This window comes from Caenispirillum salinarum AK4, assembly GCF_000315795.1.
Lineage (GTDB): Bacteria > Pseudomonadota > Alphaproteobacteria > Rhodospirillales > Rhodospirillaceae > Caenispirillum > Caenispirillum salinarum.
Genome location: NZ_ANHY01000014.1, coordinates 1 through 54,789, shown reverse-complemented (window position 1 = coordinate 54,789; position 54,789 = coordinate 1). Strand labels below are relative to the sequence as shown.

58 protein-coding genes and 1 CRISPR repeat array (1 of these 59 only partly in view) are annotated in these 54,789 nt (G+C 68.2%); of the genes, 23 read left to right on the top strand and 35 right to left on the bottom strand.

Annotation, left to right across the window (positions count from 1 at the left end; genetic code table 11):
* On the top strand, window positions 1–2,817 hold the 3' portion of the coding sequence (gene cas9 / locus C882_RS14265; protein ID WP_009541330.1) for a type II CRISPR RNA-guided endonuclease Cas9. Its footprint begins 1,512 nt before the window's first position; only the last 2,817 of its 4,329 coding nucleotides appear in the window; its start codon lies off the left edge, out of view; the stop codon is at window positions 2,815–2,817.
* Window positions 2,818–2,822: 5 nt separating this feature from the next.
* A CRISPR array of direct repeats spans window positions 2,823–3,518; the repeat unit is 36 nt; unit sequence GTCCTGTAGCCCGGTCCGTTCCACCGTGCTAGCTTC.
* 63 nt (window positions 3,519–3,581) lie between these two features.
* On the opposite strand, the gene cas2 is transcribed toward cas9, so the two are convergent.
* The 5 genes from cas2 to C882_RS25690 form a co-directional block, all read right to left on the bottom strand.
* On the bottom strand, window positions 3,582–3,923 hold the full coding sequence (cas2, locus tag C882_RS14260) for a CRISPR-associated endonuclease Cas2 (protein ID WP_009541329.1): 342 nt from the start codon (window positions 3,921–3,923) through the stop codon (window positions 3,582–3,584).
* Window positions 3,893–4,168: a hypothetical protein gene (locus tag C882_RS24700; RefSeq protein ID WP_009541328.1), complete on the bottom strand. Its 276-nt coding sequence runs from the start codon at window positions 4,166–4,168 to the stop codon at window positions 3,893–3,895. The genes cas2 and C882_RS24700 overlap by 31 nt, the downstream gene beginning before the upstream one ends.
* A gap of 99 nt (window positions 4,169–4,267) precedes the next feature.
* Window positions 4,268–5,530 carry an IS256 family transposase gene (locus tag C882_RS14250; RefSeq protein WP_009541327.1) on the bottom strand — a complete coding sequence of 421 codons (1,263 nt, stop codon included), beginning with the start codon at window positions 5,528–5,530 and terminating at the stop codon, window positions 4,268–4,270.
* 74 nt (window positions 5,531–5,604) lie between these two features.
* Window positions 5,605–6,249: a type II CRISPR-associated endonuclease Cas1 gene (gene cas1 / locus C882_RS14245; RefSeq protein WP_009541326.1), complete on the bottom strand. Its 645-nt coding sequence runs from the start codon at window positions 6,247–6,249 to the stop codon at window positions 5,605–5,607.
* 339 nt (window positions 6,250–6,588) lie between these two features.
* Window positions 6,589–6,723 carry a hypothetical protein gene (locus C882_RS25690; RefSeq protein ID WP_009541325.1) on the bottom strand — a complete coding sequence of 45 codons (135 nt, stop codon included), beginning with the start codon at window positions 6,721–6,723 and terminating at the stop codon, window positions 6,589–6,591.
* A gap of 110 nt (window positions 6,724–6,833) precedes the next feature.
* Here C882_RS25690 and C882_RS24695 point away from each other — a divergent pair, with 110 nt between their 5' ends.
* The 3 genes from C882_RS24695 to C882_RS14230 all read left to right on the top strand — a co-directional run bounded on the left by C882_RS24695 (window position 6,834) and on the right by C882_RS14230 (window position 8,121).
* Window positions 6,834–7,265: a hypothetical protein gene (locus tag C882_RS24695; protein ID WP_152415346.1), complete on the top strand. Its 432-nt coding sequence runs from the start codon at window positions 6,834–6,836 to the stop codon at window positions 7,263–7,265.
* Between the two features lie 153 nt (window positions 7,266–7,418).
* Window positions 7,419–7,838: a hypothetical protein gene (locus C882_RS14235; RefSeq protein WP_009541324.1), complete on the top strand. Its 420-nt coding sequence runs from the start codon at window positions 7,419–7,421 to the stop codon at window positions 7,836–7,838.
* Window positions 7,839–7,851: 13 nt separating this feature from the next.
* Window positions 7,852–8,121: a hypothetical protein gene (locus C882_RS14230; RefSeq protein ID WP_152415345.1), complete on the top strand. Its 270-nt coding sequence runs from the start codon at window positions 7,852–7,854 to the stop codon at window positions 8,119–8,121.
* 44 nt (window positions 8,122–8,165) lie between these two features.
* On the opposite strand, the gene C882_RS14225 is transcribed toward C882_RS14230, so the two are convergent.
* Window positions 8,166–8,381, bottom strand: coding sequence for a hypothetical protein (locus C882_RS14225; RefSeq protein WP_009541322.1), 216 nt, complete (start codon window positions 8,379–8,381; stop codon window positions 8,166–8,168).
* Between the two features lie 271 nt (window positions 8,382–8,652).
* A complete protein-coding gene (locus C882_RS25760) occupies window positions 8,653–12,540 on the bottom strand; it encodes a calcium-binding protein (RefSeq protein WP_009541321.1) in 3,888 nt (1,295 codons plus the stop codon).
* Between the two features lie 594 nt (window positions 12,541–13,134).
* Here C882_RS25760 and C882_RS14215 point away from each other — a divergent pair.
* The 4 genes from C882_RS14215 (at window position 13,135) to C882_RS14200 (ending at window position 18,624) form a co-directional block, all read left to right on the top strand.
* Window positions 13,135–14,121, top strand: coding sequence for a YncE family protein (locus C882_RS14215; RefSeq protein WP_009541319.1), 987 nt, complete (start codon window positions 13,135–13,137; stop codon window positions 14,119–14,121).
* Window positions 14,122–14,223: 102 nt separating this feature from the next.
* Complete coding sequence (locus tag C882_RS14210; protein WP_009541318.1) at window positions 14,224–14,982, top strand: ABC transporter ATP-binding protein; 759 nt, start codon at window positions 14,224–14,226, stop codon at window positions 14,980–14,982.
* A 19-nt stretch (window positions 14,983–15,001) separates the two neighbouring features.
* Entirely contained in the window at window positions 15,002–17,374 is a 2,373-nt protein-coding gene (locus C882_RS14205; RefSeq protein WP_009541317.1) for an ABC transporter permease, read from the top strand.
* 23 nt (window positions 17,375–17,397) lie between these two features.
* Window positions 17,398–18,624, top strand: a complete 1,227-nt coding sequence (locus C882_RS14200) for an efflux RND transporter periplasmic adaptor subunit (RefSeq protein ID WP_043645760.1) — start codon at window positions 17,398–17,400, stop codon at window positions 18,622–18,624.
* A gap of 337 nt (window positions 18,625–18,961) precedes the next feature.
* Here the strand turns inward: C882_RS14200 and C882_RS14195 are convergent, their stop codons facing one another.
* The gene (locus C882_RS14195; RefSeq protein WP_009541314.1) at window positions 18,962–19,384 is read right to left on the bottom strand and encodes an ATP-dependent metallopeptidase FtsH/Yme1/Tma family protein; all 423 of its coding nucleotides are present in this window, start codon (window positions 19,382–19,384) and stop codon (window positions 18,962–18,964) included.
* Between the two features lie 20 nt (window positions 19,385–19,404).
* On the opposite strand from C882_RS14195, the gene C882_RS14190 reads away from it, so the two are divergent.
* The 3 genes from C882_RS14190 to C882_RS14180 all read left to right on the top strand — a co-directional run bounded on the left by C882_RS14190 (window position 19,405) and on the right by C882_RS14180 (window position 22,405).
* Window positions 19,405–20,622 carry a bifunctional metallophosphatase/5'-nucleotidase gene (locus tag C882_RS14190; RefSeq protein ID WP_009541313.1) on the top strand — a complete coding sequence of 406 codons (1,218 nt, stop codon included), beginning with the start codon at window positions 19,405–19,407 and terminating at the stop codon, window positions 20,620–20,622.
* A 99-nt stretch (window positions 20,623–20,721) separates the two neighbouring features.
* On the top strand, window positions 20,722–21,129 hold the full coding sequence (locus tag C882_RS14185) for a c-type cytochrome (protein WP_009541312.1): 408 nt from the start codon (window positions 20,722–20,724) through the stop codon (window positions 21,127–21,129).
* Entirely contained in the window at window positions 21,122–22,405 is a 1,284-nt protein-coding gene (locus C882_RS14180) for an NAD(P)/FAD-dependent oxidoreductase (RefSeq protein ID WP_009541311.1), read from the top strand. Before C882_RS14185 ends, C882_RS14180 begins: the two co-directional genes overlap by 8 nt.
* A gap of 113 nt (window positions 22,406–22,518) precedes the next feature.
* Here the strand turns inward: C882_RS14180 and C882_RS14175 are convergent, their stop codons facing one another.
* The 7 genes from C882_RS14175 to C882_RS24690 form a co-directional block, all read right to left on the bottom strand.
* Window positions 22,519–23,295 (bottom strand): sulfite exporter TauE/SafE family protein, encoded by a 777-nt coding sequence (locus tag C882_RS14175; RefSeq protein ID WP_009541310.1) that lies wholly within the window; start codon window positions 23,293–23,295, stop codon window positions 22,519–22,521.
* Window positions 23,296–23,376: 81 nt separating this feature from the next.
* Window positions 23,377–24,138, bottom strand: coding sequence for an MBL fold metallo-hydrolase (locus C882_RS14170; RefSeq protein ID WP_009541309.1), 762 nt, complete (start codon window positions 24,136–24,138; stop codon window positions 23,377–23,379).
* Window positions 24,135–24,599 carry a beta-lactamase hydrolase domain-containing protein gene (locus C882_RS14165; RefSeq protein WP_009541308.1) on the bottom strand — a complete coding sequence of 155 codons (465 nt, stop codon included), beginning with the start codon at window positions 24,597–24,599 and terminating at the stop codon, window positions 24,135–24,137. The genes C882_RS14170 and C882_RS14165 overlap by 4 nt, the downstream gene beginning before the upstream one ends.
* Window positions 24,600–24,673: 74 nt before the next feature.
* Window positions 24,674–25,144, bottom strand: coding sequence for a hypothetical protein (locus C882_RS14160; RefSeq protein ID WP_009541307.1), 471 nt, complete (start codon window positions 25,142–25,144; stop codon window positions 24,674–24,676).
* Window positions 25,145–25,146: 2 nt separating this feature from the next.
* Window positions 25,147–25,824: a DsbA family protein gene (locus C882_RS14155; RefSeq protein ID WP_009541306.1), complete on the bottom strand. Its 678-nt coding sequence runs from the start codon at window positions 25,822–25,824 to the stop codon at window positions 25,147–25,149.
* 43 nt (window positions 25,825–25,867) lie between these two features.
* Window positions 25,868–27,967 (bottom strand): protein-disulfide reductase DsbD family protein, encoded by a 2,100-nt coding sequence (locus C882_RS14150; RefSeq protein ID WP_052000167.1) that lies wholly within the window; start codon window positions 27,965–27,967, stop codon window positions 25,868–25,870.
* Between the two features lie 114 nt (window positions 27,968–28,081).
* Window positions 28,082–28,462 (bottom strand): hypothetical protein, encoded by a 381-nt coding sequence (locus tag C882_RS24690; protein WP_152415344.1) that lies wholly within the window; start codon window positions 28,460–28,462, stop codon window positions 28,082–28,084.
* 228 nt (window positions 28,463–28,690) lie between these two features.
* On the opposite strand from C882_RS24690, the gene C882_RS25040 reads away from it, so the two are divergent.
* From C882_RS25040 to C882_RS14135, 4 genes are all read left to right on the top strand, one after another.
* Window positions 28,691–28,861 (top strand): helix-turn-helix domain-containing protein, encoded by a 171-nt coding sequence (locus C882_RS25040; RefSeq protein WP_160166792.1) that lies wholly within the window; start codon window positions 28,691–28,693, stop codon window positions 28,859–28,861.
* A gap of 229 nt (window positions 28,862–29,090) precedes the next feature.
* Window positions 29,091–30,848 (top strand): hypothetical protein, encoded by a 1,758-nt coding sequence (locus C882_RS14145; RefSeq protein ID WP_009541304.1) that lies wholly within the window; start codon window positions 29,091–29,093, stop codon window positions 30,846–30,848.
* Window position 30,849: 1 nt separating this feature from the next.
* Window positions 30,850–32,244: a tyrosine-type recombinase/integrase gene (locus C882_RS24400; RefSeq protein ID WP_043645677.1), complete on the top strand. Its 1,395-nt coding sequence runs from the start codon at window positions 30,850–30,852 to the stop codon at window positions 32,242–32,244.
* A gap of 245 nt (window positions 32,245–32,489) precedes the next feature.
* Window positions 32,490–32,888: a hypothetical protein gene (locus C882_RS14135; RefSeq protein ID WP_043645675.1), complete on the top strand. Its 399-nt coding sequence runs from the start codon at window positions 32,490–32,492 to the stop codon at window positions 32,886–32,888.
* On the opposite strand, the gene C882_RS24685 is transcribed toward C882_RS14135, so the two are convergent.
* From C882_RS24685 to C882_RS14125, 3 genes are all read right to left on the bottom strand, one after another.
* Complete coding sequence (locus tag C882_RS24685) at window positions 32,867–33,076, bottom strand: hypothetical protein (RefSeq protein ID WP_152415343.1); 210 nt, start codon at window positions 33,074–33,076, stop codon at window positions 32,867–32,869. The two genes, C882_RS14135 and C882_RS24685, sit on opposite strands and share 22 nt — an antisense overlap.
* Window positions 33,077–33,310: 234 nt before the next feature.
* Complete coding sequence (locus C882_RS14130; protein WP_052000166.1) at window positions 33,311–33,775, bottom strand: hypothetical protein; 465 nt, start codon at window positions 33,773–33,775, stop codon at window positions 33,311–33,313.
* A 99-nt stretch (window positions 33,776–33,874) separates the two neighbouring features.
* On the bottom strand, window positions 33,875–34,723 hold the full coding sequence (locus C882_RS14125) for a hypothetical protein (protein ID WP_009541302.1): 849 nt from the start codon (window positions 34,721–34,723) through the stop codon (window positions 33,875–33,877).
* Between the two features lie 329 nt (window positions 34,724–35,052).
* On the opposite strand from C882_RS14125, the gene C882_RS14120 reads away from it, so the two are divergent.
* Both C882_RS14120 and C882_RS14115 read left to right on the top strand, forming a co-directional pair.
* Window positions 35,053–35,496, top strand: coding sequence for a hypothetical protein (locus C882_RS14120; protein WP_009541301.1), 444 nt, complete (start codon window positions 35,053–35,055; stop codon window positions 35,494–35,496).
* 125 nt (window positions 35,497–35,621) lie between these two features.
* Entirely contained in the window at window positions 35,622–35,999 is a 378-nt protein-coding gene (locus tag C882_RS14115; protein ID WP_009541300.1) for a hypothetical protein, read from the top strand.
* 395 nt (window positions 36,000–36,394) lie between these two features.
* Here C882_RS14115 and C882_RS14105 read toward each other — a convergent pair whose 3' ends face one another.
* From C882_RS14105 to C882_RS14045, 13 genes are all read right to left on the bottom strand, one after another.
* The gene (locus C882_RS14105) at window positions 36,395–36,832 is read right to left on the bottom strand and encodes a c-type cytochrome (RefSeq protein ID WP_009541298.1); all 438 of its coding nucleotides are present in this window, start codon (window positions 36,830–36,832) and stop codon (window positions 36,395–36,397) included.
* Window positions 36,832–37,590 (bottom strand): DsbA family protein, encoded by a 759-nt coding sequence (locus C882_RS14100; RefSeq protein ID WP_009541297.1) that lies wholly within the window; start codon window positions 37,588–37,590, stop codon window positions 36,832–36,834. The genes C882_RS14105 and C882_RS14100 overlap by 1 nt, the downstream gene beginning before the upstream one ends.
* Before the next feature lie 16 nt (window positions 37,591–37,606).
* The gene (locus tag C882_RS14095; RefSeq protein ID WP_009541296.1) at window positions 37,607–38,350 is read right to left on the bottom strand and encodes a cytochrome c biogenesis CcdA family protein; all 744 of its coding nucleotides are present in this window, start codon (window positions 38,348–38,350) and stop codon (window positions 37,607–37,609) included.
* Window positions 38,350–39,018 (bottom strand): tetratricopeptide repeat protein, encoded by a 669-nt coding sequence (locus tag C882_RS23350; protein WP_009541295.1) that lies wholly within the window; start codon window positions 39,016–39,018, stop codon window positions 38,350–38,352. Before C882_RS23350 ends, C882_RS14095 begins: the two co-directional genes overlap by 1 nt.
* Window positions 39,015–39,443 (bottom strand): cytochrome c-type biogenesis protein, encoded by a 429-nt coding sequence (locus C882_RS14085; protein WP_009541294.1) that lies wholly within the window; start codon window positions 39,441–39,443, stop codon window positions 39,015–39,017. Before C882_RS14085 ends, C882_RS23350 begins: the two co-directional genes overlap by 4 nt.
* A complete protein-coding gene (locus tag C882_RS14080; RefSeq protein WP_009541293.1) occupies window positions 39,440–41,359 on the bottom strand; it encodes a heme lyase CcmF/NrfE family subunit in 1,920 nt (639 codons plus the stop codon). The genes C882_RS14085 and C882_RS14080 overlap by 4 nt, the downstream gene beginning before the upstream one ends.
* Window positions 41,360–41,461: 102 nt before the next feature.
* On the bottom strand, window positions 41,462–41,695 hold the full coding sequence (locus tag C882_RS25755) for a GDCCVxC domain-containing (seleno)protein (protein WP_322090750.1): 234 nt from the start codon (window positions 41,693–41,695) through the stop codon (window positions 41,462–41,464).
* On the bottom strand, window positions 41,695–41,889 hold the full coding sequence (locus tag C882_RS14070) for a hypothetical protein (RefSeq protein ID WP_009541291.1): 195 nt from the start codon (window positions 41,887–41,889) through the stop codon (window positions 41,695–41,697). Before C882_RS14070 ends, C882_RS25755 begins: the two co-directional genes overlap by 1 nt.
* A gap of 92 nt (window positions 41,890–41,981) precedes the next feature.
* A complete protein-coding gene (locus tag C882_RS14065) occupies window positions 41,982–42,383 on the bottom strand; it encodes a DUF302 domain-containing protein (RefSeq protein ID WP_009541290.1) in 402 nt (133 codons plus the stop codon).
* 77 nt (window positions 42,384–42,460) lie between these two features.
* A complete protein-coding gene (locus C882_RS14060; protein WP_009541289.1) occupies window positions 42,461–43,432 on the bottom strand; it encodes a potassium channel family protein in 972 nt (323 codons plus the stop codon).
* 69 nt (window positions 43,433–43,501) lie between these two features.
* Window positions 43,502–44,320 (bottom strand): peptidoglycan-associated lipoprotein Pal, encoded by an 819-nt coding sequence (gene pal, locus C882_RS25750; protein ID WP_009541288.1) that lies wholly within the window; start codon window positions 44,318–44,320, stop codon window positions 43,502–43,504.
* Window positions 44,317–44,922, bottom strand: a complete 606-nt coding sequence (locus tag C882_RS14050; protein WP_009541287.1) for a DsbE family thiol:disulfide interchange protein — start codon at window positions 44,920–44,922, stop codon at window positions 44,317–44,319. The genes pal and C882_RS14050 overlap by 4 nt, the downstream gene beginning before the upstream one ends.
* Window positions 44,919–45,203, bottom strand: coding sequence for a DUF2933 domain-containing protein (locus C882_RS14045; protein WP_009541286.1), 285 nt, complete (start codon window positions 45,201–45,203; stop codon window positions 44,919–44,921). Before C882_RS14045 ends, C882_RS14050 begins: the two co-directional genes overlap by 4 nt.
* A gap of 251 nt (window positions 45,204–45,454) precedes the next feature.
* Here C882_RS14045 and C882_RS14040 point away from each other — a divergent pair, with 251 nt between their 5' ends.
* The 6 genes from C882_RS14040 (at window position 45,455) to lgt (ending at window position 52,334) form a co-directional block, all read left to right on the top strand.
* Complete coding sequence (locus C882_RS14040; RefSeq protein WP_009541285.1) at window positions 45,455–46,186, top strand: response regulator; 732 nt, start codon at window positions 45,455–45,457, stop codon at window positions 46,184–46,186.
* Window positions 46,170–47,567, top strand: a complete 1,398-nt coding sequence (locus tag C882_RS14035) for an ATP-binding protein (RefSeq protein ID WP_201448372.1) — start codon at window positions 46,170–46,172, stop codon at window positions 47,565–47,567. Before C882_RS14040 ends, C882_RS14035 begins: the two co-directional genes overlap by 17 nt.
* Before the next feature lie 95 nt (window positions 47,568–47,662).
* Entirely contained in the window at window positions 47,663–48,169 is a 507-nt protein-coding gene (locus C882_RS23345; RefSeq protein WP_009541283.1) for a hypothetical protein, read from the top strand.
* 87 nt (window positions 48,170–48,256) lie between these two features.
* Window positions 48,257–50,641 (top strand): heavy metal translocating P-type ATPase, encoded by a 2,385-nt coding sequence (locus C882_RS14020; RefSeq protein ID WP_009541282.1) that lies wholly within the window; start codon window positions 48,257–48,259, stop codon window positions 50,639–50,641.
* Window positions 50,638–51,498, top strand: a complete 861-nt coding sequence (locus C882_RS14015; RefSeq protein ID WP_009541281.1) for an HD-GYP domain-containing protein — start codon at window positions 50,638–50,640, stop codon at window positions 51,496–51,498. Before C882_RS14020 ends, C882_RS14015 begins: the two co-directional genes overlap by 4 nt.
* A gap of 17 nt (window positions 51,499–51,515) precedes the next feature.
* Window positions 51,516–52,334 (top strand): prolipoprotein diacylglyceryl transferase, encoded by an 819-nt coding sequence (gene lgt, locus C882_RS14010; RefSeq protein WP_009541280.1) that lies wholly within the window; start codon window positions 51,516–51,518, stop codon window positions 52,332–52,334.
* 30 nt (window positions 52,335–52,364) lie between these two features.
* Here lgt and petA read toward each other — a convergent pair whose 3' ends face one another.
* From petA to C882_RS13990, 4 genes are all read right to left on the bottom strand, one after another.
* Window positions 52,365–52,919 (bottom strand): ubiquinol-cytochrome c reductase iron-sulfur subunit, encoded by a 555-nt coding sequence (gene petA, locus C882_RS14005; protein ID WP_009541279.1) that lies wholly within the window; start codon window positions 52,917–52,919, stop codon window positions 52,365–52,367.
* 52 nt (window positions 52,920–52,971) lie between these two features.
* Window positions 52,972–53,199 carry a hypothetical protein gene (locus tag C882_RS14000; RefSeq protein ID WP_043645671.1) on the bottom strand — a complete coding sequence of 76 codons (228 nt, stop codon included), beginning with the start codon at window positions 53,197–53,199 and terminating at the stop codon, window positions 52,972–52,974.
* A gap of 250 nt (window positions 53,200–53,449) precedes the next feature.
* Window positions 53,450–53,797, bottom strand: a complete 348-nt coding sequence (locus C882_RS13995; RefSeq protein ID WP_009541278.1) for a copper-binding protein — start codon at window positions 53,795–53,797, stop codon at window positions 53,450–53,452.
* Between the two features lie 23 nt (window positions 53,798–53,820).
* The coding region (locus C882_RS13990) for an efflux RND transporter permease subunit (protein WP_043645670.1) at window positions 53,821–54,789 on the bottom strand (969 nt) is incomplete at its 5' end.

Sequence of the window (54,789 nt, the reverse complement as noted above, 5' to 3'; positions counted from 1 at the left end):
GCGATCCTGGACGCCTGGGCCAACGCGCCGACCGAAGGCTTCTACGACGTGACGCGCGGCCTGTTCGGCTTCGCACCCGGCGAAATCGTGCTGGAGGACCTGCGCCGCGCCCGGGGCGCGCTGCTCGCCCACCTGCCGCGCACCATGGCCGCCGCCAGAACGCCGAACCGCGCCGCCCAGCAGCGCGGCCCCCTGCCCGCCTATGAAAGCGTCATCCCGTCGCAGCTGATCACCAGCCTGCGGCGCGCGCACAAGGGCCGCGCCGCCGACTGGAGCGCCGCCGACCCCGAGGAGCGCAACCCCTTCCTGCGGACGTGGACGGGCAACGCCGCCACCGACCACATCCTCAACCAGGTGCGCAAGACGGCCAACGAGGTCATCACCAAGTACGGCAACCGCCGCGGCTGGGACCCGCTGCCCAGCCGCATCACCGTGGAACTGGCGCGCGAGGCCAAGCACGGCGTCATCCGCCGCAACGAGATCGCCAAGGAGAACCGCGAGAACGAAGGCCGCCGGAAGAAGGAGTCCGCCGCGCTGGATACCTTCTGCCAGGACAACACCGTGTCGTGGCAGGCAGGGGGCCTGCCCAAGGAGCGCGCGGCCCTGCGCCTGCGCCTGGCGCAACGGCAGGAATTCTTCTGCCCCTACTGCGCGGAGCGGCCGAAGCTCCGCGCCACCGACCTGTTCTCCCCCGCCGAGACCGAGATCGACCACGTCATCGAGCGGCGCATGGGCGGCGACGGGCCGGACAACCTGGTGCTCGCCCACAAGGACTGCAACAACGCCAAGGGCAAGAAGACGCCGCACGAGCACGCCGGCGACCTGCTCGACAGCCCGGCGCTCGCCGCCCTGTGGCAAGGCTGGCGGAAGGAGAACGCCGACCGCCTGAAGGGCAAGGGCCACAAGGCGCGCACCCCGCGCGAGGACAAGGATTTCATGGACCGCGTCGGCTGGCGCTTCGAGGAGGACGCCCGCGCCAAGGCCGAGGAAAACCAGGAGCGCCGGGGCCGCCGGATGCTCCACGACACCGCCCGCGCCACCCGTCTGGCCCGCCTCTACCTGGCCGCGGCCGTCATGCCCGAGGACCCGGCCGAGATCGGCGCCCCGCCCGTGGAAACACCGCCCAGCCCCGAGGACCCGACGGGCTACACCGCCATCTACCGGACCATCAGCCGCGTGCAGCCCGTCAACGGGTCGGTCACCCACATGCTGCGCCAGCGCCTTCTCCAGCGCGACAAGAACCGCGACTATCAGACCCACCACGCGGAAGACGCCTGCCTTCTGCTGCTGGCGGGGCCGGCGGTCGTCCAGGCCTTCAACACCGAGGCAGCGCAACACGGCGCCGACGCCCCCGACGACCGTCCGGTGGACCTCATGCCCACCAGCGACGCCTACCATCAGCAACGCCGGGCCCGCGCCCTGGGCCGGGTGCCGCTGGCCACCGTGGATGCGGCGCTGGCCGACATCGTCATGCCCGAAAGCGACCGCCAGGACCCCGAGACCGGCCGGGTCCACTGGCGCCTGACCCGCGCCGGGCGCGGCCTGAAGCGCCGCATCGACGACCTGACGCGGAACTGCGTCATCCTTTCCCGCCCGCGCAGGCCCAGCGAGACCGGCACGCCAGGCGCGCTGCACAACGCCACCCATTACGGCCGGCGCGAGATCACCGTCGACGGCCGGACCGACACGGTGGTCACCCAGCGCATGAACGCGCGCGACCTGGTGGCCCTGCTGGACAACGCGAAGATCGTTCCGGCCGCCCGCCTGGACGCCGCCGCGCCGGGCGACACCATCCTCAAGGAAATCTGCACCGAGATTGCCGACCGCCACGATCGCGTCGTCGACCCCGAGGGCACCCATGCGCGGCGATGGATTTCCGCGCGGCTGGCCGCCCTGGTGCCCGCCCACGCGGAGGCGGTGGCGCGCGACATCGCCGAGCTTGCGGACCTGGACGCCCTGGCCGACGCCGACCGCACGCCGGAGCAGGAAGCCCGCCGGAGCGCACTGCGGCAGTCGCCCTATCTCGGCCGCGCCATCAGCGCCAAGAAGGCAGACGGCCGCGCCCGCGCCCGCGAACAGGAGATTCTCACGCGCGCGCTGCTAGACCCGCACTGGGGCCCGCGCGGCCTGCGCCACCTGATCATGCGGGAGGCGCGCGCGCCCAGCCTCGTGCGCATCCGCGCCAACAAGACCGACGCCTTCGGCCGCCCGGTGCCCGACGCGGCGGTGTGGGTGAAGACCGACGGCAACGCCGTCTCGCAGTTGTGGCGCCTCACCTCGGTTGTCACCGACGACGGCCGGCGTATTCCGCTGCCCAAGCCCATCGAAAAGCGCATCGAGATCAGCAACCTCGAATACGCCCGGCTCAATGGCCTGGACGAGGGCGCGGGCGTCACGGGTAACAACGCCCCGCCGCGTCCCCTGCGCCAGGACATCGACCGCCTGACCCCGCTGTGGCGCGACCACGGCACCGCCCCCGGCGGCTACTTGGGCACGGCAGTGGGAGAACTGGAAGACAAGGCTCGCTCGGCCCTTCGTGGCAAAGCCATGCGCCAGACGCTGACCGACGCTGGCATCACGGCCGAAGCGGGGTGGCGGCTGGACAGCGAGGGGGCGGTGTGTGACCTAGAGGTCGCGAAGGGGGACACGGTGAAAAAGGACGGCAAGACCTACAAGGTCGGCGTCATCACGCAAGGCATTTTCGGCATGCCCGTCGATGCGGCGGGAAGCGCACCCAGGACGCCTGAAGACTGCGAGAAGTTTGAAGAGCAGTATGGGATCAAGCCGTGGAAGGCGAAGGGGATTCCATTGGCGTGACCGCCGTACAGTAGCCCGGTCCGTTCCACCGCGCTGGCTTTCGACTGCCCCCGGAGAATGTCGGAAATGCCGTCCTGTAGCCCGGTCCGTTCCACCGTGCTAGCTTCTCCTCGTGCTCGTGTTCGTCGTCCTCCTCCGTCCTGTAGCCCGGTCCGTTCCACCGTGCTAGCTTCGATGCCAGCCGCATCAGCCGCATCCGCCGGGTCCTGTAGCCCGGTCCGTTCCACCGTGCTAGCTTCCGGCGCGTCATCACGAACCTCAGCCTGAACGTCCTGTAGCCCGGTCCGTTCCACCGTGCTAGCTTCTGTCCTCTGCTCTGTATTGTTCATCGGATCGTCCTGTAGCCCGGTCCGTTCCACCGTGCTAGCTTCGCTGCGAGCGATGCTATGAACGCTCCGGCCGTCCTGTAGCCCGGTCCGTTCCACCGTGCTAGCTTCGGACAGCTGCTGCACCAGCTCGTCGCGGTGGTCCTGTAGCCCGGTCCGTTCCACCGTGCTAGCTTCGAGGGAAGGGAAGGTGAGAGGAGAGGGGAAGTCCTGTAGCCCGGTCCGTTCCACCGTGCTAGCTTCCTCGCCGGCGCGGTCGCTGTGTCCAAAACCGTCCTGTAGCCCGGTCCGTTCCACCGTGCTAGCTTCCCGCTCCCGGATCAGGTCGCGTTCAAACTGGTCCTGTAGCCCGGTCCGTTCCACCGTGCTAGCTTCTGGGTTCCGGGAAGCCGCTGTTTCGGCAGGGGTTTTCCCGGCCATCCCGCGTCGGCGACCACATCAGAACATCTTCAGCTGGACCGGCCGCGCCTGTTCCACGTCGGGATCGGGCGTGCGGTAGTTGCCGCGGTGGAGGTGCTCGATGCGCCCCCACTGGCCGTCGGTGAACTCGATCATCAGCATGTGGCCCGAGGCCGGCATGCCCCGCCGCACGCGGTCCTTCGCCGAGGCCACTGCCTGGGTGCTGCCGCAAAAGCGGCCGTATACGGAGAAATTCACCCGCACATAGCCCTCGCGCTCCAGCATCTTGCGGAAGCGCGCTTCCTCGCGCCGCTGCTTGGGCGAGCCGACGGGCATATCGTAGGACACCATCAGCCACATGGCGCGCCAGGCATCGGGCATTGCTCGGGCTCCCCCAGGGATTCGGGAAGGCGCAAATCGCGGGCGGAACGGCGGAGAACGTCGGCATGGCTGCGGCAGGTCTCCAGAACGGCGTTGCGCAACTGCATCTCCTGCCCCGACAGGCGGACCGGATAGCCGCCCAACTCCGCCAGCCGCGCCTTGTGGGCAGGCGTCGGGCCGTCGTCGGGGGCCTCGTCCATGAGGCGGCGCACGAGGCGGTCGACGGCGGGGCGGTAAGGCTCCATCAGGTCGTCGGCCAGGTTGCCGGGATTGTCGGCACCGACGTGATGGATGCCGAAGGCCGGATGCGGCCGAGCTATGACCGATTGTGGGTGACGGCGTGATCAGGCGGCGGCGGAATGGTCGGCGTCTTTCACCTGGATGCCGTCGCGGAACCTGACACCCTTGATCACCTGGGGCAAGCGGTTGTTGCCCGACAAGCGGCGCCAGGTCTTGCTGGCCTCGGTGACCAGCTTGAAGACCATTGCCAGGGCGGTCTTGTGCGACAGGCAACCCTTGGTGCGCACGGTGCGGTGCCGGACGGTGGCGAAGACGCTCTCAATGGGGTTGCTGGTTCTCACGTGCTGCCAGTGCTCGGCGGGGAAGTCGTAGAAGGCCAGCAGGGCGTGGCGGTACTTCATCAGGCAGCCGACGGCTTGGGGGTACTTCGCGCCATATTTCGCCTCGAAGGTGTCCATGGCTGCCTCGGCTTCGGTGCGGCCGTCGGCCATCCAGATGGCGTGGAGGTCCTCCTTGGCCGCCTTCTGCCGCGATTTCGGCAGCTTGTTGAGGACGTTGGCCGTCTTGTGCACCCAGCAGCGCTGATGACGGGCGCCGGGAAAGACCTCGTCGAGCGCCTTCCAGAAGCCGAGCGCGCCGTCCCCGACCGCCAGCTTCGGACCCTGGGCGAGGCCGCGCCCCTTGATGTCGTTCAGCAGTTCCCGCCAGCTCTGGGTGCTTTCGCGGAAGCCGGCCTGGAACCCGACCAACTCCTTGCGGCCCTCCGGCGTGGCGCCGATGATAACGAGAATGCATTGCTTCTCGTCCTCCAGCCGGCCCTGGAGGTAGACGCCGTCGGCCCAGATGTAGACGTACTGCCGGGCCGTCAGGTCGCGCTTGCGCCAGCGCTCGTAGTCGGCCTGCCATTCCGTCTTCAGGCGGCTGATCACCTGCGGCGACAGGCCCGTCGCCTCCTTGCCAAGCAACGCCTCCAGGGCGTCCTGGAAATCGCCGCTCGACAGGCCGCGCAGGTAGAGGGTCGGCAGTACGGCGTCGATGGACCGCGTGCGCCGGGCAAACCGTGGCAGGATGGCGGAGGTGAAGCGAATGCGGTCTTCTCCGTCGGCACCGCGATCCCGCACCTTCGGCCGTCGCACGGGAACAGGGCCAATGCCCGTCAGGATCTCGCGCTCCGGGCCGTGGCCGTGACGGACCAGGCGGCGACGGCCGTCTACCGTCGTCAGGTGTTCATGCTCGGCAAGCACGGCGGCGATCTCGGCCTCCACGGCTTGCGCCAGAAGTTGTCGCGCCCCGGAACGCAGGATCTCGGTCAGCGGGTCGTCGGTTTCCCCTGGCTGGCGCAGGGCGACAACGGTATCGTCGGTCATGGCGTATCACTCCTTCGCTGGAGATATGGAAGGCGTAAGACACCTCCACGATACGCCACCCCCTTTTCAGGTCATCACCCAGTTTCGGCCATAGCTCGATGCGGCCCGGCCTCATGCAGCGCGCGCAGCACCATGGCGCGGAGGATGGCGTATCCGTAGTCCAGCAAGGCGTTGGCGACCATCGGCTCGCCGCCCCGGCGGAACCGGGTGCCCATGAGGGCCGGCCAGTAGATTTGCGCAGCCGTGGCCTCGTGGTTCTTGGGGTCTCCCGGCTGAACACCGCGCGCCAGGCGCCGGAGCCGCTCCGCCCCGGCTCCACCCGCCGACCGGCCGAGGGTCTCTGCCTGCATCAACAGCTTGGCCTGAACGACGCGCTTCCACAGGCGTCGGCGCGTGTCCGCTCGCAAAAGAACCTGCGCCCGCAGAAGCGCCGCATTGCGGCCGGTGCCGCTGCCCTCGGCGGCAGAGACCTCCGCGGCCGGGCGGTGAGCATTGTCGCATACCAGAATGGGTACGCCGCACCGCGCCAACTCCGCGAGAACGGCGGACGAAAGCGTGGCGCGCGGCGTCTCCAGCACGAGGCGGGTGACCTCATCGGGCGGAATGCGCCATGGGCGGGCCGGTGACGCGTCGCCACCGGGCGCGGTTGGCGGCGTGATCTCAAGCAGGCCGTTGTGGATGCGCAGCCGGCACCCGGCGTTGCGGATCTCTATGAGCATGGTCCGGTCCCCACGGCTTGTGGTGGAGGGGCTTGACCCCGGCAACCGATGTCTGCTACTCATATTAGCGATCACAGGGTGCCATTACCAGAGATGGTAGCACGGTGGAACGGACCGGCACCTACAGGACAAGTGATCATACACGTGACAGCCGCCTCCCCCGCCCCAGTGGCCAAGGGGAGGCGGCTTTTCTTTCTCGATAGCCCAACTGTCGTTCAGGCGTGGCGAGGCACCCTTGCAGGCGTCGTCGCACGTTTCTCGGGCCCACCTGTTCCTACCCTGCACCGGCCATCGGGAACTGTGTACCAGGCCTGCCCACAGAACCGCCCCGAAGCGGGATCAGGGCCCCGAGGAAACGTCCAGGATCACCACCGAGAGTCTCGCCCGCTGGTCGTCGGTCAGGCGCGTCAACAGCGCGTCGCGCAGGGCCTCCGGCGCTCCGGGCCGGGGGAGGCCGCCGGGGTGGCGCGGCACGGGCGTCTCGGCGCCGAACCAGAAGACGAGGTAGAGGCCTTGGCCCTGGGTTTCCGGGCCCGGCAGTACTGGCGGTCAAGCTGATCCGATGCCGCCGTCCAGAGGTCGTCATGCTGCTGGCGCTTGACCTCGATCGGCAGCTTGCCGCAGGAGGGGAGGCGCAGCTGCAGGTCCGGGCGCTTCTGGCCGGCGACCTGTACCTTGCGATCCACCGTAACGTCAAAGGGACGCAGACGGTCCGTCAGGTGGGTGCCAAGGGTGTTCCGGCACGCCCCTTCGACCTTCGGATCCGTCGGCCGACCATGGCTGTCGAGGTTCCAGAAGTCGTGCCAGCCATCCATCGCGCCGGAGCGATACCGGGACTGAAGGTCGGCGAGAAGGTCGACCAGGAATGCCCGAAGATCGGGCACCGACGCCGGCGCACCGCCGCCGATGGCGGGCGACGGCGGGCAGGTTGGGTGGGGCAAAGGCGGCATAGTGAAGCTCGTTCTTCAGCCTCCCTCGCTTTCCATAGTAAGCCTTCAATCGCGTCCTCGAAATAGTTTCCGGACAGCGTCCGGAAGCCCCAAGAGCCCAGAGCTTCATGCGGGCCGGGAATCTCTGCAGGCTGCTCTTCAATATCCTCAAGACCCAATACGCGGGGCACCTCCGACCTTGTCAGCGCCCTTGACCATTATGGCAAACTGTCGCGGCAGATGCCCGGCGCGCCGTTGCGGGTCGTCTACACGAAGTCGGGGAAGCGGGACGCCGACGTGGTGGTGGTTCACCTGCTGTACTGGCACGAGGTCCGCACCGAAGAGGAGGGGCTCTATCTCTGTGGGATTTTGAACAGCGAATACATGCGATCCCGCGTGCAACATCTACAAAGCAGGGGCGTAGGGGGAGCGCGCCACTTCGACAAGGTCCTGTTTTCGTTATCATTCCCGCTTTGGCGCGATTTACCGAGACAGAGGGACGTGGCACGCCTGGCGGCGACGGCGGAGCACGTCGCCGCCTCTGTTCCGCTCGAACCCGCCAGCTTTACCGCGCGCCGGCGCGCGATCCGCGCGGCTCTTGAAGCAGACGGTGTCGCCCAGGCGGTGGAGACGGCAGTGGAGCGGCTGCTGGCCGAATAGCGAGGAGCCCTGCTTGACCAAATCACAGGTCGCAGAACACTTGAAATCGCGCCCCAAGGCCGCCGCCAGTGCCGCCGCCGAGGCCAAGCCGGGCAGCCTGAAGCGCGGCGAGGCGACCCTGACCATCAACCCCGCCGTCGGCCGGCCCTCGGCCGCCGCAGAGGCACCCCTCACCGTCTCCGGCCTCCACCCCGACGCCGACGGCTCCTGGACCGTCGACAAAGTCACGCACACCTTCGACGCCCAGGGCCTGAAGAGCATGGTCGAGCCCGACACGAAATAAGCCCCGCCGGTGGGCGGGGCTCATGCTCTTGGACATCGTGAAGTTCACTGCGGCGAGTAGGACGTCATGGAGACGGAGGCCAGCAGGTCCGCCGCCTCGATCTGCCAAGTGGCGTTGGCCAGCGGCGTTTCGCCGTCAATGCCGAACTGATCGGAGGCATAGTCCGCTACGACCATGTAATCGCCCTTCGGCCCGTCCAGGACGGTGGCCGAGGCCAATTGGGGATGCTTGTCGTTGTAGAGGTCAAGGGCGGCCTGCATGGCCGTATGGGCGAGCTTACGCTCCGCTTACCCGCCCCTGGCGCGCGCTCCACGGCGGAAACACGAAAAAACCCGCCGTCGCGAGGAGGGCGGGCTTTCTTGACATGTTGGTTGCGGGGGCCTGATTTGGCCGACGTTTGTCAGCTTTCATTCAGCTGTTTCTCACCGGTATTCCTCTTGCCGTTCTTCTACCTGACGGGGTCATACTTAGATGGTCGCCCCCCGGCGGCAAGGCATACCAGCCGCCGGGAGAATCCTCCGCCGGCGCGCCCTACAGGATGAAGACCTCCTCCCCCAGGCTGGACGGACCGGCCATGTCGACCACCAGATCGGGCAGTCCGTCGCCGTCCACGTCGCCTTCCAGCCGGCCGGCGCTGAACCGCAACTCGCCCGCCGTGCCGCTGAACGCCGTGCCGTCGATGTAGGTAAAGGCATCGTCTTCCGAGGTGCCCGCATTCGCGTCGATCCTGACGAGGTCCAGGCTGTCCTCTGCGGCGGTGAAGTCGCTGATGATGTCGATGTGCCCGAGATCCCATTGCGTGAACTCGAACTCATCAGCCCCCGGCCCGCCCGAGAGGCTGTCCGGGCCGCCGCCGCCCATCAGCGTGTCATTGCCCTCCCCGCCTGAAAGATCGTCGATGTCCGCCCCACCGTACAGGCGGTCGTCGCCCGCGCCGCCCACGAGCACGTCGTCGCCGGCCTCGCCGCGCAGCACGTTGGCACCGGCCGTGCCGAGGATCGTGTTCGGCTGGGCGTTGCCGTTGCCGACCTCCGCCGCGCCTCTCAGCGTCATGTCCTCCACGTTGTCCGAAAGCGTCCAGTCCACCCAGCTTTCCACCGTGTCGTGCCCGCCACCGGAAAGCTCGGCGACGGTGTGGGCGGGGTCGACGATTCGATAGACGTCGTCGCCGCTGGTGCCCGGGATGGTCAGCGCCTCCAGCCCCACGATGGGCAGCACGGCGAGGTCGAAGGTCCCGAGCCCGTCCAGGTTGACCAGGAAATTGGCCGTTCCGCCGCCATCGACATCCGCCGACAGCTCCCCGGCCTCCATCCGCATCTCCCCGGCGGAACCGGAGAACGCGGCGGCACCGATCCAGGTGAAGGCCTGCGCGTTCGCTTGTGTCGTGTCGGCATCGATCCGCGAGACGTCGAGCGTGTCCTGCATGGGGTCAAAGCCCAGCACCGTCGCGGGATCGTAGGGCGTGCTGTGGCTGGTGTCCGACCAGACGAAGGTGTCCGGCCACTCCGTCGCCGTGTAGGTGACGCCGCCCGTCGACGTGCCGCTGTCACCGTCCCCCACGTAGCCCGGCACCTCGGCCAGAAGGTCCATGGTGGTGCCGTCGCCCAGGAACCGGACCGTCTCGATCCCGTCCAGCAGGTGGTCGTTGAACCAGACCTGGTTGGCCGTGGTTCCGAGGCGGATAATGTAGTCCGCGCGCACGCCCCACATCATGGCGGTGTCGGTGCCCGCGCCGCCGATGAGCTGATCGTCGCCCCAGTCGTCGCCGGTGCCGGCATACAGCGTGTCGTCGCCGCCGTAGCCGTACACCGTGTCATGCCCGCCGCGCGGGTCGATGACGTTGGCATTGTCGGTGCCATAGACCAGGTCCTGGCGCTTGGAGCCGATGACGGTTTCAAAGCCGATGGCGTTGTGGGTCATGTCGGTGGGCGCGCCCCAGGTCTCGCCCTCGGAGTTGATGGACAGGACGGACGACATGTTGTCGGTGTCCGGATTGCGCTCCGACCGATCGACCAGCACTGAATTGTGATGATCCCGCCCGCCGTGAAAGTTGATGTCCCGGTTGGTGGAAAGGACCTCGACCCTGTTGTTGACGTTGCTGTACCACGACCCGAAGACGAAGGAATGCCGCATGTCCAGGTCCGTCAGGCCGGTGAAGGCGCTTTCGTAGACGCTCTTCAGCTCGAAGGCATAGCCGTTGCCGCCCGCGCCCTTGTTGTGCGCGCCCTCGGCATGCAGCGCGTCGGCCGTGATGCCGCTGCTGTGCAGGAACACGAAGGCGTTGCTGGCCGCGTCGTGCACCGCGATGTCCGAGAGCTTGGCGCCCACCGTCCACTCCAGTTCAACAGCGCGGTCGCGATGATGCTCGGTGACCGTGTTCTCGAACAGGCCGGCATCCGCCTCCCCAAGGCTGTACTGCATGGAGAACCCGGACAGCGCGACGTTCTCCGCCGGATCGACCTTGTAGACGGTCGTCTCCGCCGCCGGCAGGTCGAAGTGGAGGCCGCCCGTCAGGGTGACGCCCGTCTCGGTGACGGCGTCCACCTGGACGAGGCTGGTGCGCAGCGGCTTGTCCTGCTGCCACAGCGTATCCCCGATGGAGTCCAGGTATTCCGGCGTATTGGCGGCCTCCAGCCACAGCCAGTCGCCGGCCGCCAGACCATGCCCCGGTGCCAGCGCCAGCGCCGTGTCCCACAGTGCCGCGTCGGCCGTGACGGCGATGTCCGTCGCCGCATGGCTTCCGAGCACCGAGATCGCATCACCCGTCCACCCGGCCGTCACGGAGATCACGGTGCTGTCCGATCCCGCGCCGACGATCGAAACATCATCACGGGCGATCACCAGCGGCGCGTCCAGGGTGTAGGTGCCCGCAGCCAGCGTGATGGTGGAGCCGTCGGGCACCGTCTCCAGCAGCCCGCGCACCTCCGCGATGGAGGCCGCCGCGTAGGTGCCTCCGCCGCCGGGATCGGGCGGGTCGCCACCGCCGATGGTGGACAGGTCGACGGTGGCATCGTCGAACCGCGCCGTCTCGACGTTCCGCAGGGCGTGGCCGCCGACCAAGACCTCTCCCGCCGCCGCGCCGGCCGAGATGTCATACGACGCCCGCGCGCCCTGGAACACGGCCACGTCGGACCCGGCGCCGCCGTCCAGGGTGTCGGCGCCGGGGGTGAGGCCGGTTCCGGCGTAGAGCGTGTCGTTGCCGCCATGGGCGTAGACGGTGTCGCCCGCCCCGCCGCCGTCCAGGATGTCGTCGCCCTCCGTCCCGTGGGTCAGGTCCGCGCCCTCCCCTCCCGTCACCCGGTTGAAGGACAGCGTGTTGGCGGAGGGATCGGTCGGGGCGGTGGTGGCGTCGCCGCTTTCGTTGACGGAATAGACGGGGCTGCCGTCGTCGGTCGCGGGGTCGCGCTCCGATGTCTGGACGGTGATGGCGTTCCCCTGGTCGCGCCCGCCCAGGAACTGGATGTCGCGGTTCGTGAACGACAGGTCGAAGGTGCTGCCGACGGTGGCGCCCTCGCGGTCGAAGGTGAGCGAGTGCTTCATGTCCAGGTCGGTCAGGCCGGTGAAGCGGCTGTCGTGCACCGCGTCGGCCAGCCAGGCGAAGCCGTTGTCGCCCGCGCCCTTGTTGTGGCTGCCCTCGGCAAGGAGGCCCTCGGCCGCAATACCGCTGCTGTGGGCGAAGGCGAAGGCATTGCTGACCGCGTCATGCACCGCGATGTCGGAGACCGTGGCGGCCGCCGTCCACTCCAACCGCACGGCGCTGTCGCCAAGGTGGGCCGGCAGGGTGTTCGTGAAGGCGGCCGGATCGGCCTCGCCCAGCGGGTACTGGATGGAAAAGCCCGACAGGGTCACGTCCGAGGCCGGATCGACGGCGAACATCGTGGTTTCCGCCGCCGGAAAGTCGAAATGAAGGGCGGTTTCGAGCAACACGCCGCCCGGCACCACCTCCTTCACCTGCACCAGCGCGGTGCGAAGGGGCTCCGTCAGTGAAAGGTCGGCCGGCGGCGGACCGCCGTAGACCGCTTCCAGATAGGCGTCGGTGTTTTCCGCCTCGATCCAGACCCAGTCGCCGGCGGACAGGCCATGCCCCTCCGCCAGGCTGAGGGCGCTGTCGCCGTCCCGCGCATCGGCATCAAGGACCGCGGCGAGCGGCGCCTCCGTGCGGCTGCCGGCCACCGTGATCGCATCGCCCGTCCAGCCCGAGGCATAGAAGACCTCGAACACCGTCTTATCCGAACCGCTGCCGATGATGGCGATGTCATCGCGGGCGATGGTGATGGGCGCATCCAGACTGTAGGCGCCCGGCTTCAATTGGATGGTCGAGCCCTCCGGCACCGTGTCGATGAGGCGCTGAAGGTCCGAACTCGTCGATCCGGACCGAAGGCTGAAGGTCGTCTTGCCGGTGATTTTTCCCGGGGGCATTTTCTGGTCCCTCCCTTGCCGCTGGCGGCCGAGCCGTTCGGTCCGCGACAGGGACGCAAGACCCTGTCCGCTGGCGAGCGGCCGCCGAAAACAGACATGCACGTGACGCAGCGAAGCCCGGTCGTACCGCACGGCAACAGGCTCGGACCCATCGGTGATGAGTCAGACGAACGCCGCCCTTCAGCAGACTCTCGGAATCCAGACGCTGCCTTTTTGCTCGACGCTAAAAGTGAAGCCGCAGCCCCGACTGGCTGAACAGGCCCAGCCATCCCCCGACGGACTCCAATCATCTTGGGGACCGGCTGATTATTGACTACGGAACTACAGGCCACAGAATAATCCTACTCTTGCCGGGTTTTCTCGGCGAGGAATGACTTTGAGTGCATACCTGTGATTTCGTGTTGCGACGTTGGTCGAAGCATCGTCTTGATGCTTATCATCTTCAAGGTACCGCCATACCTTCGATCAGGAACACGACGCCCCCACCGGCGGGCCATGCTCCGGCGGCGCGCGACCGCACGGGAACCCGCTGCTCTTCCGGGCGTTGCAGCGCGGACAGGGGGGCGGTGATGGGTTCGGAAGGAGGCGCGTTCCATGAGCCCGTTCAAGATAGCGCATGCCCTGACGGCGGCTTTCGTGCTTGTCCTCGGCGCCGTCGTTACTCCGCCCACCCATGCGGCGGAGGAGACATCCAGCCTTCCGGACGGCGGCGTCTTCGTGACGCTCCAGGGTGTCGATGGCGTGTCGGCCCTGGCGCAGCCCGACGCGCGTTGGCCGGCCGGCGGCCAGATGACCTATGTGGCCGTCAGTCCCGACGGCGATCGCGTCATGGCCTCCAGCAGCGCCGAGAACACGGTCTATGCCTACGATGGGTCCGGCAAGTCGCTGGGCCGGATCGAGGTTGGCGAGGTGCCCAAGGGGATCAAGTTCGGCCGCGACGGCCGGCGCGCCTTCGCCGCCAACGAGGGCTCGGGAACCGTCAGCGTGATCGATGTCGACAGCCTGGAGGTGACGGCGACGATCGACGTCGGCCCAACGCCCCACAGCACGATCACCTCCCCCGAAAACACGCGGCTCTACGTGGCGATCCAGGGCGGCACCACGGTCGCGGTGGTGGATCTGGACTCGCTGGAGACGGTCGCCGACCTGCCGGCGGGAGACGGCCCGCACAACATGGACATCGCCCCCGACGGATCGCGCCTGTACGTGGCGAACGTGGTCAGCGAGGACCTCAGCGTCATCGACCTGGAGAGCAGCGAGGAGATCAAGCGCATCCCCCTCGGGCCGCCGCATTACGGTGTCGACGTCACGCCGGACGGTGCCCTTGTGTTCGTGACCGGCATCGCGGGCGACATGGTGACCGCCATCGACACCGACAGTCTGGAGGTCGCCAAGCAGATCCCCGTCGGGCAGGGCCCGCACGGCGTCCGCACAAGCGCGGACGGCACAAGGGCCTATGTCGCCGTCAGCGAAACGAACACGGTCGAGGTGATCGACGTCGGCGCGCTGACGCTCGGCAAGCCCATCAAGCCGGGCGAAGGCACGACGCCCTTCTGGATCGCAGTGCAGGGAAACATGTAAAGCCGCGCGGCAGTCGCTTGCGGCAACGCTCTCGGTGCACGTCGATGCCTTGCCGTCGGCGGCTTGCAGCGGCATCATGATCGGGTAGGAAAGGGGGGCGCCATGAGCGCGGCCACGCCCGACACCACGATGCCGCCCGGACCGGGATCGGAACAGCCGCCGGCCGTTCTGAGCGCGCGGACCGTCCGCAAGGTCTACCGCACCGGCGAGGTGCCGGTGGAGGCTTTGCGCGGCGTCGACCTCGACCTTTTCGCCGGAGAGATCACCGCGCTGCTCGGCCCATCGGGCAGCGGCAAGTCGACGCTGCTGAACATCCTGGGCGGGCTCGACCGGCCGACGGAGGGACAGGTCCTGTTCCAGGGCGACGACATCGCCACGGCCTCGGACCGCGCCCTGACGGTCTACCGCCGCGACCACATCGGCTTCGTGTTCCAGTTCTACAACCTGATCCCCAGCCTGACCGCGCGCGAGAACGTGGCCCTGGTCACCGAGATCGCCGCCCACCCCATGCCGCCGGAGGAGGCCCTGGCGCTGGTGGGGCTGGCGCATCGGCTGGACCACTTTCCGGCCCAGCTTTCGGGCGGGGAGCAGCAGCGCGTCGCCATTGCGCGCGCCATCGCCAAGCGCCCCGACATCCTGCTGTGCGACGAGCCGACGGGGGCACTCGACAGCCGCACCGGCATCAAGGTGCTGGAGGCCATCGAGACCGTGAACCGGGAACTCGGCACCACCACGGCGCTGATAACCCACAACGCCGGCATCGCCGACATGGCCCACCGCGTCGTCCACTTCGCCGACGGGGCGATCATCCGCACGCACGCCACCGGGCAGCGCAAGCGCCCGACGGACCTGTCCTGGTAGAGCGGCGCCGGAGGATGCCATGGCCCTCGTCCATCCGCTCGACCGCAAGCTGATCCGCGACCTCTGGAACCTGCGCGGACAGGTCGTGGCGGTGGCGCTGGTCATCGCCTCGGGCCTGACGGTCCTCATCATGAGCCTGGGCGCCATTTCCTCGCTGGAGGAAACCCGCGCGGCCTTCTACGACCGCTACCGCTTCGCCGACATCTTCGCGCGGGTGGAACGCGCGCCGGAGGGTCTGGCGCGGCGCATCGCGTCCATTCCCGGCGTGCGGGCGGTGGAGACGCGCGTGGTCCAGCCCGTGGTGCTGGATGTCGCCGACATGGCGGAGCCGGTGACCGGCCTGTTGTCGTCCATCCCGGAGACCCGGCGGCCGCGCCTGAACGACCTGGTGCTGCGCGCCGGCCGCTGGGTGCGCCCCACCGCCCATGACGAGGTGATCCTGTCGGAAGCCTTCGCCCAGGCCCACGGCCTGATGCCCGGCGACACGCTGGGAGCGATCCTCAATGGGACGCGGCGGACGCTTACGGTGGTCGGCCTCGCGCTGTCGCCGGAGTACGTCTATGCCCTGGCGCCGGGGCAACTGGTGCCCGACGACCGCGCCTTCGGCGTGCTGTGGATGGGGCGCACCGCGCTCGCCACCGCCTTTAACCTGGACGGCGCCTTCAACGACGTCTCCCTGGAGATCGGGCGCAAGGCACGGGAGGCCGAGGTCATCGACCGCCTGGACGCCCTGCTCGCCCGCTGGGGCGGCGTCGGCGCCGTGGGGCGGGCGGACCAAACCTCCAACTGGTTCCTGTCCAACGAGATCGCGCAGTTGCGCACTCTTGCGACGATGCTGCCGACCATTTTCCTCATGGTCGCCGTGTTCCTGCTGAACGTGGCGGCGGCGCGGATCGTGGCGCTGGAGCAATCCCAGATCGGGCTGCTGAAGGCCTTCGGCTACGGCAACGGGCGCATCGCCTGGCACTACATGAAGATGATGGGCGCCATGGCCGCCATCGGCGTGGTGCTGGGATGGATCGGCGGTGCCGCCATGGGGCGCTACGTGACGGAGCTGTACGCCCACTTCTTCCACTTCCCCTTCCTGATCTACCGGCCCGACCCGGCGGTCTTCGCGCTCGCCGGCGCCGTCGGCCTGGGCGCGGCGGGCCTGGGCGCGCTGGCCTCCGTGCGGCGGGCGGCGCGGCTGGCACCGGCGCAGGCCATGATCCCCCCGGCCCCGCCCGCCTACCGGCGCGGCCTGCTGTCCCGCGCGCTGAAGCCCGGCCGCCTGGACCAGCCGACGCTCATGATCCTGCGCCATGTGGTGCGCTGGCCGGGCCGCTCTGTGATGACCATCCTGGGCATCGCCATGGCCGGCGCGATCATGGTGCTGGCGCTGCAATGGGTCGACAGCGTGGAGGAACTGGTCAACCGCCAGTTCAACCAGGAACAGCGCTACGACGCCCTGGTCACCTTCGCCGACGTGCGCCAGGCCTCGGCGGTGGAGGCCCTGCGCCACATGCCGGGCGTGATCGCCGTCGAGCCCCTGCGCGCCGTCCCCGCCCGCCTGTCGCACGGTGCGGTGGAGCGGCGGGAGGGGATCACCGGGCTTCCCGCCAGGCCGGCGCTCAGCAGGGTGCTCGACACGACGGGGCGGGCCGTCACCCTGCCGGCGGAGGGGGTCGTGCTGTCCACCGCGCTGGCGAACCGCCTGGGCGTGGGCGTGGGCGATCGCATCACGGCGGAGATCGAGGAAGGCCGCCGGCCCGTCCTCGACCTGCCCGTCACCGCCGTCGTCGAGACCTACGTCGGCGCCCCGGCCTGGATGGAGATCAACGCCCTGCGCCGGGCGCTGAAGGAAGGGCCGACCATCTCCGGCGCGGGCCTCCTCGTCGACCCGGCACGGGCGGACGCCTTCAACGCCGCGCTGAAGCAGACGCCGGCCGTCGCGGGGGTGCTGCTGAAGAAGACGGCGGTGGACACCTTCCGCGCCACGGTCGCGGAAACCATGTACATCATGATCGGGTTCTATGTGGTCTTCGCCGGCCTGCTGACCTTCGGCGTCGTCTACAACGCCGCCCGCATCGCGCTGTCGGAGCGTGGGCGGGAACTGGCGAGCCTGCGGGTTCTCGGCTTCTCGCGCGGCGAGGTCTCCTACATCCTGCTGGGGGAACTGGCGCTTCTGACGCTCGCCGCCGTTCCGCTGGGCTGGTGGATCGGAACGCTTCTGGCCGAGTTCATGAGCGCCAGCATGGACACGGAACTGTTCCGCATCCCCGTCGCCATCCGTCCCGCCACCTATGGCTGGGCGGCGCTCGGGGTGGTGGCGGGGGCGCTGGCTTCGGGGCTGGTGGTCGCGCGGAAGATCCGGCGGCTGGACCTGATCGCCGTGCTCAAGACGCGGGAGTGAGGGAAAGGGGGAGCGATATGCCCATGACGCCGACGCGCAAACGATTGCTCCTGTGGTCCGTGCCCGCGCTGCTGCTGGCGGCGGCCATGGCCTGGCTGTTGGCGCCTCGGCCCGTGCCGGTGGACCTCGCCAGGGCGGCGGTCGGCCCCCTGACCGTGACCGTGGAGGCCGAGGGCGAGACTCGGGTGCGCGACGTCTTCACCGTCTCCGCCCCCGTCGCCGGCCGCATGCAGCGGCTGGCGGTGGAAGTGGGCGACGTGGTGGAGGACGGCGCGCCCGTGGCGGTCATCCGCCCGGCCGACCCGGTGTTCCTGGATGCCCGCACCGCCACCGCCGCCGTGGCCGGCGTGCGCGCCGCCGAGGCCGCCGTCGCCGGTGCGCGGGCGGAGGTGGCGCGGGCCGAGAGCGATCTGTCCTTCGCGCGCTCCGAACTCGACCGCGCCCGGCGCCTGGCCGAGGAAGGCACCATCCCGCGCCGTTCCCTGGAACGGGCGCAGGCGGATTTCAGCGCCGGGACCGCGGCTCTGGAGGCGGCCCGCGATGCCCTTCGGGCGCGCGAGGCGGAGCTTGAGGCCGCCCGCGCGGGTCTCATCCAGCCGGGCGAGCCACAGTCGCTTGATGCCGCCGAGGCCGCGCCGGACACCTGCTGCGTCCACGTTCCCGCCCCGGCCTCGGGCCGCGTGCTGGCGGTGCTTCAGGAAAGCGAGGCGGTGGTCCAGGCGGGGCAGCCGCTGCTGGAGATCGGCGACCCGCGTGCGCTGGAAGTGACCGTCGATCTTTTGTCATCGGACGCAGTGCAGGTGCGGCCGGGCATGGCGGCGACGCTGGTGGACTGGGGCGGCGCGCCGCTGAACGGCGTGGTGCGGCGCGTCGACCCCAGCGGCTTCACCGAGGTCTCGGCGCTCGGCATCGAGGAACAGCGGGTCAACGTCATCATCGACCCGGCCGACGGCAGCCGGTGGCCGGAAAGCCTGGGCCACGCCTTCCGCGTCGTCGCCCAGATCGCCGTTTGGCACTCTGACGAGGTGCTGACGGTGCCCATGGGGGCCGTGTTCCGCGACGCCGCCGGCTGGGCCGTCTTCCGCGTCGAGGACGGCACCGCCCGCCACCGCCCGGTGACGCTCGGCCGCATGGAAGGGCTGACGGCACAGGTGACGGCGGGGCTGGCCGAGGGTGACAGTGTCGTTCTCCACCCCGGCGACCGCGTGGCGCCGGGCACGTCAGTCACGGCGCGGGAGACGGAGGGATAGGCGCCGGTTCCCCGGCATCGCCCGCACGCGGGTGGAGAATCTGTCCTGCCGCCTCGGCCGTCTCCAGAAGCTCCGCCTTGATGACCTCCAACCGCGGGCGGGCGGCTTCCGTCCGCCCCTCCGTGGTGAAGAGGCTGATGCCGGAGGAGCGCCACGGCTTCCTCGTGACCGGCGACGACCGGGAAATTTACTTCCACGCCAACAGTCTGCCGAGGGCCGGTTCGAGGACCTGCAGGTGGGCGACGACGTGCGGTTCCATGTCGAGGAGGGTGTAGGCGAGAAGGGAGAGCAGGCGACCGTCGTCATTCCGCTTCATCGGCGGCACGGCCCGCCGTCGTCAGGCTGAGCGGATGGTTTCAGCGCGCGCCGGCCGGCGCCGCAGGGGCTCGGCGATCGTGCGGAGTTCGTCCTGTTCCAGCGTTTCCTTCTCCAGCAGGCGCGCGGCGGCCGCCTCCAGGGCGGTACGGTTCTCCGTCAGCACGTCCGTCGCGCGGTCGAAGGCGCGGGCGATGATGGCCTGCACGGCCGCGTCGATGCGCCGCGCCGTCGCCTCGCTCACCCGCCGCCCCGCCGGCTGAGGCTCCGCTGGGTTGAGGAAGGTCGGGCGCTCGTCCTCAGATGAGACCGAGCGCAGCCCCTCGTCCATGCCGTAGCGCATGACCATGCCGCGCGCGACGTCGGTGGCCTTGGCAAGGTCGTCGGCGGCGCCGGTGGAGAGTTCCTCGAACACCAGCCACTCCGCCGCCCGGCCGAGCAGCACGGCGATCTTGTCCTCGGCTGATGAACGCGGTCGGCTACGACTTCATGGCGCTGGGCAACCACGACTTCGACTACGGCCGCGCGCGGACCGAGGCCCTCCAGTCCATGGCCGACTTCCCCATGCGCGCGGCGAACGTCATCGACGCGCGCACCGGCACCCCGTTCGGCGGGCGGCCGACCGCCATCGTGGAGCGCGGCGGGCTGCGCATCGGCCTGCTGGCACTCGGCTACCAGAACACCGAATGGACGGCCTCAAAAAAGGACATCGAGGGCCTGTCGTTCACCAGCGGCATCGACGCCGCCCGGCGTCTGGTGCCGGAGTTGCGGCGGCAGGGCGCGGACGTTGTGGTCGTGGTCTCGCACCAGGGGACGCCGGTGGACCGCCTGCTGGCGCAAGAGGTGGCCGGCATCGACGTTATCCTGGGCGGGCATTCGCACAACCTGATCTCGCCGCCCGAACAGGTGAACGGCACCTGGATCACAGAGGCTTGGTCCCACGGTGCCGTGGTGGAGGGTCTGACGCTGACCGTCGAGGGCGGTCGCGTGACGGATGTCGGGCACGCAGTGCATCCCCTTTGGGCGGACAGGACGGCGGAAGACCTGGAGACGGCGGCCCTGCTGGCCGAGCTGCGGGCGCCGCACCTCCGGATGCTGGAGGAGGTGGTGGCCGTGGCCGCCGCACCTCTTCCGCGCGCCTACAAGGCTGACAGCCCCTTCGACCGGCTGGTCGGCGACATCCTGCGGGCGCGGTTCGACACCGACATCGCGCTGCTTCCCGGCGTCGGCTACGGCCTCACCCCCGGCCCCGGTCCCATCACCCGGCAGGCGCTGCGCAGCCTGCTGCCGCATCCGGCAAAGGTGGTAACCATGACGCTGACGGGCGCCGAGATCCGCTCGGTGCTGGAGCAGAGCCTGACCAACCTGAAGCCGGACGACCCCATGGAGATCGTCGGCGGGCGCGTTCAGGCCGCCGAGCTCGACTGGCGGGGCGACCTGTCGCGGCCTGTCGGGCAGCGGGTGCTCTGGGCGCGGGTGGCCGATCGTCCTCTTGATCCGAGGGGCGAGTACAGCGTCGCCACCAACGTCGGAATGGCGGCCGGCTTGCACCGCTACGCCGCACTGACCAAGGGGCGAAACGTGCGCCGGCACGACATCACTCTGCCCGAGGTGGTGGCGCAGGGCCTGGCGGAGCGCAGCCCTGTCCAACCGCCACCGCCCCGCACGGTCGTGCGCCGGTGAGCCCCACGGCCGGCCGGCCTTTCCACACGGAACAAAAAGACCTTCCAAATGTTGTGGTTCCGACTCCGTCGAGGCCTCACGAAACAGGGAGCAGCGGCCATGCGCTACAGGTCCACGCTGATCCTCGCCAGCCTCCTGGCGCTTTCCGCATCGGGACCGGCAGCCGCCCAGGATGCGGGCGCCGCGCCGCGATCCGCCGAGACACTGGCTGCACTCTGCGCCCTATGCCATGCCCCCGGCGGGATCGAAGGGCTGGACGAGATAGAGTCGCAAGAGGAATTCGCCGAGGAAATGCGCGAACTCCTCGACGAGCCGGGAGAACACCGCCTCATGACGCTCATCTCCAAGGGCTTTACCGATGCGGAAATTGCCGCGATGGCCGAATATTTCGGTACTCGTCGCTCAGCCGGGGAAGACCGCGCGGCGGAGCGACACGAAGAGCGCGGGGAGCACGCGGAATACGGAGAGCATGAGAATTACGAGCGGGAGGAGGACGAGCATGACTGACCTCACACGCCGCCGCTTCACCCTCCTCGCTGGCGCTGGCCTCGCGCTTGGCACCGGCATCCTGCCCACACCGCGCGTTCGGGCACAGGCTTCGCCCGATGCCCGCGTCGTGGTGGTCGGCGGCGGCTTCGCCGGCGCGACTTTCGCCCATTACCTGAAGCGGGCCGCACCGGGGGCGGCCGTGACGCTCGTCGACCCCGCCACGCCCTATGTCACCTGCCCCTTCAGCAACACGGTCATCGGCGGCTTCAACCGGATGGAGGAGATCACCGTCGGCCGCGAGGGCCTCGCGCGGGCCGGCATCCAGGTGATCCCGCGCCGGGCGGAGCGGATCGACCCCGCGGCGAAATCCGTGACACTGGCCGGCGGAGACGTGCTTCAGGCCGACATCCTGGTGGTGGCGCCGGGCATCGACTTCGCCACCGACGGCATCGAGAACTACACCAGCGACACGACCGAGCGCATGCCCCACGCCTGGAAGGCCGGCGACCAGACCCGCCTGCTGCGCGCCCAGCTGGAGGCCATGCCCGATGGCGGGCGCGTGATCATCGCCGTGCCGCCGGCGCCCTACCGCTGCCCGCCCGGCCCGTTCGAGCGGGCCAGCCTCATCGCCCATGAATTGAGCCGGACCAAGCCGCGCTCCAAGGTCCTGATCCTGGATGCGACCGAGGCCATGCCCAAGGGCGATCTGTTCCAGCAGGGATGGGATGCGCTCTATCCCGGCATGATCGAGCGCATCGTCACCACGCCCGCCGGCTGGGTGACGGGCGTGGAACCCGCCCGCCTGACCCTGCGCACGGACTTCGAAAACCATACCGGCGACGTCATCAACCTGATCCCGCCGCAGCGGGCCGGGCGCGTCGCGACGGAGGCCGATTTGGCGGATACGACAGGGTGGTGCCCGGTGGACGCGGCGACCTTCGAATCCACCCGCCATCCCGGCGTCCACGTCCTGGGCGACGCCGCCCGGACCGCACTGCCGAAGTCGGCGTCAGCCGGAAATTCGGCGGCGAAGGTCTGCGCCCATGCGGTGGCGGCACGGCTGACCGGCCGCGACTTCGGGCCGGCGGCCTTCATCAACGCCTGCTACAGTCTGCTCGCGCCCGACTACGGGATCGCGGTGGCCGCCGTCTACGACCTGAAGTCCGGCGGCATCCGCGCCATCGACGAGGCCTCCGGCTCCAGTCCCTTGGACGCGAAGCGGGAATACCGGCGCAAGGAGGCCGAGGATGCGCAAGGTTGGTACGCCAGCATCACCGCCGACACATTTGGTTGAGGAGCGGGGAATACTGCTACGGAGATGAACCGGCCCAGCAACCACAAATTCGACACCCGCTGGCGATGTGCCACCGCCCTTCTTTCAGCGCGGCAGCAAAAGGATAACTTTCGTTAGAGAAGGCCGATTGCGCTGGCGTTGCGGTAGAGCATGTATGCGGCGACAACGATCAGGACGGCGGCGAAAACCCGGGTCAGCGCCCCCTTTCGCCGGGAAAGCAGCACCGCCAACTTCATGCCTGCGATTCCTCCGATGACGCCGCCGCCGATGAACACCGCCGCGGTCTTCCAGGCGACCAGGCCGGAGAGCGCATAATTCGCGGCGGTGGTCAGCCCGAACGCACCGACGGAGAAAAGCGACGATCCGACGGCGTTGAGGACAGCCATGCCGCTCCCCGCCATGATGCCGGGGACGATCAGGAAACCGCCGCCAATCCCGAAGAGCCCTGAGACACCGCCGACGACGAAGCCGATCATGATGAGGCGGAGCGCGATCCGGCGGTTGATCCGCACCGAGGGATCACCCTCCCCGCCCCGCCCTCGCAGCATCGAGATGGCAACGACGATCATCACGAAGGCGAAGAGGAACAGCAGCTTCTCGCCGTCGAGCGACTTGCCGACCGTCGACCCCGCCAGCGCCCCGGCAACGCCCGACGCGGCGAATGTTGCGGCGCATGGCCATTTGACGGTCCCGGCGCGGGCGTGCTGGGCCAAGTTCGCGAGCGCGTTTATTGCCACGGCGAGCGCACTTGTCCCGATCGCGACATGCGGGTCGTCCACGCCGACCACGTAGAGCAGAAGGGGCACCGCCAGGATCGAGCCGCCGCCGCCGATCAGGCCCAGGGAGAAGCCGACCAGCGACCCCGAAAGAAGCGTCAGAAGCTCACCCATGTCAGCGCCCCACGCGACGCCGTCCGTCCGCACCCGCCAGGTGGCTGGTCCGGCCGACGTGAAGCGGAGGAGTGAACATGGTCAGGAGGGCACCCCCTGAACGAACTTTTCATCGGACAGACGATGGGCCTCGGGCACCTGATCGCGGCAGTCACCGCAGCGGCGGTTCGCCGGCACAGCGGCATTGATCTTCTTGGGATAGGGCAGGTCCAGGTTTGCCATAATCTCCCGGAAGTCGTCGCGGCTCTTGTCGTCTCCCAGACGCGGGTTCCGCTCCCGCTCCTGAAGGATGGTGGTGACGTGCCGATGCTGGTAGTCGTGCCCCGGGTAGACAAGCGTGTCATCCGGCAGCGTGAACAGCTTCTCGCGCACCGACCGGAAAAGATCGTCCGGATCGCCGTTCTGAAAGTCCGTCCGACCGCATCCGTCGATCAGCAGCGCGTCGCCGGTGAAAACCCGCGAGATGTCCTCCCGGCCCACGACGTAGCAGTGGTGCGTGTCGGTATGACCTGGCGTGTGGAGCGCCCTGAAAACGATGCCCCCCACCGCCAGGGGCCTGTCCTCCGCTATCCCGATATCCGCGCACGGCAGGTCTTCCATGGCAGGACATGCGACTTGGCAGCCGGTCAGGGTGCGGAGCCGGCAGGCCGACGTGACGTGGTCGGCGTGGATATGGGTCTCCAGGGTGTAGGCGAGCCGCAAACCCAGCCGCTGGATCTCGGCAAGATCGCGTTCCACCGTTTCCATCACCGGGTCGATCAGAACCGCATCGCCCGTCTCCCGGCACCCCACCAGATACGTGTAGGTTGACGATTCCGGCTCGAACAGCTGTCGGAAAATCATGGTTCCGGGTCCCGTTCATGGTTATCGACAGCGCTTCGCAGGAACTCCCTGGCACCGGGGCTCGCGAATTCGTAGCCATGGCTCTCGGCATGGGTTGCCGCTTCATGGCCGTCCATGTCCAATTGGCGTCCCACGTGAATGAAGGTGAACAGCCCTGCCCGCCTGCCCGACGCGCAGTGGATGGCGACAGGCCCCGGCAGGCGCGAGACCTCGTCGTGAAAGCGGTCGGCCGTATCGTGGTTGATGTCCTGCGGAGAGACCGGAATGTTCAGGTACGCTAGGCCGTGCGCGTCCGCCACCTTGCCCTCCTCGCCCGGAGACAGGACCTCGTTCTGCTCACCATGGGTGCGGAGATTGACGAGAGACCGGTAGCCTTCCCGCGACAGGTGCCCGACCCGGTCCTCGGTCGGCGGGGTCTTCTCGATGGTGTAGCGGTCGGTGACTTTGATTCGCTCGGTCATGCTCTTCCTCTGTCGTTCAAGGATTGGGAGGCCCGCCCCTGAGGACGGGTCCCATGTCCAACATTAGGAAAACCTTAAGCGTTGCCCGGCGCACCGGGTTTTCCGGTCTCTGCCCTTCCCAAGTCACAGACCGGCGTATGGCGGCGCTGGCGCCATTCCCATGCCACGGCCGCGGCCGTCACGGTGGCGCCAACAACGGCCAGATGAAGGCGATAGGGCTCGAAGTAGGCGAGCAGCAGGTCGGAGCCGAAGACAAGAAGCAGGATCTTGTTGCAGGTCGGGCAGGCAATTCCAAGGAAGCCAAGCACGCCGCCGATCCCGGCCCCCCGGACCCGGCACCTCGGCCGCCGGATCGCAACATAGACCCCGATGAGCACCGCCTGGACCGCCAGGAGCCAGACCTCGAACCCCTGCGTCGGCGTCATCCGCGCGAACAGTGGATTGGGCCAGACGGCGGTCACCGTGCCGAGCACAGCGAACAGGGCGGCGGCCGCGGCCGCGGCCTTGAGCGGTCGGAACGGCAATGGAAGCTGCTGGAGCGGCATCCTCATTGCGTTTCCTCTGCCTCCCTTTTCTGGTCGCGCACGTCTTTGACGACGCGGCGCATGGTCGCGTAATCGATTCCACCGGGCACAAGGTAATTGCCGATCACGAAGCTTGGCGTTCCCTGGAACTGCAGCGAGTGGGCCTGGATCGCCGCTTCGTCGAAGACGGCCTCAACCTCGTCGGCCCGCTGGTCCAGATCCTTTTCCGCTTTGTCGATGTCGAGCCCGGCAGACCGGGCGGCCTCGCGAACCCGCTCTTCGTCCAGTTTGCCCGGCAACCGCATGAGGGCGTCGTGGACCTCTCGGTAGCGGTCCTGCCAGCGCGCCGCGAGCGCGAGCTTCGACGCGTAAATCGAGGCCGCCCCGAAGACCGGCCAGTGCTTGTGGACGATGCGAACACCCTCATCCTCCTCCGCCAGGCGCTTCAAGTCGGGATGCACTCGGCGGCAGATTGGGCACTGGTAGTCGAAGTATTCGATGACGGTGACATCGCCGTCGGGGTTTTCGGCGACAACTGCGCTCGGTCCCTGGACAAGACCGCCGGGTGTCATTTCGGCTGCGGGACGCGTCCCCGCCTCCGCGCCCGTCGGCGCGGTGACGGCCTGCACGGCCAGATAACCGCCGATGATAACGGCGCCGAGGGCAGCCGCGGCCGTGATGGTGGTGAAGCGGGAGGGCATGGATCTCTCCGATCGTGGGGTTTTATGCGCCATCGTCTGTCGGTCAGCTCGCAGTATCCGCTTTGCCGATCGCGTCCATCACCGCCTCCTCGGTCAGAACCTCCGGAAGCGGAATGCCGCGCGGGGCAGCGGGTCCGTAGACGATGTTGAAGGGAATGCCGTACCGGTCGTGCTGCGCGAGATAGGCAGCAATCTCAGCGTCCGGGGCGGTCATGTCGGCCTGCAAGGCGATGACATTCAGGGATGCCAGAGTGGCCGCCACGGGATCACGCTCGATGACCATCTTCTTGTTGACGATGCAGGTGACGCACCAATCGGCGGTAACGTCGACGAAGACAGTGCGGCCCTCGGCCACCAGCTTGCCGATCTTCGCACGCTCGAAGTGCTGCCAATTGACCGGCCCAGCTCCTGGCTCCCCGGGCGCGACGGCCGGGGCCCCCATCACCCCCGGCAGGGCAATGGTCAGAATGGCCGCCGCCACGGCAAGAGGCGTCGCCACCATCTTCAGCAGGCGGCGTCCCTTGAGGTAGACCGTGAGGGCAGCAGCGGCGAGTATTGCCGCGCCCCCGGAGATTGCCGCGGTTGCGGCCGATGTCTGCACTGCCAGGACGCCAAGCAGCCAGAGCGCCGTTCCCGCCAGGGCGGCGGCCAGTCCGTAGCGGACCAGTCTCATCCACCGGCCGGGCCGCGGCAGTCGGTCGATGGCACCGGGAAAGGCGGCGACGAGCAGGTACGGGATTGCCAGGCCGATGCCAAGTGCGCTGAACACGGCGAGGATCTCAAGCGGCCCGCGGGCAAGGGCAAAGCCGACGGCCGTCCCCAGGAATGGAGCCGAGCAGGGCGTGGCCAACAGCGTGGCGAAGGCACCGGAGGCGAAGTGGCCGAGGAGGCCGTTGCCGCCAGCGGCACCCAGACGGGTTGCCGCACCTGCGGGCAGGTGGATCTCAAAGGCCCCCATCATGCTCGCCATGAAGACCGTCAGCAGCAGGACCATGGAGCTGATGAAGATGGGCTGCTGGAACTGCATGCCCCAGCCGACCGCACCGCCAGCCGTTTTGAAGGTGGCGAGAAGGCCCGCCAGCACGAGCATCGCGCTGATCGCACCGGCCGACGTCACCAGGAATCCAAGCCGGATGCGCCGGCGCGCCTGCCCCTGCTGATCGATGATCGCCATCAGCTTCAGGGACAGCACGGGCAGCACGCACGGCATCAAGTTGAGGACGAGACCGCCCAGCAGAGCCAGCCCCAGGACAGGAAGAAGGTCCACGATCCAGCCGCTGCCGGCGGGCGCTTGGGGCGCCACGGCGACTTCGGCTTCAATAGCGCGGCTGCCGTCCACGACGGTGGCGGTCAACGAGGTGCCCGGCAGCCCCACCGGGTCCGGACCGGCCAGAACCGGCAGTGCAAGAACCGCCTCCATCCCTGAGTTTTTCAGTGAGACTTCCGGCCTGCCGAAGGTGCGGTCGCCGCCCTCAATGAAGACATCCGGGTTTCGCAAGGGCGCGGACGCCGACGTGATGCGGAGGGAAAGAGTCTTCTTTTCTGGCTCCGCCCACGCCGCCGTGACGGCCATGTCGCCCGCTGCTCCGCGGGCCGGCGCCTGCGCCTCGAACCGCGCGATCCGGTTGACAGCGGCAGCATCGGCCGTCGCCGCGCCGGCGGGAAGGTCCAGTCGGACGGTGTGCGAGGCCGGGACGCAGATGTCGCTGCACACCAGCAGGTCGATGCGGCCCCGAAGCAACACAGGCTCGCCTGGACGCTCCGGTTTCACGTCAAGGGGCAGGACGACCTCGTTCTTGTAGCCGAGCGTTTCGATCCCCAGGGTGGAGAAGCGACGGGGGACCGGCCACCTCACCGCGACGGCGGCAACGTTCTCCGAGCCCGTCCAGTCCATCGCCGGCGGAATTCCGGCATCGCCGGGCGAGCGCCAGTACGTCTTCCACCCATTATCCAGGCGGATATCAAGGCCGGCCGGCAGGCTCTCCAACTGCCCCGTGCCGTTGACGGAGGAGAGGAGGTGCAGGCTGCTTTCCTTGCCGCTGGAGGTCGGTCCCGTGGCGGCCGACGCACCGGCAGCGGCAAAGCCGAGCAGGCATGCGGCACCAGCCGCCAACAGGCGGCTCCGCATGATTCGCATAGTCATGTGTCTGTCCGTGGATCTTGGTCGAGCCGATGGCGCTGCCGCTTCCGGCAGCGCGCGTGGATCAGCCACGAGACGCCGGCGAGCGACGGTTCGCGCGGGACATCGATGGCTGCGTCAGACCAATGGACGCGGGGGAGGAATATCCGGGCGGCGGGCAATCTGCCGGAGCGGGTCGGGGAATGTGGACAAGTGCGTCAGGCGGCGCGCGCTGATCGGCGACAGATCCGCGGCGGACATCGGGACGGTCGCGATGAGCGATATGCATGAACTCGTACGTTTAGCGGATCGCTGGCCCTCTGCGTACCGGCACAATCCGCCATCGTCGCCGCTGAAGAGGTGAGACGGAGACGGGATCACGCCCTCCCCTTCCCCGGCAAGCGCGACCCCGGTACCGGCTTCGTCACCAATTGCGGCGAAGGCGTTAACGTTGTTCACGCCGACCCCCGACAACGCCATTGCGGCAATCATTAACCAAGCCACCAGTACGCGAGCCATCGCTCCCTTCCCAGGCCAAAGCCCGTTTTATTAGATTAAACTAATTTTATCATCCGCCCTGGCGTGCTGCAAGGCTCCGTGAATCACGGGTACGTGAGCGTATGCATGTCCAAACTTAGGCTTTCCAATCGCTCTTTTCCGTTTTGGCCTCGAAACGGAACCGCTACGGGTCGATCGGAATGTTGCAATAGCATCATATTCCTCCTCTGGCGAACAGAGGAGATACACATGTCACTTTACTACACTGTTGAAGAATTTGCCGATGACTTGCGAGTCTCGCCGCGGACCGTGCGCAACTGGATCCGGCGCGGCCTGATCACGGCCGTCCGCATCGGTCCGCGCACGGTACGCATCGAGCGCAGCGAACTGCGGAAGATGATCCGGAGGAGCCCTCCATGATGGTGTTTTCCGGCTTCCGCAAATCCGAGAGTCCGATCAACGATCTAGCCGCCACTGTGAAGAATGGCCCGATGCATCCGCACGGGGTGAATGCGCACAGGCTTCACAGTTTTCCGCTCCTTTCCGTCATTTCCGCCCCCTGCCGTGCGTTTCCCGGCTTCTCCGTCCCGCCGCTTGCGGCGCGCTCCTCTGGTGCGCGCGCCGCAAACGGACGTAACGGAGGAAGCCGATGACTTATGTAGCAACACAATTCACGCTCGCGGATGCGATTCACGCGGTCGAGACCCGCGCGGAGTTGAAGCACAGCGCGAAACGCCGCGTCGAGATCGTGCGCGACATCCGCATCGTGGCGGGCTGGCTGGATCGCGAGCCGGCGGAAATCCCGGCGAGCATTTACGCTCTGCAGGAACACTTGCGGCAGTTGCACCACGCGCAGCTGGGCGTTTCGAAGCGCCGGTTCCAAAACATTCTCTCAAGTCTTCGTCGCGGTCTCGAAGCGGTCCGCGGCGTCCACGACGTGACACGCCTGCGCCCGGAAACGGATCTGCCGCAGCCGTGGCTGAGCCTGTATGCCGAGATCCCCACCGAAAAGGCGTGGGTGAAGGGCATGCTCAATTCGTTCATCCGGTGGTGCGCCGACAACAATGTCGCGCCGCGCCAAGTGACGAAAGACACCTTCGATCAGTGGTCGGATTGGCGGCGCGTCCAGACGGTGACCCTCGCGCGCGACCCGGACCGCGCTGTCCGCCGCGCGATGGACGCGTGGAACCACGCCGCCCGGACGCTCGGATGGCCTGTCCGCGTGGTTCAGCGTGAGACACGCCGCACGCCGGTGACGCGGCCGCTGACGTTCTTCACGGAGGCGTTTCAGCACTCGGTGCAAGCGTTCATCGTGCGCAACAGCGCGCCGGACCAGACGGCAGCCGGCAGCCATCTCAACCGCTGGCTTGACGACGACGACACCGACGAGCGGTTCCCGCCGCTCGCCCCACGCACGATGAGGACGCGCCGCGACATCATCCTGCTCGCCGCGACCGCGGTGATCGACGCGGGCATGGTGTCCCGGCACGACCTTCTGTCCGTCGACCAAGTTGCGACCCCCGAAGCCGCCGCCGCAACCTTCGAAGCCGCCTTGACGCGCAGCGGCAACGCTCCCACGGAGTACGCGCTCACGATCGTCAAGGCGCTGCGCAACGTCGCCGCGCGCCAAGGTCTCATGACCGATCGAGAGGCGCGCCGCTGGGCGACGCTGAAGCGGCGGCTGGTCAAGATCGGCGGTCTCGACAACCTGATGACACCCAAGAACCGCCAGCGTCTCGCGCCGTTTCTCGACGACCGCGTCGTGCGCCGGCTTGCCCAGTTGCCGTCGGCCCTGGTCGAACACGCCGAAGCCGAGCGCCGTCGGCACGGGCGGATCACGCGCACCGTCGCGTGCCGGGTCCAGGTCGCAGCCGCGGTGGCGCTGCTGCTGACCCTGCCCGTGCGGCGGTCGAACCTCGCCACGATCGAGATCGACCGGCACATCGACTGGCCAGTCGGCCGCCGAAACTGCGAGGGTTTCTTGCACTTTGACTGCGAGGAGGTGAAGACGAAGCGTGGTGTCGCGGCAGCGATCCCGGCGGACTGGATGACCATTCTGCGGCTGTACCGCCGGGATTATTGGCCTGTCTTGTGCGACACGCCGGGAAACCCGTACCTGTTCCCGGCCGCGACGGGCCTGCGGCCCAAAGACCCGAACGACCTGTCGCGCCTCGTGACGGTGACGATCGCGCGGGAGACCGGCCTCTCCGTCAACCTGCATTTGTTCCGCCACATATGCGCCGCGCTCATCGTCCGGAGCGGCGGCAACGCGGAAGACGTGACGGCGCTTCTCGGGCAGGTCCGCGACAGCCGCGCCCTGCTGCGCTACGTCGAATTCCAGTCCGCCACGGCCGCCGCCAAGCTCGACGCGGCGATCTCGGCGCGCCGGCCCAAGAAAGGAAGGTGACATGTCACAGAAGAAGACGACCCTGCCGACGCGCCAGTTCGATGACTGGCCGGAAGACCTGCGCACGCATTGGCATCGGCGCGTCGGCGCGATGGGGTGGACGCGGCGCTATCAGCTCCGCGTCCGGCGCGCCATTGGGCTTTGGCTTCACTGGTGCGATCACGCGCCGACCGAAGCCGGCCTCGCGCTCTTCTACAGCCGACTGTGTCAGGATCTCGCTCCGGCGTCCGCCGCGAGCTACTGCCAGTTGGTCGCGTACGGCGCACCCCTCGTGTGGCCCCATCACGAGTGGTCCGGATTGCGGACGATGATCGCGTCCCTGCAGCCGCCCCGCCGCCCGCGGGCGGGCACGCCGCGCGCGCCACGAACGCGCAAAACGATGCCGCTTAAGGATTGGCCGGACACTGTCAAGTCGGCCTGGACGCAAGCGCGCCATCCGCTTCTCGGGTCGCTCGCCGACGGGCCGCAAGAGCTGTGGAGCGAGGCGTTCTGGCGGCGTGTCGAGCGGGGCCTCGGGCGCTACCTCGCCTGGCGCGGCGACGCCCCCTTCATCGTCGAGCGAGGCACGGTCCGGGAGTACGTCGAGGGCCTCGACGCGGAGGGTCTCTCGCCGCAGACGATCGGCATGTACATCGAAGAGCTTGCGGTGTGGATGTCAGTGATCTGGCAGCCAGAGGCTGACTGGCAATGGCTGCACAAGCTTGCGCGGCGCTACAAGCTTGACCGGACGAGCCGGCGGAAGAATGGCCGGATCGTCGACAGCGAAGAGCTGTATGGCCTCGGCCGGCGGCTGATGCGGCGCGCGGAACGCCTGCCGCGCACGACCGCTGCGGCGATCCTGTTCCGCGACGGCCTGATGATCGCGCTGCTGGCGCGCCGGCCGATCCGGCTGAGCAACCTGGCGTCGCTGCGGTTCGACGACAGCGTCGTCATCACGGACCACGGGGCGATGATCACGCTCGCGCGCACGAAGACCAAGGGCTACACGGCCCCGCTTGCACCGGAACTCGTCAAGGCCCTGCGGCGCTACCGGGCGGACTACCAGCCGGTCCTCGCCGGCGACGGTGGCCACGCCGACGTGTGGATCGGCCGCGACGGCCGGACAATGACCCCGCGCGGGATTTCGCAACGGGTCCGCGATGTCACGCAGCGCGAGATCGGCCGGACTCTGTCGCCGCATTTGTTCCGCGACTGCCTCGCGACGACCGCGATGATGACGAGTTCCGAGGCCACCAAGCTGGCTCCTCAGGTGCTCGGGCACAGCGATCCAAGAACGACGAGCACGTACTACCAGCACGGCGTGTCCGCCGCCGCGGCGCGGACCCTGGGCGACATCCTGGCCCCACACCGCCGTGCCGCACGACCGCCGGGACATGGCCGCGGGAAGGGCCGGTGAGGCACTCTGGTGCCAATCCGCGCCCGCGAGCCGCCTGCAACCTTGACCAGAAGTGCCGGTTGGCACCGGATCGTATTAGTTTTGCCCTGTACTATGTCTTACATAATTACGCTCAGGAAACTCTGGAGTACTGGTCGCACGACATACTCCTTATTCGCCCCCTTCTTCCTGTGATGACTCGTCGCAAGTTGCTATCATCCGACCATGCCTGATGATCGTAGGGCCTATGGGGCGGGAATAAGATCATGAGTGTGAGGGATTGGCTACGGGCAGAACTGCCTACGCTGCGACGACACGCGTACCTTTTCATCGGCGAGAAGACAAAAGCCGATGACGCCGTTCTGCTGACCATCCAGCAATTTCAGGCGGAGGAAGCGGAGCCTGACAGGCGTCGCCTGCACCACATTCTCCACTGCTGCATAGAGTATTACGAAGGGCCGCACGCGGACGCTGATCCAAAGCTGTTTGACGCAGGGCTTTTCAGACTGACGCGCATCCAGCGGAAATTGCTGCTTCTTGTGTCATTGGACAGGCTGACGGTCGCGGACGCAGCAGAGATCGTGGGACTGACCAGACGCGATGCTGAGCGCGAACTGGCTGCTGCCCGCCACCTGCTCGGAGCTCAGCCGGTCGTTGGTCGGTAGCCGCCAGCCGTCAGCGCCTCCAGCAGACGGTCCGGGACTGGCTCTTTGAGTATCTCGGCCCCAAGATCCCGCAGTTTGGCGGCCACCAGTTCATCAGCCTCAGTTTGAGCGGTGTCGCCATCCTCAGGATCTTGAGGGTGACGGTCCTGCCCATCCTTCAGCCAGTCTCCGACTTCGTTCCCGAACATAACAGCCTCTTCTCATGGAAGCCTGAGTAGGGAACTACGTTTGTACGCAAAAGTTCCCCATCTCTCTGTAGGGACGTGGCGATTTTTCGGCACCGGCAGAAACGGCCGCCGCATGAGGGCGGCCACCGCCATTCCTCATCCTTCTCCTACCGTGACCGCATCGCCGCCAGATACGTTCGCATGGCCCGAAACGTCCTCGCCGCTGTCCAGTTCGCCGCCTTCGTCAGCGATTGGTCAGAAGTCTCGGCCTTTCACCAGACTGGGATCATTGAGGTTCTCGATCTCGATATCGTAGAAGGCGACGAAACCTGTCAGGTACGGAAGCTCTCGGGGGATCCCTTCTCTCTTCTCAATCCAGGAGCCGATCGGGCGAGACTTCCAAGTGTCGATGGTCCGGTCAATAGCCTCCTGCAGCGAGACGCTCCCCAAACCAGCCGCCAGTTCGTTCAGCACGTCGTCGGCGAAGTGCCGACCTTGCTTACTATCGAGAAAGAGCTCGACTCCCTCCTTGGTGCCGCGGGTGGCCACGCCGACCGCAGCCGTCGCCCGCTGCCATGCATCGTAGGGATCCACGGCGCGGGCCATCGTCCCGAAAAACCCGAGATCCCCGTTCGCCGTGGGCCCGGTGGTCGACAGCATGACGTTGAAGTCTTCGGCATACGACAGGTCTTCGTTCAGGCCGTACCGCTTTCTCTTCATTATCTCATCCTTTCAGTAGGACAGAACGGACGCGGAGCCCGTTCTTGGGGCCGCTGAGCGCCACCACGACCGCCCGCCACAGCGGCGGGCACCGTGCCGTCACCGGTGATCAATGACTTCAACGAAGGCTTCGAGGGTGTCCGCATCGTCGGGGTCGTCGTCCGTCCAGATCACCAGGACCCAGTGTGCATCCGGGACATCCTGCAGACCCTGCTGCCCGGGGCAGCCCAGGCAGACGATGTCGAGGCGGTCGAACAGGTCGATGCCGGCACAGAAGGCATCGGCCTCGCCCTCAGTCTGGAAGCAGTGCAGCTGATGGATGCCGTGCTCGACATCGAGAAGCTCATCGACCGTCCGGATCGGCTCCCATTGAGGGTCGGCATCCGTCGGTACGGCCACGGCAAGGCCGTCATCGCCGCGGTAGAGCGACGGGCGGGATACAGGTCCGGGCTCGTCGGCCGCCTTGCTTTCGCGGGCGCATTCGCCGGTCTCGTCCGGGCACCAGGTCTTGCGCGCGGTGCACCAGGGGCGCAGGCATAGGTCCCGGACATCCTGCTCAAAGAGGGAGGACACGCCCTCGGCCACCAGGTCCCCGACATCGTGCGGCGAACTGTAGAGCCGCCCCACCGCATCGAGCCTCACGTTGTGCTCCTGCAGCACATTGTAGGCCGCCTCGTCGCGGTACTCCTTGAAGAGGTCGCCGCCTTCCGCCGCCAGGTCGATCGCTTCCACGATCTCGTCCGGGGTCTCTCGGGGTCCGGCATAGCCCCGCTGAAACAGAAGGCGGGCCACGTCAGACGGCATGCCCATCCGGAAGCAGATCTCGGCGGCCCCGGCGATCCCGAGATGCACCAGGATGTCCTCTTGCCCCTGATCAGACACCGGCCTGCCCTCGACGCCGCGCCTCAGGTCGTCGAACCACGTTTCCCTGTCGTCGTACTTGCTCATTACGGTCTCCTGGCTTGCGATGCAGGAGACGTTCTCTTGATTTCCGGCCACTTCAAGAGCACGGCGTAAAAAATGTTCAAGATCGTGATAGCGGCGGAGATCGAGCAACGATACCGCCTTCACGCCACGGCGGGACAGCGGGAATTGGATCAAGACCCGGGGGACGACACTTAAGGCACCCATCCCGGTGGCAGGAGCGGCTGATGGTCATCGAGATGGCGAGGCGTGACCGAGCCCGCTGTGGGCCGGACGCGGCGCTACTTCGTGCGCGCCGGTCCGGCCCACAGCGGCTCTTCGGTTCACAGCCGGCGCGGGACAAGGAGTAGCCAATGTCTCGCAAGTTCATGACCACCGCAGCGATCTTCGCCGCCCACAACATCCACGAAACCCAAGTCGAGTTTTGCCCGGCCCGAACGTTGGACCTCGACTATCTGATCCACGCGACGACGCGGACCGTCGTCACTGTCCGCACGCCGCACCTGCTCACGCCCGATGTCCGGGACCTGCTCGCCGACATTGAGGGCCTGCTCGCCTTGTGCCGGAAGGACTACAGGCGGTTCTGCAGCCTGCCGGTCAACGAGCCGGATCCCGAGGAGTGGGATGACGAACAGACGTTCCCGACCAGCCCGCTCGACATCGCCCTCCTCCCGTGGTTTGGCAGCCTCGACGCCGCCGGCTGGGCGCTTCACGCCGGACGAGGACGGTCACGCGGACGCGGCACGCTGCTCATCATCACTGCAGCGGCGGCGCGCGAGACTGTCCGCATCATCTAACGGCACTGCCAAGCTGCCGCCGTTCCCCTCTCCAACCACCATTCAATCGAACCCGTGCCGTGCCCTGTCGCCGCTTTCACGGCGGCGGGCGCACGCGCGCGTCTGTTTTTCAGGGACATCGAATCATGACACACCGCAAGAGCGCGGCACTCTCGCCGCTCGATTTCGCCGCCGCGCAGATCGCGGCCGACCACAGCGCGGCGCTGTACGTGGTCGACAAGGCCATCCTTGACCTCGGCACGTCGCCATTCTGCAAGGAGGAGGTTGCCCGAGCCCGCGACACCTATTTTCGGGATACCGGACACCTGCGCCGCGGCCGGCGCCTGTCCCTGCGGCTTGAACATCAGCAGGAGGTCGCGACGGCCCAGGCCCACCTGCTCGCGGCCGTTATGGTGGCGGCACGCCGGCAGAAGAGCGAGATGCTCATCACAGAGCTTGACCGCCTGTTGAGGCTCGCGGAGGGCCACAAGCAGAACGTCCGGCCGGCAGGGACACCGCAATGATACGCGCTTCATTGATACTATTCGCAGTCAACTGCGCAATCTTCGCTTACATCCTCCGTGACCGGTCGCTCTTGAACGTGCTCGCGATTTCGTTGGGCATCGGCGCGGCCACGGGCGCGATCATGCTGCTGGTCGACATGTACTTTGATCGAAAGTATGGACCGCGGGACCGGGACAAGCGGGACCGGTAGCCGCAGAGCGGCGCGCGCGGCAGGCGACAGAGCACGCCAGCCGTGCGTCGGTCTGCTGCCCAGGAAGAACTCTTACTGGACAGGAAATCGGCTCAGCACAACGACCTTGCGCTGGGCCGAGGTCATTCAGGTTAACTGACTTGAGGAATGAGCATTGCACTCAAATAAAGGCCATTACCTGTACTGCGGGCGGCGCCTCGCGCTCTACATCCGGTGCGCCTTGTAGGTAATGCCGTTCTCTTGCTGGACCGCGCGGATGAAGGCGATGATGTCCTTCACCTCGCGCTCGGACACCTGCGGCTGCGGCGGCATGTCGCCGAACGACCAGTGATGGCGCGGCACGCCCTGCGCGGCTGCCCGGAAGAACGCCGCGTCGGCGTGGTGGCCGGGGTTGTAGATGTCGTGGATCAGCGGCGGCCCTTGGTCGGTGCCGGTGCCGTTCGCCCCATGACAGGCGGCGCAGTTCTCATCGAAGCTCATCTGTCCGCGCGCGGCGGCGGCGGTGAGCGAGGACGGCATCTCGACCGCAGCGACGGCTTCGGACCCGCCGCCTCCCGTCATCTTGCCGACGATCACCGCCATCCCGCCCGCAAGGAACAGGGTCACGGCCAGCGCCGGCAGGTTATCGAGCAGCTTGCGCATCAATTGGTGGCTCCTTTCTTGGTCTTGTTCTCGCGGACGTCCGCCACGGCCTTCTCCAGCGTCGCCAGGTCGACGGCGCCGGGGATCAGGCGTTCACCGATCACGAAGGCCGGCGTACCGGTGATGCCCAGGTCCTGGGCCAGTGCGCGGTTGCGGCTGATGATGCGGTCGATCTCCCCGCTTTGGGCGGCCATGTCGCCGCGTAGTTGGTCGACGTCGAGCCCCACCTCGCGGGCGATGCTCATGACCGCTTCCTCGGTGAAATCGCCGCCGTGCTCCATCAGCCGGTCGCTGAAAGGCTGGTAAAGGTCCTGCTCCCGCGAGGCCAGGGCCGCCCGCGCGGCGAACACCGACTCAGGGCCGAGGATCGGGAACTCCTTGGAGACATAGCGGATGTTGCCGTCACCCTCCAGAAGCTCCTGAACGATGGGCTCCACCCGTTTGCAGTACGGGCATTGGTAGTCGAAGAACTCCACCACCGTCACGTCACCGTCCGGGTTGCCCGTGATGGGATCGTCCGGGTTGCGGAAGATCTCGTCGGCCCGCTCCGTCAGGACACGCTGCTTGGCAAGCTCGGCCTCGGCCTTCTGCTTGGCCTGGAACAGCGTTAGCGCCTCCACGACCAGTTCCGGCTCGCGGCGCAGGAGGTCGCGGACGACGGCCTCCATTTCCGCCTTCTCGGCGGCGGGCTCTGCCAGGGCCGCTGGGGCGGGGGCAAGAACGGTCAGCAGTGTCAGCAGCGCGGCGGTGCGTCGCATGGAGGGTCTCCGATTGTCAGATAACAAGGTCGCCGAGGCCGGGGAAGGTGATGAGAAGCCATGTGCCCAGGCGGTTGATGGTGCCGGTCATCATGCCGATCCCGGCGAGGATGAGGATGACACCCGCCGTGCGGTGCAGCAGCGCCCCCGCCTTCCGCAGCCGGCGCAGGCGCGCCACCAGGGCGTCGGTGAACACGGCGACGAGCAGGAAGGGTATGGCGAGGCCAAGCGCGTAGACGGACAACAGCGTGACGCCGGTCTTCACGTCGGCGGCGACGGCCCCGGCGGCCAGGATGCTGCCGAGGATGGGGCCGATGCAGGGCGTCCAGCCGAAGCCGAAGGCCATGCCCATGAGCCCCGCCCCGGTCGGGCCGCCACCGGAGGGCATCGCGGGCACCCGCCACTCCCGCATCAACCAGCCGAGGCGCAGGAGCCCCGCCATGTGCAGGCCGAACAGGGCCACCAGTCCGCCCGCGAGGAGGTTCGCCTCGAACCGGTAGGCGCGCAGAAGCTGGCCGAGCGCCGTCGCGCTGGCGCCGAGCGCGATGAAGACGATGGAAAAGCCCGCGACGAAGGCCAGCCCGTACCCCAGCATCGCCAGCCGCCCGGCGGTAGCGCCTCCGTCGGGATCCGCCGCCGTTGCCGAGCGTCCGGCCATCATGGAGACGTAACCCGGCACCAGCGGCAGCACGCAGGGCGACAGGAAAGACACGACGCCGGCGACAAAGACGACGCCAAGGCCGATGCTGGCCGGCTCCATCACCCCGCCTCCTTCCCGGCCCGCAGGCGGGCGATGTTGTCGAGCAGCGCCGCCCGCCACGGCACGTCTTCGGCGGTTTCCTCGGCCAGCGCCTCCCACACCGACAGCGCCTCGTCGGCGTGGCCCGCCTGGGCGTGCGTCAAGCCGTCGAACAGCCGAGCCCTCGGGTTGGCTGGATCGGCGGCAAGCACGCTCTTGAACAGGCGCGCGGCGGGCGGCGTGACAAGGCCGTCCTCCGATCGCACCAGCGCCTCGGCATGAGCGAGCGCCATGGTGGGATCATCCGGCGACAGGTCATGGGCCTTGCCGAAGGCCTCTGCCGCCTCGGCATAGGCCCCGAGGCGCCAGTAGCCGTCGGCGACCATGCTCCAGGCTCGTGGATCGGTTTGTTTCTGCGCCGCGACGGCGGCCAGCTTGTCCACGGCGGCCCGCACTTTAGCCACCTGCCGGGCCTGCTCAAGCTCCGGTCCTCGGGCGGAGAGCGGCAAGTCGGGGCGGCCGGGCTGGCCCATGCCGGCATAGAGGACAATGGCAACCACCGGCACTGCGACGGCCGCGATGACACCGGCGATGGCCGCCCGGTCAAAGGGTCCATGCCGCAACGGCAGCAGGATCATGCCCAGGACGAAGACGGCGAGAAGCCCCGCCAGAAGCCAGAACGGGATCATGACGGGGTCTCCTCGGTCTTGCGCCCGGCCGACCGCACGGCGACCCAGGCTCCGGCGCCGGCGGCGCCCGCCAGCAGGATGGGCGCGGCCCACAGCAGGATGGTCGAGCCCTTCACGGGCGGGGTCAGCAGGACGTAATCGCCGTAGCGGTCGACGACGAAAGCAATCACCTCGTCATCCGAATCCCCCGCCACCAGGCGCTCGCGCACGATGATGCGCAGGTCGCGGGCGAGGTCGGCCTCGCTGTCGTCGATGGACTGGTTCTGGCAGACCAGGCAGCGCAGGTTCTTGCTGATGTCGCGGGCGCGGGTCTCAAGCACCGGGTTCTCCAGGCGCTCGTCGGGCAGCACCGCCCAGGCCGGACCCGGAACCGACACAGCCAGGGCGAGCGCCAGAAGCGCCGATTTCAGAGTGGGACGTGTCATGCGGTCCTCCGGGGGCGGCCGGGAGCCTTGGACAGGCGGTCGCCAAGCGCAATCAGGCCGCCCAGCAGCATGAGCGCCGAGCCGATCCACAGGCCGTTGACGAAGGGTTTCCAGTACAAGCGCACCACCCGCCCCTCGCCGCTGGCATCACCCAGGGCGGCATAGAGGTCACCGACGAGGGTCGAACGGATGGCGGCTTCCGTGGTGGGCTGGCCGCGCGCGACGTAGGTGCGTTTTTCCGGCCGCAGGGCGCCGAGGTCGGCAGCGTCCTTCGTTACCGTCAGGACGCCCTGCATGGCCGTATAGTCGGGGCCACTCACGTCGCTCAGCTCCGTCATGGTGACCTCATGGCCGGCGAAGGACACCGTCTCGCCCGGCGCCATGACGCGGACGGTCTCGATCTGCCAGATCGACGCGATGGTGATGGCGGCGACCACGATGCCGACGCCCGAGTGCGCCAGCGTCATGCCCCAGGCGCCGGCCGTCAGCGACTTCAGCTTGCGGCGGGCCAGCGGCGCCAGGGTCGCGGCCAGGATGAAGCCGGCGAGGCCCAGGCCGATGGCGGCCAGGACGCCCACCCCGGCCGGAGCAAGCACCCATCCACTTGCCGCCGCGATGCCGGTGATGGCAGCCGCCGGACGCAAGTCGCGGGCGAGGCTCTTGCCGCCACCGCGTTTCCACGCCAGCAGCGGGACGACCGCCATCAGTAGGACCACCGCACCCAGCATGGGCAGCACCGCCATGTTGAAGAAGGGCGCGCCGACGGAGATTTTCCCCAGGCCCAGGACATCGATGAACAGCGGGTAGAGTGTGCCTACCAACACCGTCCCGGTGGCCGCGCCCAGGAGCGCGTTGCCAAAGATGACGCCGCCCTCCCGCGAGGCAGGGGCGAAGACGGAGGCGGTGCGCAGGCCCGGTGCCCGCAGGCCGAACAGCAGCAGCGAGCCGCCGACGGTCAGCGCCAGCAACACCAGGATGAACAATCCCCGTGACGGGCTGCTGGCGAAGGCATGGACGCTCGTCAGCACGCCGGAGCGCACCAGGAAGGTGCCCAGCAGGCTCAGGCTGAAGGTGACGATCGCCAGGAACACGGTCCACGACCGCAGGGCATCCCGTTTTGCGAGGATGACGACGGCGTGCAGCAGCGCCGTTCCCGTCAGCCACGGCATGAAGGAGGCGTTCTCCACCGGGTCCCAGAACCACCAGCCGCCCCAGCCCAACTCGTAGTAGGCCCACCAGGAGCCGAGCGCGATGCCGACCGTCAGGAAGGCCCAGGCGAGAAGCACCCAGGGACGCACCCAGCGGGCCCAGTCGCGGTCGATGCGCCGCTCGACCAGACCCGCCAGGGCGAAGGAGAACGCGACCGAGAACCCGACATAGCCGAGGTAGAGGAACGGCGGATGCAGCGCGAGGCCGGGGTCCTGGAGGATCGGGTTCAGCCCGTTGCCCTCCAGCGGCGGCCGGCCGAGGCGCGTGAACGGGTTCGAGGTCAGCAGGATGAAGAACAGGAAGCCCGTCGACACCATGCCCTGGATGCCCAGTACCGTCGCCTTGAAGCGCGCCGGCAAGTCGCGCCCGGTCAGGGCGACGGCGCCGGTGAAGACCGCCAGAACCAGGGCCCACAGCAGCATGGAACCCTCGTGATTCCCCCAGACGCCGGAGATCTTGTAGAACAGCGGCTTGGCGGTGTGGGAGTTCTCGGCGACGTTCAGGACCGAGAAGTCCGACGTCACATAGGCGTTCACCAGTGCGGCGAATGCTGTCGCCACCAGGATCAGCACGCCGACACCCGCCGGCGGCGCCATGGCGACAAGGCGGCCGCTGCGGGCCACCACACCGGACAGCGGCACGATTGCAAGGAACACCGACAGAATGGCGGCCAGCGCCAGCGCGAAGTGGCCGAGTTCCGTAATCATGGCATCCGGTCCTTTGGTGTTGGTCCTGTAGTGGACCCTAGCGACCGAACGTTGCCGAAGTTTGTCGGCGCCCCCGGGGAATGTGTGACAAGATGTTACGGATCAGCGCCGCGGCGCACGGCGGGGCATCCTCAATGGCAGGATTTGTCCTGCTGGACCGGCGGACAGGGCACCGACCCCGTAAGAGCAGAAGACGCAACAGTCGCCCGGCTTCGGCCGCAGAAGACAGCCGCAGCCCTCGCAGTCGTAGAAGAACTGGCAGGCGTCCGTCGGCATCTCCTCCACCGCGCGGTGTCCGCAGTGGGGGCAGGTCAGTTCCGATGTCAGCTCGATCATCATCGGGGCTTCTTGTCCTTGTCCTTGTCCCTGTGCCGTCGGTCATCGCCGGTGCTGCGCTCGGCGGCCGCCCGCGCCAGGCTGTAGGCCCCGTAGGCGGCGAGAAACACGACGAGCAACAGGAACAGCGTGTGCCAGCCGAAGAACCAGTGCCAGTTTCCGTGCATGGCGTCGAAGGCGGGGTCGTGCCACATGGTGGCCTCCTGGGGTTTGAGGGTTCGATACCGCCAGGAGACCACGAAGACGTTTCAGGAGTTTGTCGGCAGGTGCCAGCGCCGTGTTACCGTCACGCCGGTGTCCGCTCAAGCCCCTCGACCACCCGCCGCAGGGCCTCGCGCACCTGCCCGGCGATCTCGCCCAGCGCGGGGTTGTCCACCGCCTGCATGGAGGCGACGGGATCGACGGCGGAAACACGGGTCCTGCCGCCCTCGTCCTCCTGGACGACCACGTTGCAAGGCAGCATGACGCCGATCTCCGGTTCGGCCTGAAGGGCCTGATGCGCCATCTTCGGATTGCAGGCGCCGAGGATCCGGTAGGGGCGGAAATCCGCGTCGATCTTCTTTTTCAGGGTCTCCTTGACGTCGATCTCGGTCAGAACGCCGAAGCCTTCCTGCTTCAGGGCCTCCGTAACCGTGGAGACGGCCGCGTCAAAAGGCATGTCGAGCGTGGTGCTGAAGGTATAGCTCATGGCATTGCTCCGGTTTCGGGGTCTCTAAGAACATTAGACGCCCATAATGTAGGGCCCGTTGCGCTTCGGGCGACCGGTCAATGCGGCGATTGGTGGCGGTTCAGGGCAAATGCCACGGCAAGGTCACGGCGCTCCGCCCGTTCCCGGATGGCGGCCTCGCGCGAGGCGGCCTCCTTCAGCGGAATGCCCGCCGCCTCCATGGCCTCCAGCCCCTTCAGTGGCGGCGCATCGACGCGGTGCGCGGTGGTGTTGCGGATGTACTGGTCCAGAGCCCGGTCAAGGGGCCGAAGGTCCGTCGCCAGCAACGTGTCGCCGCCCCGCGTGCAGGCGATCAGCGCCAGCGCATCCTCCAGCAGGGCCACGGAGCAGCCGATGGCAGCGCACCGGTCGCCCGGCAAGTATTCCCAGGCGATGGGGAAGGCGTGCTCCTTGGCCTCCATGGACAGCAGCGACTGCGGCATACTGCCCAGGGCCTGCGACAGCCGCGAGAAATCGCTGCCCGTCCACCCCCACAGCACAAGCTCTTCGGCCGTCCGTCCGTAGGTCTGGATCTCGCGCGCCAGGGCGTGCTGCTGCACCAGGGTTTGCAGGATGGAGACGATATAGGTGATGCCCAGCGTGATGAGCGACAGGCCGTTGAGCGCCGTCAGGATGGCAACGAGGCGCCAGCCGTCCTTGGCCGCCACGAAGTCGCCGACGCCCAGCGTCGACAGCGAGAAGCCGGCGAAATACCCGACCTCCCAGAAGTCCGCCGCCTCACGCGACTGCGAGGCCACCACGGCACCCGGCTCGGCATTGAAAATAAGGGTCCAGCCGAGCCACAGCCCGCCGACCCACCAGATGAACAGGATCGTCAGCACCAGCGGCCCAACCGCGTGGATGAGCCGCCCCTTCATCATGCGACTGAACAGCCCGCCCGCCGCGCGGGCACCCCGTTCCGCCACCAGGCCGGCCCCACCCATGGACACAGCGGTCCACATGAAGTCGACGTTGACGACGAGGACGAGCACGACCCCGATCACGAATTGGACGATGGAAAAATCCGACACGCGTCACCTCCGCGGCAGCAACGGCGGCAGCGGGAGCCGGGTTCGAGGCCGTGCGTTCTCAACCGTCTTCTAACGAAGAACCGTCACGGCGCGGCGGTTCTCCTGCCAGCACGCCGGTGTGCCCGCGACGCAGGTCGGCCGCTCCTTGCCGTAGGAGACGGTCTGAATGCGCGTGGAGGCGATGCCGAGCGCCACCAGGTGGCCCTTGACCGACGTGGCACGCCGCTCGCCGAGCGCCAGGTTGTAGTCGCGCGTTCCGCGCTCGTCGGCGTGGCCCTCGATCAGCACGTCGACCTGGGGGTATCGCGTCAACCACGCCGCCTGACGGCGCAGGGTGGCCTGCGCTTCGGCTGAGAGCGCATCCGTGTCGGTGGCGAAGAACACCCGGTCCCCGGCGGTCTGACGGAAGTCCTGCTCGGAACCAGCCACGGGCGCACCGCTGTTACCGATGCTCGCGTCGACCATTCCAGCACCGCCGGCACTGGCGCCACGCGCGCCGGCGCCCTCTTCCGGCGGTGTCGCGCAAGCAGCGAGAAGCGCGACGGCCAGGGCGGCGACACTCGGAGAAACGAACTTCCCCCCGAGAAGGGCTGCGATGCGGCGCCTCTGGTCTGCATCGGCAGCATCGTCGTCGTCCAGCCGTGCCACGAAGCGGGAACGGCCGTCCGCCAGCACCGCACCGTCGGCGGCCAACAGGCGGCCCCGGCGCGGCGTCAGCGGTTCAACGCGGATGCGGTTTCGGTCCGACAGCAGGGCATAGCGGTCATGGTTCAGAACCTGAAGCTGATATAGCCGCCCCGCAAGCAGGGCAAACCCGCCGACGGCCCCGCCGCCGAGCACCAGGAGCAGGCGGGTGAACAGGCGGCGGCGCTCGTCCCGTGCGGTCATTGGGACGCGACTGCCGCCTCTTCTTGCAGCTTTCGCACCAGCGGCAGGATGACCTCGTCGAGCGCGCGCGGGTCGATGGGGCCGACGTGCTTGTAGGCGACGCGGCCGTCGGCGCCGATGATGAAGGTTTCCGGCACGCCGTAGACGCCGAAGTCGATGGCGACACGGCCGTCACGGTCGGCGCCGACGCGATCGTAGGGATCGCCCAGGCTGTTCAGCCAATCCAGCGCGTCCTGGCCCTCGTCCTTGTAGTTCAGGCCGTGCAGCGGCACGACGCCGGAGGCCTTCAGTTGCATCCAGTAGGGATGCTCCTGCTTGCAGGCGGTGCACCACGAGGCGAAGACGTTGACGATGGACACCGCGCCGGTCAGGTCGTCCGACGACAGCCCCGGCGGGCGGCCTGGAATTTCCGGCAGGTCGAAGACGGGCACCTCGTCGCCGATCAGGGCCGACGGCAGCTTGGAGGGATCCAGCGTCAGCCCCACGGCGAAGACCACCGCCAGCAGCCCGAAGACGGCGGCCGGGGCGATGAACAGCCAGCGACGGCGCCCTCCCGGCGCCGCCACCGGCTTCGCCCCATGCGGCGCGGCGCGGGCGGTCATGCCCCACCATCCCGCCGGTCAACCGGCGTCTCGGGAAGGGCCGCCGGCGCGGTATCCGGGTCCTCGGGCGCCTGCTGACCGTGGCCGTGTCCATGTTTGCCGTGCCCGCCGTGCATGAGCCCGTGCATGGCGACGCAGGCGACCAGCGGCAGGAAGACGTAGAACGACCCGCCGCGCTGGGCATCCCACACAAGGAAGGCGCCACCGACCACAGTCGCGAGCCCGATCAGGACGCTCGTGCGCGGCTTGGTGCGGACATAGGTGGTGATGCGGTCGATCATTCGGTTTTCCTCCCCGATTGGCCGCCCCGCACGGAGGACGCCAGGACGGTCCGGGGCAGATCAAGGCATGGGACACCGGGCGCGCCCCATCGTCCTCCGGCGGGGTCGAGGCTCATATGACCACGCGCGGGTGCCGTAAGTTTGTCGGGCAAGGCCCTACTTCGTGACAGTCCTTTACTGGAGGGCGTTCCGACACACTCCGTAACACTTTTTCGGCGGACGCTCGCGCGGCGCGGCGCTACAGTCGCGGCATGGACGGTACACCGCACATCCTTGTCGTCGACGACCACCGCGACATCCGCGACCTCGTGGGCAAGTTCCTGACGAAGCATGGCCTGCGCGTCTCCACCGCCGGGGACGGGTCCGAGATGCACCGGGTCATGGCCGACCACCGCATCGACCTAGTGGTGCTGGACCTCATGCTGCCGGGCGAGGACGGCCTCAGCCTGTGCCGGAGCCTGCGCGCGGAGTCGGCCATCCCCATCATAATGCTGACGGCGATGGGCGAGGAAACGGATCGCATCGTCGGCCTGGAGATGGGCGCCGACGACTATGTGGCGAAGCCGTTCTCCCCGCGCGAGTTGCTGGCGCGCATCAAGGCGGTCCTGCGCAGGGCGCAGGGCGCGACCGCCGCCGCGCCTGCCGAGGAACGGTCGCTCGCCCACTTCGCCGGCTGGACGCTCGACCTCGGCCGCCACGACCTGCACCGGCCGGACGGCGTTGTGCTGCCGCTGAGCAAGGGCGAGTACAGCCTGCTTCTGGCCTTCGTGGAGCGGCCCAAGCGGGTGCTGTCGCGCGACCAGCTTCTGGACCTGGCGCGCGGGCGATCGTCGGTTGCTTTCGACCGCAGCATCGACACCCAGGTCAGCCGCCTGCGCCGCAAGATGGAGGACGACCCCGGCAACCCGACGCTCATCAAGACCGTCTGGGGCGACGGCTACATGTTCACCGCCGACGTGACCTTCGATGACGGCGACCCGTAAGCGATGGCGCCTGCCCTGGCCGCGCAGCATGGCGGGGCAGACCCTGCTTCTGCTGGTGGTGGGGCTGACGCTGTCCCACGCCGTCAGCATGATCTTCTATGCCCACGACCGCGACGCCCTGCTGGCGGCCACCGGCGGACGCGAGTTCGCGCACCGGGCGACGACCGTCGTGCAGGTGGTGGCGGCGGTGCCAGCACCCTTGCGCGACCGGGTGGCCCGCGCGACGGAAGCGGCGGACCTCGACGTTGCGGTCAACCCTCAAAATCCCCTCGTGCACGACCACGAGAACGACTGGCGCGCCCGCCTGATCCGTCAGCTTCTCCTTGAAGAACTTGGCCCGGCCTACCGCGACCGGATCATGGTCCAGGTACTCGATGCCCTGCCCGAGGACACGGTGGGTCTCGCCTCGCTGAACCCGCTGACGCGGGCGGATGTCCGCACCTCGGTCGGGCTCGGCGACGGGACGTGGGTGACGGTCTCGGGTGCCCTGCCGGAAGCCAGTGCGGCCCCGTCGGGCGGCGCGGTGGCCTCCACCGTCATCATGTTCGCCGGCGTGCTGGGGCTCTCGGTGATCGTGGTCCGCCGCATGACGCGGCCCTTGCGCGACCTTGCGCGGGCGGCGGAGCGCCTAGGCCGGGACGTTACCGCACCGCCCCTGGACGAGCGCGGGCCCGACGAGGTGCGGCGGGCGACGGGCGCCTTCAATGACATGCAGGCGCGCCTGCGCCGCTTCGTGGAGGACCGCACGCAGATGCTCGCCGCCATTTCCCACGACCTGCGCACGCCCATCACGCTCCTGCGCCTGCGGGCGGAGTTCATCGACGACGACGAGGAACGCGACAAGACGCTCTCGACGCTGGCCGAGATGGAGGACATGATCCGCTCCACGCTGGCCTTCGCGCGCGAGGACGCCGAGACCGAGCCCATGCAGCAGGTGGACGTGAGTGCCCTGGTGCAGAGCCTGTGCGACGATCTGGCGGAGGCCGGGCAGCCGGTGGCCTGCGCCGAGGCCCCGACCTGCGTGATGGCCTGCCGACCGCAGGCGTTGCGACGGGCGGTGTCAAACCTCGTCCAGAACGCGGTGCGCTATGGCGGCCGGGCCGTGGTCACGCTGGAGCGCGCGGCGGACGCGGTGCTGATCCATGTTGACGACGACGGCCCCGGTATCGCCGAGGATCAGATGGAGCGGGTGTTCCGGCCGTTCTACCGTGTCGAGGCATCGCGCGGTCGGGCCACCGGCGGCGTCGGCCTGGGCCTGAGCATCGTCGCGAGCGTGGCTCACGCCCACGGCGGCGATGTCCGGCTCGCCAACCGGGCCGGCGGCGGCCTGCGGGCGAGCCTGCGGCTGCCGGTGGCGCGGGGCGGGTCCGGCCGCTCGTAACATCTGGACACACTTTTCCTCCCGCGCTGACATAGCGCTGTTGCATGGGTGTGGTGTGCTGAGGCTCAGCAATCACGAAGCAAGGAGCTTTCACCATGCGCACCCTCCTGATCGCCACCGCCGCCCTTGCCGCCATGGCGGCCCCGGCCTTCGCGCAGACCCAGAGCGACCACAACGCCCACCATCCGAACATCGCAGCCGCCGCTGCCGCCGATGCCCCCACCGGGCAGGCGCAGGGACAGATGCAGCCCAACCAGATGCCCGGCGGCATGATGGGCCAGGGCGGCCAAGGCTCCGGCGGCATGATGGGGATGATGGGCCAGGGAGGCCAGGGCCCCGGCATGATGGGCATGATGGGCCAAGGCGGCATGGGCCTCGGCCCCTGCGCCATGATGACCGGCCAGCCGCTCGACCTGACCGCCGACGAAGCCAAGACGCTTCTTCAGGCCATGCTCATCCGCCACGGCAATGACCGCCTTCAGGCCGGCGCGGTCGAGGAACAGGACGGCAAGCTGATCGCCGCCATCGAGACCGTCGACGGCTCGCTGGTCCGCAAGGTCGCCATCGACGCCAAGACCGGCATGATGGCGCCCGCCGAATAAGCCAGCCGGGCGATACTGCCGGCAAGGTGCCGGGCGTCCCGCGCCCGGCGCTTCGGCCGTTTCGCTTAGGGCGCACAGGAGGCAGTCATGACACACGCACACACCGTCCACGACCACGCCGCCCACGGCCACATGCACGCGCAGGTCAAGGACCCGGTGTGCGGCATGTCGGTCGATCCGGCGGCGACGCAGCATCACCACCAGCATGACGGCTCGACGTATCATTTCTGCTCTGCCCGCTGCGCCAACGCCTTCATCGCCGACCCGGACAAGTACCTGAACACATCGGAGAAACAGGAACAGCCGGCGCCGCAAAAGGGCGTCATCTACACCTGCCCCATGCACCCCGAGATCCGCCAGGAAGGCCCCGGCACCTGCCCCAAATGCGGCATGGCGCTGGAGCCCGCCGGTGTGGTGGCCGACGAGGGGCCGAACCCGGAACTCGTCGACATGACCCGGCGCTTCTGGATCGGCGCACTGTTCACGGTGCCCCTGTTCCTGCTGGAGATGGGCGCCCACATCCCGGCGCTCGGCATCCATGACTGGATATCGCCCGGCACCGCCGTTTGGGTCCAGTTCGCCCTGGCGACGCCGGTCGTCCTGTGGTCCGGTTGGCCGCTGTTGCAGCGTGGATGGCTGTCGCTGGTCAACCGGTCGCTGAACATGTTTACGCTGATCGCCATCGGCGTGGGCGCGGCCTACGGCTTCAGCGTCGTTGCAACACTCTTCCCCGGCATCTTCCCGGACTCCTTCCGGGGCGCCGAAGGCATTGTCGCCGTCTACTACGAGGCCGCCGCCGTCATCACGGTGCTGGTGCTGCTCGGCCAGGTGCTGGAACTGCGGGCGCGCGAGCGCACGGGCGGCGCCATCAAGGCCCTGCTCGACCTCGCCCCCAAGACCGCCCGGCGCCTGACCGACCACGGTGACGACGAGGAAATCCCGCTGGAGGCCGTCCAGGTCGGCGACCGGCTGCGGGTGCGCCCCGGCGAGAGCGTGCCGGTCGACGGCACCGTCACCGAGGGCCGCAGTTCGGTCGACGAGTCCATGGTCACCGGCGAATCCGTGCCCGTCGAGAAGACGGAGGGCGACGCCGTCATCGGCGGCACGCTGAACGGCACCGGTGGGCTGGTGATCCGGGCCGAGAAGGTCGGCTCCGACACCATGCTGTCGCGCATCGTGCAGATGGTGGCCGAGGCCCAGCGCTCGCGCGCGCCGATCCAGCGGCTGGCCGACGTGGTTGCCGGCTGGTTCGTCCCCGCCGTGATCGCCGTCGCCGTCATCGCCTTCATCGTCTGGGCCGCCGTGGGCCCTGCCCCCGCCATGGCCTATGCGCTGATCGTCGCGGTCTCCGTCCTCATCATCGCCTGCCCCTGCGCGCTGGGACTCGCCACGCCCATGTCGATCATGGTCGGCGTCGGGCGCGGGGCCGGCGAAGGCGTGCTCATCAAGAACGCCGAGGCGCTGGAGCGCTTCGAGAAGGTGGATACGCTGGTGGTCGACAAGACCGGCACGCTAACGGAAGGCCGCCCGAAGGTCACCCGCGTCATCCCCGCCGAGGGACAGGCCGAGGATCACGTGCTGGCCCTCGCCGCCGCCCTGGAGCGCGGCAGCGAACATCCGTTGGCCGCCGCCATCGTCGAGGCGGCGCGGGAGCGCGGCGTCTCGCTGCCCCGGGCGGAAGACTTTTCCTCGGTCACCGGCAAGGGCGTGCAGGGCACGGTGGAAGGTCGCGCCGTCGCGCTTGGCAACATCAAGCTGATGCGCGACCTGTCAGTGGCGCCGGGCGACTTGGAAGGCACAGCGGATGACCTGCGGCGTGAGGGCGCGACGGTCATGTTCCTTGCCGTTGACGGAGCCCCCGCCGGGCTGGTCGCCGTCGCCGACCCGGTGAAGGCCACCACCCCCGAGGCCCTGAGGGTGCTGCGCGAGACCGGGATGCACATCGTCATGCTGACCGGCGACAACCGCACCACGGCCGAGGCCGTCGCCCGCGCGCTCGGCATCGACGCCGTGGAGGCCGAGGTCTCGCCCGAGGACAAGAACGCCGTGGTCCGCCGCCTGCGCCAGGAAGGTCGCATCGTCGCCATGGCCGGCGACGGTGTGAACGACGCACCCGCCCTTGCCGAAGCCGACGTTGGCATCGCCATGGGCACCGGCACCGACGTTGCCATCCAGAGCGCCGGCGTCACGCTGGTGAAGGGCAACCTGGACGGCATCGCGCGGGCCCGCGTGCTCAGCCACGCCACCATGCGCAACATCCGCCAGAACCTGTTTTTCGCCTTCATCTACAATGGCCTGGGTGTGCCGCTGGCGGCCGGCGTGCTGTACCCGGCCTTCGGCTGGATGCTGAGCCCCATCATCGCCGCCGCCGCCATGGCGCTGAGTTCGACATCGGTGATCGGCAACGCGCTCCGCCTGCGCTGGGTGAAACTGCCGCACGCGAGCGCCCCGCAGGGCCGGAGGGCGTCATGATCGCGCCCCGAAACCGCAAGCTGCTCCAGTCGCTTTTGCTGCTGGGCAGCGTGACCGAGGCGCGCGACCCGTACACGGGCGGCCATCTCTGGCGCATGTCGCAGTTGTGCAAGATGATCGCCGTCCGGGCGGGCGCCTCGCGTCGGGTGGAGATGGAAGCCGTCATCGGCGGCTGGCTCCACGACATCGGCAAGATCGGCGTGCCCGACGCGATCCTCCTGAAGCGGGGCCGCCTGACCGGCGACGAGCTATCAGTCATGCACCGCCATCCCCGCCTGGGGGCGGCGCTGCTGCGGGACCATCCGCTGGGCCTTCTGGCACGCCGCGTGGTGGCCGAGCATCACGAGCGCCTTGACGGCAGCGGCTATCCGCGCGGCCTTCACGGCGAGGCCATCGGGCGGGCGAGCCGCATCGTCGCCGTCGCCGATGCCTTCGACGCCATGACCAGCGCCCGCCCCTATCGCGCCGCCATGACGCCGGAAAAGGCCCTGAGCGTCCTGCGCCCCCTCGCCGGCCGGCAATATGACGCCGGCGCCTTCGAAGCGCTGGCGGCGCTGGTCGAGGAAGGCCGACTGGACGGAATCGTCGGCCACGCGGACCACGGGGTGGACCTGGTGCTCTGCCCCCACTGCGGCCCGGCCGTCGCCGTGCCCCGCGACGCGCGGAGCGGCGATGTCATCCGCTGTCACACCTGCCTTGGGGTCTTCCGCCTCTATTTCCGCGGCAAGGCGTGGCGCGCCATGCCGGAGGCCGATGACGAGACCGCCAGGGACGCCGCCATGCCGCCCGGCCCTCCCTCCGCCATTCCGCACATCATCGACAGCCTCGCCGACCACCCGGCGCGGGCCGCCCACTGACCACCAAGAGGACGTTCATGACCGGCCCCATGCCGTTTCCCAACATCGACCCCGTGGCCTTTGAACTCGGCCCGATCGTCATCCGCTGGTATGCGCTGGCCTATCTGACCGGCCTGACCGGCGGATGGCTTCTTCTGCGCCGCATGGTGCCGCGCTGGCCGGGCCTCGGCGGACTGACGCGCGACGATGTGGACGACTTCCTGCTCTGGGCCACCTTCGGCGTCGTCCTCGGCGGCCGGCTGGGCTATGTGCTGTTCTACAAGCCGGGCTACTACCTGTCGCACCCGCTGGAGATCGTCCAGGTCTGGCATGGCGGCATGTCGTTCCACGGGGGCCTGCTGGGTGTCGCCGTCGCAATCTGGCTGTTCGCGCGCAAGCGCAAGGTGCCGCTGCTGCCGTTCGCCGACACCATCGCGGTCGTCGCGCCGATCGGCCTGTTCTTCGGGCGGCTGGCGAACTTCATCAACGGCGAGTTGTTCGGCCGCGCCACCGACGTGCCGTGGGCCATGGTCTTCCCCATGGGCGGAGCGGTGCCGCGCCACCCGAGCCAGCTCTATGAGGCGGCGCTTGAGGGGCTCGTCCTTCTCGTGGTCATGGCGGCTCTCGCCAGCCGGCCGGCGGTGCGGGCGCGGCCGGGCGTGCTGTTCGGGACGTTCCTGATGCTCTACGGCCTCGCGCGCTTCACGGTGGAGTTCTTCCGCGAGCCGGACCCGTTCCTGGGCTTCGTCTGGCAGGGCGCGACCATGGGCCAGCTTCTCAGCCTGCCGATGATTGCGCTGGGACTCAGCGTCGTCGCCTATGCGGCGCGCCGCCGCGCGGTGTCCGGGACGGCCTGAGACGCTGGCGCCGGCCGTGTCGCCTGCCCCTCACCCGATGACGACGGTTTCGTCGGCCTTGAGGGTGTAGGGCGGCAAGGCTAGGTTCAGGGGCGCGGGACCGTGGCGAACACGGCCCGACGTGTCGTATTGCGAGCCATGACACGGGCAGAACCATCCGCCGTAGCGGCCGCGCGAGTCGCTCGACTTCTGCCCGAGCGGCACACAGCCCAGGTGCTTGCAGATTCCGACGACGACAAGCCAGTCTGCATTCTGCACGCGCGAGGCATCGGTTGCCGGATTGATCAGCTTCGGATCGTCGTCGGCAGCCACGGCCAACTGGATTTCCTCCTCGGTCCGGTGGCTGACGAAAACCGGCTTGCCCCGCCACGTCACCGTGACGCGCTGACCGACGGCAACCGGGGTCAGGTCGAGTTCGGTTGACGACAACGCAAGAACGTCGGCGGTTGGGTTGATGCTGTCGATGAAGGGCCAGAGCGCCAAGCCCGTCCCCACAACGGCCACCGCCCCGGTGCCATAAAGCAGAAAGTCGCGGCGACCGGGATCGTCTGTGACATCCGCCCTTCTGGTTTCGGTCGTAGCCATGGAAACCTCCTCGATGCCGGTTGAAACAGGAAGCCTCCGCCTCGAATAGTGATTACGCCAGTGCGTGCGGCGTCCGGCCCCTCCAAGAGATAGACCGGCTTGTCATGTCCTGGAGGACCAGCAGCGCCGCGTTGTCCGAATGCCGTCCACCGAGCGCCGCCAAGCAATCGAAGATATCGCGCACGTCATGGCGCCGTCCGGCACGCAGTGCGTCGTTCAGTGCCGCCATCAGGACGTCGGCCGCCTCGGCGCGGTCAACCTCGCTCAAATACATCGTCATCCTCTTCTGTTGGGCCTGAGGCCCTGGTGAGCGCTCAACGTCCCAGTCATGGTGACAGGCGGATTTGTCCGCCATGTGTCGGGACAGGGCGGAAGAATGTGACAGGTTGTTACAGAAGAGGTCTGGTTCCACTGAGGTACCTGGGGCCACGGCCTTCCCCATGGGCGGTGCGGCGCCGCCCGAGCCAGTTCTGCGACGCGGCGCTGGAACGGCGGCGGATGCACCATGGCGTCCGCCGCCGCTTCCTCCCTTATTGGGCCTGGATCGTCTCGATCATGTAAATACCGTCGGCACCCCGCGTCAGGGTGAAGGACACCGGCGCGCCCGCTTCCAGGGCGGCCAGGTCGACGCCCTCGGCCACGGCGAAGTCCATGGTCATGGCGGGCCAGCCGATGGCGGCGATGGGCTCATGCGTCACGTTCACCTTGCGGGCGCCGGCGTCCACGCCGTTCACCGTGCCGATGCCCGCGACGGCCGCCTCTTCCCCATGCTTCGCGCCGGCCATCGTGGAATGGTCGGACATGGTGTGCGAGGACTGCGCCATGGCGGCGGCCGGCAGAACGGCCAGGACGGCGGCGGCGAAAAGGATCGTCTTCATGGGTATAAGTCTCCTGGGGTTAATCATTCGGCGGGGTGGCCGTGGGCCATGGCGCCGGGGGTGGATGACTGGGTCTTCGGGTTGCGGACGGCGTCGATGCGGTTGACCAGCACGAACACCGCCGGGATGACGAACAGGGTAAGAAGCGTCGCCGTCGCCATGCCGCCGACCATGGGCGCGGCGATGCGGCGCATGACCTCCGCGCCCGTGCCGGTGCCAATCATGATGGGCAGCAGGCCGGCGAAGATGGTGGCGACGGTCATCAGCTTGGGCCGCAGGCGGAGCAGCGCGCCTTCCGTCACCGCATCGTGGACATCGTCCATGGTGACCGGGCGCCCCTCCGCCGCCGCCAACCGGCGCCGTTTGTCGAGCGCGAGGTTGAGGTAGACCTGCATGATGATGGCGGTCTCCACCGCCACGCCGGCAAGCGCGATGAAGCCCACCACGACCGCCACCGACAGGTCGAAGTCCAGCATCCAGAGCAGCCAGAAGCCGCCCGAAAGCGCGATGGGCAGGGTGCCGACGATGGTGGCGACGTCGACCGCCCGGCCGAAGGCCATGAACAGCAACACGACGATCAGCAGCAGCGTCACCGGCACGATCATGCCAAGCCGCTTCTCCGCCCGTTCCAGGAACTCGAATTGGCCGGACCAGGCGACGGAATAGCCCGGCGGCAGGTCGACCTGCTCGGCCACCACGCGGCGCGCTTCCTCGACGTAGCCGCCAAGGTCGCGGCCGGCGATGTCGACGTAGATCCAGCCGTTCAGGCGGGCGTTCTCCGACCGGATCATGCCCGGCCCGTCGGTGACCGTGATGTCGGCCACATCGCCCAGGCCGATCTGCGCGCCCGAGGGCGTGACCATGGGCAGCTCGCGCAGGGCCTCGATGCTGGTGCGGTCGTCGTAGGGGTAGCGGATGTTGATGGGGTAGCGCTCCAGCCCCTCCACGGTCTCGGAGATGCGCATGCCGCCGATGGCGGTGCGCACCACGTC

What these genes read in the sequence shown, in the direction of transcription:
- cas2 (WP_009541329.1), bottom strand. Translation starts at nt 3,923, where the DNA reads ATGCCCGATGCCTGGCGCGCCATGTGGCTGATGGTGTCCTACGATATG.
- C882_RS24700 (WP_009541328.1), bottom strand. Translation starts at nt 4,168, where the DNA reads ATGGAGCCTTACCGCCCCGCCGTCGACCGCCTCGTGCGCCGCCTCATG.
- C882_RS14250 (WP_009541327.1), bottom strand. Translation starts at nt 5,530, where the DNA reads ATGACCGACGATACCGTTGTCGCCCTGCGCCAGCCAGGGGAAACCGAC.
- cas1 (WP_009541326.1), bottom strand. Translation starts at nt 6,249, where the DNA reads ATGCTCATAGAGATCCGCAACGCCGGGTGCCGGCTGCGCATCCACAAC.
- C882_RS24695 (WP_152415346.1), top strand. Translation starts at nt 6,834, where the DNA reads ATGCTGCTGGCGCTTGACCTCGATCGGCAGCTTGCCGCAGGAGGGGAG.
- C882_RS14235 (WP_009541324.1), top strand. Translation starts at nt 7,419, where the DNA reads ATGCCCGGCGCGCCGTTGCGGGTCGTCTACACGAAGTCGGGGAAGCGG.
- C882_RS14225 (WP_009541322.1), bottom strand. Translation starts at nt 8,381, where the DNA reads ATGCAGGCCGCCCTTGACCTCTACAACGACAAGCATCCCCAATTGGCC.
- C882_RS25760 (WP_009541321.1), bottom strand. Translation starts at nt 12,540, where the DNA reads ATGCCCCCGGGAAAAATCACCGGCAAGACGACCTTCAGCCTTCGGTCC.
- C882_RS14215 (WP_009541319.1), top strand. Translation starts at nt 13,135, where the DNA reads ATGAGCCCGTTCAAGATAGCGCATGCCCTGACGGCGGCTTTCGTGCTT.
- C882_RS14210 (WP_009541318.1), top strand. Translation starts at nt 14,224, where the DNA reads ATGAGCGCGGCCACGCCCGACACCACGATGCCGCCCGGACCGGGATCG.
- C882_RS14205 (WP_009541317.1), top strand. Translation starts at nt 15,002, where the DNA reads ATGGCCCTCGTCCATCCGCTCGACCGCAAGCTGATCCGCGACCTCTGG.
- C882_RS14200 (WP_043645760.1), top strand. Translation starts at nt 17,398, where the DNA reads ATGACGCCGACGCGCAAACGATTGCTCCTGTGGTCCGTGCCCGCGCTG.
- C882_RS14190 (WP_009541313.1), top strand. Translation starts at nt 19,405, where the DNA reads ATGAACGCGGTCGGCTACGACTTCATGGCGCTGGGCAACCACGACTTC.
- C882_RS14185 (WP_009541312.1), top strand. Translation starts at nt 20,722, where the DNA reads ATGCGCTACAGGTCCACGCTGATCCTCGCCAGCCTCCTGGCGCTTTCC.
- C882_RS14180 (WP_009541311.1), top strand. Translation starts at nt 21,122, where the DNA reads ATGACTGACCTCACACGCCGCCGCTTCACCCTCCTCGCTGGCGCTGGC.
- C882_RS14175 (WP_009541310.1), bottom strand. Translation starts at nt 23,295, where the DNA reads ATGGGTGAGCTTCTGACGCTTCTTTCGGGGTCGCTGGTCGGCTTCTCC.
- C882_RS14170 (WP_009541309.1), bottom strand. Translation starts at nt 24,138, where the DNA reads ATGATTTTCCGACAGCTGTTCGAGCCGGAATCGTCAACCTACACGTAT.
- C882_RS14165 (WP_009541308.1), bottom strand. Translation starts at nt 24,599, where the DNA reads ATGACCGAGCGAATCAAAGTCACCGACCGCTACACCATCGAGAAGACC.
- C882_RS14160 (WP_009541307.1), bottom strand. Translation starts at nt 25,144, where the DNA reads ATGCCGCTCCAGCAGCTTCCATTGCCGTTCCGACCGCTCAAGGCCGCG.
- C882_RS14155 (WP_009541306.1), bottom strand. Translation starts at nt 25,824, where the DNA reads ATGCCCTCCCGCTTCACCACCATCACGGCCGCGGCTGCCCTCGGCGCC.
- C882_RS14150 (WP_052000167.1), bottom strand. Translation starts at nt 27,967, where the DNA reads ATGACTATGCGAATCATGCGGAGCCGCCTGTTGGCGGCTGGTGCCGCA.
- C882_RS24690 (WP_152415344.1), bottom strand. Translation starts at nt 28,462, where the DNA reads ATGGCTCGCGTACTGGTGGCTTGGTTAATGATTGCCGCAATGGCGTTG.
- C882_RS25040 (WP_160166792.1), top strand. Translation starts at nt 28,691, where the DNA reads ATGTCACTTTACTACACTGTTGAAGAATTTGCCGATGACTTGCGAGTC.
- C882_RS14145 (WP_009541304.1), top strand. Translation starts at nt 29,091, where the DNA reads ATGACTTATGTAGCAACACAATTCACGCTCGCGGATGCGATTCACGCG.
- C882_RS24400 (WP_043645677.1), top strand. Translation starts at nt 30,850, where the DNA reads ATGTCACAGAAGAAGACGACCCTGCCGACGCGCCAGTTCGATGACTGG.
- C882_RS14135 (WP_043645675.1), top strand. Translation starts at nt 32,490, where the DNA reads ATGAGTGTGAGGGATTGGCTACGGGCAGAACTGCCTACGCTGCGACGA.
- C882_RS24685 (WP_152415343.1), bottom strand. Translation starts at nt 33,076, where the DNA reads ATGTTCGGGAACGAAGTCGGAGACTGGCTGAAGGATGGGCAGGACCGT.
- C882_RS14130 (WP_052000166.1), bottom strand. Translation starts at nt 33,775, where the DNA reads ATGAAGAGAAAGCGGTACGGCCTGAACGAAGACCTGTCGTATGCCGAA.
- C882_RS14125 (WP_009541302.1), bottom strand. Translation starts at nt 34,723, where the DNA reads ATGAGCAAGTACGACGACAGGGAAACGTGGTTCGACGACCTGAGGCGC.
- C882_RS14120 (WP_009541301.1), top strand. Translation starts at nt 35,053, where the DNA reads ATGTCTCGCAAGTTCATGACCACCGCAGCGATCTTCGCCGCCCACAAC.
- C882_RS14115 (WP_009541300.1), top strand. Translation starts at nt 35,622, where the DNA reads ATGACACACCGCAAGAGCGCGGCACTCTCGCCGCTCGATTTCGCCGCC.
- C882_RS14105 (WP_009541298.1), bottom strand. Translation starts at nt 36,832, where the DNA reads ATGCGCAAGCTGCTCGATAACCTGCCGGCGCTGGCCGTGACCCTGTTC.
- C882_RS14100 (WP_009541297.1), bottom strand. Translation starts at nt 37,590, where the DNA reads ATGCGACGCACCGCCGCGCTGCTGACACTGCTGACCGTTCTTGCCCCC.
- C882_RS14095 (WP_009541296.1), bottom strand. Translation starts at nt 38,350, where the DNA reads ATGGAGCCGGCCAGCATCGGCCTTGGCGTCGTCTTTGTCGCCGGCGTC.
- C882_RS23350 (WP_009541295.1), bottom strand. Translation starts at nt 39,018, where the DNA reads ATGATCCCGTTCTGGCTTCTGGCGGGGCTTCTCGCCGTCTTCGTCCTG.
- C882_RS14085 (WP_009541294.1), bottom strand. Translation starts at nt 39,443, where the DNA reads ATGACACGTCCCACTCTGAAATCGGCGCTTCTGGCGCTCGCCCTGGCT.
- C882_RS14080 (WP_009541293.1), bottom strand. Translation starts at nt 41,359, where the DNA reads ATGATTACGGAACTCGGCCACTTCGCGCTGGCGCTGGCCGCCATTCTG.
- C882_RS25755 (WP_322090750.1), bottom strand. Translation starts at nt 41,695, where the DNA reads ATGATCGAGCTGACATCGGAACTGACCTGCCCCCACTGCGGACACCGC.
- C882_RS14070 (WP_009541291.1), bottom strand. Translation starts at nt 41,889, where the DNA reads ATGTGGCACGACCCCGCCTTCGACGCCATGCACGGAAACTGGCACTGG.
- C882_RS14065 (WP_009541290.1), bottom strand. Translation starts at nt 42,383, where the DNA reads ATGAGCTATACCTTCAGCACCACGCTCGACATGCCTTTTGACGCGGCC.
- pal (WP_009541288.1), bottom strand. Translation starts at nt 44,320, where the DNA reads ATGACCGCACGGGACGAGCGCCGCCGCCTGTTCACCCGCCTGCTCCTG.
- C882_RS14050 (WP_009541287.1), bottom strand. Translation starts at nt 44,922, where the DNA reads ATGACCGCCCGCGCCGCGCCGCATGGGGCGAAGCCGGTGGCGGCGCCG.
- C882_RS14045 (WP_009541286.1), bottom strand. Translation starts at nt 45,203, where the DNA reads ATGATCGACCGCATCACCACCTATGTCCGCACCAAGCCGCGCACGAGC.
- C882_RS14040 (WP_009541285.1), top strand. Translation starts at nt 45,455, where the DNA reads ATGGACGGTACACCGCACATCCTTGTCGTCGACGACCACCGCGACATC.
- C882_RS14035 (WP_201448372.1), top strand. Translation starts at nt 46,170, where the DNA reads ATGACGGCGACCCGTAAGCGATGGCGCCTGCCCTGGCCGCGCAGCATG.
- C882_RS23345 (WP_009541283.1), top strand. Translation starts at nt 47,663, where the DNA reads ATGCGCACCCTCCTGATCGCCACCGCCGCCCTTGCCGCCATGGCGGCC.
- C882_RS14020 (WP_009541282.1), top strand. Translation starts at nt 48,257, where the DNA reads ATGACACACGCACACACCGTCCACGACCACGCCGCCCACGGCCACATG.
- C882_RS14015 (WP_009541281.1), top strand. Translation starts at nt 50,638, where the DNA reads ATGATCGCGCCCCGAAACCGCAAGCTGCTCCAGTCGCTTTTGCTGCTG.
- lgt (WP_009541280.1), top strand. Translation starts at nt 51,516, where the DNA reads ATGACCGGCCCCATGCCGTTTCCCAACATCGACCCCGTGGCCTTTGAA.
- petA (WP_009541279.1), bottom strand. Translation starts at nt 52,919, where the DNA reads ATGGCTACGACCGAAACCAGAAGGGCGGATGTCACAGACGATCCCGGT.
- C882_RS14000 (WP_043645671.1), bottom strand. Translation starts at nt 53,199, where the DNA reads ATGACGATGTATTTGAGCGAGGTTGACCGCGCCGAGGCGGCCGACGTC.
- C882_RS13995 (WP_009541278.1), bottom strand. Translation starts at nt 53,797, where the DNA reads ATGAAGACGATCCTTTTCGCCGCCGCCGTCCTGGCCGTTCTGCCGGCC.